Here is a 57,123-nt window from a genome sequence, read left to right on the forward strand (position 1 = left end):
GTTGCCCACGTGTTACTCACCCGTCCGCCGCTGACCTCTGAGGAGCAAGCTCCTCGTTGGTCCGCTCGACTTGCATGTATTAGGCACGCCGCCAGCGTTCGTCCTGAGCCAGGATCAAACTCTCCAATAAATTGTTTGGCATAACGCCATTGAATTTATTGAGCATCGTTTGATTGCTCATTAAATGTAAAACTTAAAAATAGATTCAGGGTTCTTATTAAAAAGACCCGTTTTCACGCTTGGCTTTTGTTCAGTTTTCAAAGAGCTGACTTGCCCATGGATGGGCTGACTTCGATGTTGTCACAGGACGTGACGTCTTTAATCGAAGTTCCTTTCGATGTATTGAGAATCAATTAGTAGATAGAAACTCTATTCGAAGGATTTGTTAATGGTGGGCCTAAGTGGACTCGAACCACCGACCTCACGCTTATCAGGCGTGCGCTCTAACCAGCTGAGCTATAGGCCCATTGAAAGAATGGAGCGGGTGATGAGAATCGAACTCACGACCAGAGCTTGGAAGGCTCTTGTTTTACCACTAAACTACACCCGCAAATGTGATGGTCGGGAAGACAGGATTTGAACCTGCGACCCCCTGGTCCCAAACCAGGTGCTCTACCAAGCTGAGCCACTTCCCGTTATATGGCGCGCCCGAGAGGAGTCGAACCCCTAACCTTCTGATCCGTAGTCAGACGCTCTATCCAATTGAGCTACGGGCGCATAAATGAATATATGGAGTTGAATTTATGGTGCGGTCGAGAGGACTCGAACCTCCACGGGTATACACCCACTAGCCCCTCAAGCTAGCGCGTCTGCCATTCCGCCACGACCGCTAAATTGTTGATTTCCAAAACTAGTGATGCACCTTCAATGTACGTTGCACCAATTATAAGTATGGTGCGGGTGGAGGGACTTGAACCCCCACGTCGCAAGGACACTAGATCCTAAGTCTAGCGCGTCTGCCAATTCCGCCACACCCGCAAAAAAGTGGTGAGCCATGAAGGACTCGAACCTTCGACCCTCTGATTAAAAGTCAGATGCTCTACCGACTGAGCTAATGGCTCATTATGGCTGGGCTAGCTGGATTCGAACCAACGCATGACGGAGTCAAAGTCCGTTGCCTTACCGCTTGGCTATAGCCCATCGCATAACAATACATTTAAAATTATAAATGGCGGACCCGACCGGATTCGAACCGGCGATCTCCTGCGTGACAGGCAGGCATGTTAACCCCTACACCACGGGTCCATTCAGTTGAATGATTAATCAAATTTGTGTCAAAAATAAAATGGTGACCCCTACGGGATTCGAACCCGTGTTACCGCCGTGAAAGGGCGGTGTCTTAACCACTTGACCAAGGGGCCTAGCTTAACGTTTTAAAATGAACTTGAATGGCGGAGAAGGAGGGATTTGAACCCTCGCGCCGCTTACACGACCTACACCCTTAGCAGGGGCGCCCCTTCAGCCACTTGGGTACTTCTCCGTATGGCTCCACAGGCAGGACTCGAACCTGCGACCGATCGGTTAACAGCCGATAGCTCTACCACTGAGCTACTGTGGAATAATGTGTGTTTCGTTTTTTAGCGACAATAAATATTGTACAACACACGAACGATGAAGTCAATAACTTTTTTTGCGAAAAAGAAGCTTAAATTTCATGTGACTTTGTCGTATTTTAAGAGCTTGCCTCTATAGCGACTTAATTAAAGTAACATAATCATTTTTGTTAGTCAATACTATTTTAGATTTAACTTTCCGTTGCATTTTCCGCATACGAACTTGCGTGTATCGACCCTTCGCTTGCGTGGATATTGCTGGCCGCATTCTCCACATAGATAGATGTATTTGATCGGTTCACGTCTTCGCTCCCCAGGGATGATCTGGCAATATCGGCTGCCGCCGACTTGTTTTAATAACGCTTTGAAATCCTGATCACGGTGCCGATAACCTTTTTTCATCAAATGAAGGTGGTAGTGGCAAAGTTCATGCTTGATGATGCCGATGAATTCGTCGAGGCCATGAATATCCAGCTGCTTCCTGTTGAATTCGAGATCGTGGCTCTTCAAGAGATAGCGGCCACCCGTCGTCTTAAGTCGATTATTGAACCTCGCTTTATGTTTGAATGGCCGACCGAAAAATTCAGTTGATATGTTTTCCACTAATTGCTGCAATTCGTTTGTGTCCATTTCTTTCAATCCTTTTCGTTTCTCTCTCTATTTTGCCAAAGGTTCTCCAAAATGAAAAGTAAACAGTATAACACGAACAAAGGCAAGCCTTCTCACATAGACTAATAACCACCATTAAGGAAATTTGGGGAGGGGCTCATCGTGCCTTACTGGTTTAAAAAGCAGTTAAGGAATGCGTATTTCAACAAAGACCGTTACCAAATCAAATTATTGAACCAATGTTGGTTTTTTTACAGAAAAAAACACTGCTCTTAACAAGCAGTGCTTTTTGTGTATTCCTTAATTGGTTACCATCGTCAAGGCGATCCGTTGTTTATCCAGATTCACCTGTTCTACCCAAACTTTTACGACTTGCCCTACATGAACGACATCCATCGGGTGCTTCACATAGTTTTTACTAAGTTTAGATATATGGACCAGGCCGTCTTGCTTGACTCCAATGTCGACAAACGCCCCGAAATCGACGACGTTGCGGACGGTTCCTTCAAGTTCCATACCCTCCATGAGGTCTTCCATTTTCAAGACATCCGTCTTTAATAAAGGCTTGGTCACTTCATCGCGAGGGTCTCTTGACGGCTTCACAAGCGCATCGACAATATCCTTCAAGGTCAGTTCCCCAATATCCAATTTCTCTGCGTACTCTCTTAAATCAACCGACTGGAGCTTTTTCTTGATTTCCTCCGTACCGATTTCTTGTTCTGTCATATTCAATAAGCTCAAAAGCTTACGTGTATCGTCGTAGGTTTCGGGATGGATCGGGGTTTGATCAAGTGGGTTTTTCCCTTCGACAATTCTTAAGAACCCGATACACTGTTCGTACGTTTTAGATCCTAGACGAGGGATCTTTTTCAATTGAGTCCTGCTTGTGAACTTTCCTTCTTCTTCTCTTTTTTGGACAATGTTATTCGCGACAACCTTTGATAAGCCGGCGACATATTGCAGCAAAGACGATGAAGCTGTGTTTACGTTTACTCCAACCTGATTGACCACTGTTTCCACGACGAATGTAAGAGATTCATTCAAACGCTTTTGTGATACGTCATGCTGATATTGGCCTACCCCGATCGACTTAGGGTCGATTTTTACGAGCTCAGATAATGGATCCTGCAATCTTCTTGCGATTGACACCGCACTGCGCTCCTCGACCTTCAAATCAGGAAATTCTTGACGAGCGATATCTGAAGCAGAGTAGACGCTTGCACCAGCTTCATTGACGATCAGGTATGCCAATGGACGTTCCATCTCTTTGATCAGGTCGGCGACGAATTGTTCCGTTTCCCTGGATCCTGTTCCGTTTCCGATCGCAACAATTTCAACATCATGGCGTTCAATCATCTTTTTCAAAATCATTTTCGACTTTTCGATATCCGAACGCGGCGGAGTGGGATACATGACATCAATCGCTAATGTTTTACCGGTTTCATCGACCACAGCCAGTTTACAACCTGTCCGATACCCTGGATCGACTCCCAACGCTACCTTACCTTTCAATGGTGGCTGTAATAAAAGGTGTCTGAGGTTTTCTGAAAAAATACGAATCGCCTGTTCATCTGCAATTTCTGTCAATTCGTTCCGTATATCACGCTCGATTGATGGAGCGATCAAACGCTTATAGCTGTCTGCAATGGAACGTTCGATGTATTCAGCTGATGAAGATCCTCTCTTCACATACTTATTGTTCAGTTTGTTTAAAATTTTATCGGAAGGAGCAGCAATCGACACCTTCAAAACGTCTTCTTTTTCCCCGCGATTTACGGCTAACGTCCGGTGAGGAACGATTTTCTTTACAGGCTCCTGATAGTCATAATACATTTCATAGGTTTTGTCTTCAGGTTCCTCTTTTCCTTTCAGTTTCGTTTCCACCATGCCTTCCTGAAAAGTAAGCGAACGGATCCATGCACGGTTATCAGAATCATCCGATACTCTTTCAGCTATAATATCTTCCGCACCTTGAATAGCTTCTTCGGGGCTTTGTACACTTTTTTCTTCAGAAACGAAACGTTGAGCTTCTATTTCAATATCCACACCGCTTTTCTGATTCAGAATCAGTTCCGCTAGTGGTTCCAGTCCTTTTTCTTTAGCTGTTGTAGCACGCGTGCGTTTCTTTTGCTTATATGGACGGTACAGATCTTCAACCTGTTGGAGTTTGGTGGCTTTATGTATGTCCGATTTCAATTCATCTGTCAATTTGTCTTGTTCTTCAATTAATCGTAGAACTTCTTCTTTTCGCTTTTCGAGATTCCGTTTATATTCCCAGCTTTCCGAAACGTTGCGGATCTGTACTTCATCTGCTGCGCCCGTCAATTCTTTCCGGTATCTTGCGATGAACGGGACCGTATTTCCCTCTTCAAGAAGTTCGATGATATTTTTAATATACTTTTGAGATAGTTGAGTTTCTTTTGATACTTGCAAAATTAATTCTGTGTTCGTCTCCAAACTTGCTCCTCCTTGTAAAACTGATATACGTACAAGTTTACCAAATTAGAGGCACCTTTGTAATCTACACAAAAAAGAGCTCTCCCACATACGAGAAAACTCTTTTAAGTGACTTTCCCTATTACGAATGTCATATCATCAGCTACTGTACCGCATTTTTGGCGTAAATAACTGGCTGCCACTCTTGGATTTCTTGACTTCATTACATTCCGTTTATCTGGTGAGGATAGTTCAACCCCATCTGAATAGGCGATGAACATGGATCCTGCTTGATATTGAATTTCTCTTACATCAAAATTTGCAGGTTTACCTGAAAGAAAACCAGATTTCGGAATCGCATGAATCAGTTTTCCGGAGGGCAAGCCGATAATGAGACGGATATTGCCTACGCCGCAATATTCAAGCAAGTTCTTCTGAAAATGAACTTTAAAAATCGTCAATACTGCTCCTCGTGTATATTGAAGAGATTCGTTGCAAAGCTTCATTAACGTATAGACATCTTTGTCGTGATACTCTTCAACGACTTGAACAGTTTTAGTAGAAGCCTCATGTGCCGCCTGACCGCTTCCTAAACCGTCTGCAACAACGCAGATAAAATATTCATCGGTTTCTTTCGCAAAATAGCTGTCACCGTTACACTGTCCTTCCACTTTGGATCGTTGGAAGGTACTCCAGTCTACATGATGGTGGACATAATTCTCAATCATGATTCAGTGCCTCCGAAGGATCGACACGTATAGCATCCCTCAACTTTTCAAGTGCTCTGCGCTGTAATCTCGATACATGCATCTGTGAAATATCCAAGCGTTTACCTGTTTCCTTTTGGCTTAAATTTTCAAAGTAAGTGCATTGTAATATCTGTTGTTCCCGTTCTGACAATACATGAAAAGCCTTTTGCAATAACATACGCTGATCTGTTTGTTCATAACCGCTTTCGGTACTTCCTACAAGATCCAGGAGAGTGACCGTACTGCCTTCCTGGTCAGCTTCAATCGAGCTGTCGACTGAAAGGGCTTGATAACTTTTGCCCATTTCCATCGTTTCCAGGATTTCTTCTTCTGAAGAGTCCAGGTGTTCTGCAATCTCTTCGACTCTAGGTGAGCGCTGAAGTTCATTGGTAAGCTCTTCAACCGCTCGTTTGATTCGTGGACTAAGTTCCTTGATCCTTCTCGGGACATGGACACTCCAGGTCTTATCACGAATAAAACGCTTGATTTCACCAATTATGGTCGGAACCGCGAAGGACTCGAAACTTCTTCCGAAATCAGGGTCATAACGTCGAAAAGCAGCCAGTAGACCGATCATGCCTACCTGCACTAAGTCATCATGGATGCTTTTCCCTTTCGAAAATTTCCGCGCAAGCGAATGGACAAGGTCCTGATAATGTTCGACAAGTATCGTTTGGATTTCTTGATTCTCTGGGTCTTCCCGTAGTTGTTCTAATAACTCGTAGACGAAGTCCTTATTGTGAGGGGGCTGACTTGTATTGGTCGACACTTTCATCCACCCCACCTCTGTTTAGGTATTTCGTCATCATGACTACCACTCCTGCTTCATCGCTAATATCAACTTTATCCATTAGCGTTTCAATCAAGAAAAGACCCAACCCTCCTTCATTAATTTGCTCGACAGGTTTACCATTTACTGGACCGGTACTTAGTTTTGTCGCTTCTACATCAAAGCTTTTCCCTTTATCCATGACAGTAATTTCGATTTTATCATCAAACATGCCGTAAGAAAGGTGGATTTCACCATCATCCTCTGAGCCGTATGCATGATTCACTGCATTTGTAATTGCTTCTGAAACCGCAATTTTAATGTCTTCGATTTCATCGAATGTATAACCCATTCTACTTGCTATGCCAGAAACCGTCAGTCTTGCTACACCAACATAATCGGGCTTGGCCGGAATCACCATTTCGATAACGTCACTCATCGCGCCTCCTCCTCCTGGTTATTCTCGATGTTCATCACTTCCGTAAGACCTGTGATTTCAAATAATCTTTCAACACGGTCGGTCATACCAGTGAGTGTCAGAGTACTCCCATATTGTTGTGAGGATTTTAGCGCACCAACAAAAACACCAAGCCCCGTACTATCCATATATTGGACTCCGCTGAGGTCGACAACGACTTGCTGGTTTGGCTTTTGCGTAGCTTCCAACAATGTCTCTTTCAGTTTAGGTGCAGTATAAGCATCCACCTCACCCACTAATACTAATTCATCTATATGAGCATCTGTTTCTTTCTTATTAATCTGTAAATTCATCTTCGACTTCCCCCTTGTGTATAGGAATGCATTACTTTATCAATACCACAACTTAACTGAGGCTAAACCGTTCTTTTCAAAATAATTAAGGTAAAATCATCCCTTAATTCAAATTCCTGTAATTGTTCAAGTTCGGCATAGACATTATCTACGATTTCTTGTGGTGATAAATGCATGTGGGAACGGATCAACGAAACCACTTCATCTCTAGAAATAAATCCACTGCTGGTCCGACACTCTGTTACACCGTCCGAAAGCATGATGATCATATCACCTGCTTCGATTTTCTTTTCGTATTGCTTGTATTTTGTATTCCGCGAGATACCTAGTACGAGGCCTTTTGCGGTGAATTCTTCGAAATCATCTGTTAATGCATTATAATAAAAACCTGGTTCGTGACCGGCACCCGCATAAAAAAAGCGATGGAGGTCTGTATTATAATGACCATAAAACATCGTAATGAACATTGTGGGATCAACATTCTGTTCCACCACACGATTTAAGTTTTCGAGTACGATATTCGGGTGATTCTGTTGTTCCGGTAAACTGTCCATCGCATATTTGATCATCGACATACAAAGTGCAGCAGGGACTCCCTTTCCGATGACGTCTGCAACAGCTACGCTGATCGAGTCTGGACTGTTTTGCACGAAGTGATAATAATCTCCGCTCATTTTCTTAGCCGCTTTACTAATTACACCTATATCAAGTCCATCCACTTTAGGAACTTCCCCTTGAAGAAGAGTCTGCTGCATGCTCGCGGCTACCTCTATTTCAGATTCAAGGGCTAATTGTTTGTCACGGAGTATTTGATGCTCACGATAAGCCATGCCATATCCCATCATGACTTCTATCAAGAAATCAAATGAATCCTTTACCTCTTCGGGAATATCGCCGTTCAGAGATTCGAGCACTGTATAGTGAATATTGATCACTTCTTCAGGGGAGATGTTCTGTTCAATCATTTTCCGGCTGAATTGTTGTGCTTTATATAGGGCTTGTTCTGTTCTACCACTTAAGTAAGCAGATAAAAACTGTTCATACCTTTCTACTAATAAACCTTTATCCCCCAACATCTGCGATCCTCCTAGCGGAGCCATTTGGTAATATATATTTCTGTTCCTACATCTACTGTAGATTGGATTGCAAATTCATCCATCAGTCGCTTCACCCCTGGCAGACCAGCTCCCAGTCCACCAGATGTTGTATAGCCATCTTCCATTACTTTACGTATATCCTGTATACCAGGTCCGGTATCATTCGCAACAATCCGAAGACCCCTTCGGTTACCTTCTTCAATCGGTTCGATGCAAATTTTTCCGTTCCCTGCATATAGATATATGTTTCTTGCTAATTCGGATATCGCTGTTGTAATTCTGGCTTGATCTACACTTGAAAAGCCTAGATCTTTCGCTAAGTCTCTACCTAATTGACGTGCGCTGACAATATCCCATTCGTTTCGTACATCTACACAGGATTGGACGGTCATACTCATCCCTCCAAGTCCTGTTGTAATTTATCTAATCCTTGTTCTAAGTCTAGTGCTGTCGGTACATCCCTCATATTGATACCGAGGTCGATCAGTGTGATTGCTACAGGTGGTTGTATACCTGTCAATACCACTCTCGCACCCATCAAATTAGACATTTTGACGACATCACCAAGTACTTTTGCAATGAAGGAATCGACCATATCGACCGATGTAAGGTCTATGACAATCCCCTTGGCTCCAGTGTCATGGATTTTACTTAATAGATCTTCCTGAAATTGCAAAGCGGTCTTATCATCAAGTTCAACCTGAATCGATATCAATAAATACTCATGTAACTTGAGAATTGGCACTCTCATCTGTAGCCCCCCTTAGGATAACGATTCTATTTTTTTGTTCGTGAGTTCTAATGCAGCTTCAATTCCTTTAAGAAGAGTGCTTCTTGTAGGGAATTCACTTAAATCAATGCCAAGGTTAACGATTGTCTGAGCGATTTCCGGACGGATTCCGACGAGGATACATTTCGACCCAATCAATCGAACGGCTTCTGCTGCTTGGATGATATGATGCGCAACCATCGTATCTACGACTGGTACACCAGTTATATCGATCAATACCACTTCTGAGCGGTTTGTTATGACACCATCCAAAAGGTTTTCCATGATCAGCCTCGCTCTTTCAGTATCAATCGTACCGATCAATGGCATCACACTTATACTTTCAAACACAGGAATAAGAGGTGCCGATAGCTCAAGCAATGCTTTTTTCTGAACCGAAATTGTATCTTTCCAGTTCTGTGTGGAGTATGTGACAATCTTTTCATAAAGCTTGTCTATCGAACGATCGAATAGTTCAAATGCATCCATTACATCATCTATGTTTTCTTTTTCATTTACGATCGCTTTTAATCCAATTCGACGAAAAGCCTGCAGTCCTTTCGTCACATAACTCAAAGGCCATCCAATTTGGACAGTCCTTTCAAAAAAGTCTTGAAGGTCAGAGCTTATGTCTTCTTGCCCTCCAATGACATGTTTCAACAGATTATCTATAAATTCCGTATTGGAGTTTTGGAATACTTCCTTTGTAACACTGGTTAATTCGCGTTCATCTTCACGAAATTGCAGCATCTGCGACTGCCATTCCTCTTCAATAGATGAACGGTTCTGTTTCATAACCTCGTTTATGGTCGAGTTCATCCATGTACCCTCCGTTCAGAAATTGGTCATAAAAACATTATTTCACTATTGGTGCAATCTTTCAATCTTTTTGAGTCTACAGCCACAATTTGACATTTCCGTTCATTTCTTTATTTAGAACCTTATTATGTTAAATTAGTTTGCCAATTTATAAATAAACTTTCGTCCGTCATTGTATTTTCTGTCAAAAGTGCTTGTTGAAGCGGTTGAGGCGCTCTCAAAACTCATTATGATTCCTGTTTAACTAAGGAGACTCGACTTATTTAAGGTAAAGCGATATGAAAATTCAAAGTGACCGATATATATGTATAAGGCTTATAATTTCTTTAGGTATAAAAAAAGCCGCTGGATAATCAGCAGCTTACTCTGTCATGAGTCCTAAAAATCAATGAGCCCCAGGCTGATCTGGAGTGCATCATCAACTTTTTTCATCATTTCATCGTCTAAATGTGTTATTTTGTCTGTCAGTCTTTGTTTATCTATCGTTCGAATTTGTTCTAATAAAATGACAGAGTCTCGTTCGAACTTATATTTCTTAGCGCTGATTTCTACGTGTGTAGGTAGTTTAGCCTTTTGAATCTGGGCTGTAATGGCCGCGACGATTACTGTTGGACTAAACCGGTTACCGATATCATTTTGTATGATCAATACCGGCCGGATACCTCCTTGCTCCGACCCTACTACAGGAGAAAGATCTGCAAAGTAAACGTCGCCACGCTTCACTATCAAATCATTACACCCCGCTTACTAAGCGGTCCAAAGTTAGATCAGCTTCCTCCTCAGCAAGAAAGGCTTCTGATGCAATATTCAAATTGATCTTGGCCATTTCCTTATACCCTTGACGCATGGATTCACGGATATGGCTGCTTTCCCGTTCTCGCAGATACATTTTGGTTGCCTGATGAATAAACTCGCTTCTGTTCAAGTTTTCGTTCATAATCGCTCCGTCCACCTCTTTTATCAGTTGCTCCGGTAAGCTTATGACAATTCTCTTTGTGTTCAAATCGGACACAAAAATCCACCTCCAGCTAACTGCTACGCTCACTCTGAAAATCCCCTATTAATAGTACCATCCAAAACGTAATTTTGCAAAGCAATCTCAGTATAACCTTTTCGCCAATTTCAGCCGAATTCCTTTAATAATTTACGAATTATTTAGAGTTTGATTCATTGTTTCAATGATTTTGTTGTTTTTTTTGTAAATTCTCGGCACTCGAGCAGAGATTGCGCATGGTATTTCATAGTTGATCGTTCCATTTTGGCGTGCGACATCATCAATGGTTATCGAGTTGGATCCTTGGTCTCCCAATAGCACCACTTCAGTACCTACATCTACTTTGCAAGGTAACTTCACCATAAGTTGATCCATGCAGATACGGCCGACGATTTTCGCCTTCTGACCATTAATGAGGACTGAACCCTTCTCCGCATATCGGCGAAACCACCCATCTGCATAGCCGATCGGCACGGTACCGATCCACTCTTCTTTCTCTGCCCGATAAGTCGCTCCGTAACTCAGGGTATCTCCAGGCTTGATTCTTTTAACGTGCGTCAATTTGCTGTATAAAGAAAAAGCTTGTTTAAGAGGAAATGGCAGCACACTTTTAATCTCCTCTGAAGGGGATAGACCATAAAGCGAAATACCTACCCGTACATAATGTTGTTTGTACTCAGGAAAACGGATGGCGCCAGCACTGTTACCGAAATGAATGACTTCCGGACGGACATCTTCATCCTCCATAAGCGAGAGATACCTGGAAAATCGATCAATTTGACGATGGACTAGCTCTGAGTCTAGTTCATCAGCTGTCGCAAAATGTGAGAAAACACCTTCTAACTTCAAACTCGGATTTTGTTGAATTTTATTAATTATTAGCTTTGCCTCATTCTCATCATTTATACCTAAACGTCCCATACCAGTATCAAACTTGATATGAACCTTCAATTGATGATTGAAGTCTCCTAATTTCCCTACCCATTCTGATTGGAAAACCGTTACGGAAACATCATAGCGGGCAGCTATAGAAGCATATTCCGGATCGACCCAACCTAGAACATGTATCGGTATTTCGATCCCTGCTTCTCTAAGTGCAATAGCTTCATCCAATAAGGCAACACCTATATGATCCACACCATTTTCAACCAGGTTCCTGGCGACTTGTACCGCACCATGGCCATATCCATCTGCCTTAACAATCGCCATCACTTTCGTTCCGCCTTTTAAATGGTTCTGTATATGAAGGTAGTTATCTATGATATGATCCAAGTTGATTTCTGCCCAAGTAGGTCTGTAAAATTGCATGAAAAACGACTCCTAGCCCAAACTATTTTCCTTCTATTGTACATAATCATTACGTCACGGTAAATTTCTTTATCGGTATTTTTGTTCATTGTGTACCAGGCACCGATTCAGAAGCCTTGTCTCCGTTGAGGTTCAGATCCGTGCCAGGCACCAATCAAGAACCCTTGGCGTTGCTGGGTTTGATTTCGGTGCCTGGCACCCTGCACTTCAACAAAAAACAGGCTAAAAAGAATATCGGTTCTATTCTTCCAGCCTGTCATTTCGTCATTTCGTCATTTTCCTTGCGCCATCACCATTGATGATGCGATTGATGCCATATCTTCTTCTGTCAGATCGTTTGAGGCAAGGTAATAATCAACTCCGTCGACTGACCAGCTGAGTGTGGTGCCATTCAACACACCTACCGCAAAGCCTAGATCCACAAGGTCGCCTTCGTTCATGGTCAACATCTTCGTAGCAGGTGCGACAGTTGCCTGTCTTTGGATGATGGTGAAAGATTTATCTCCAGCATAAGTGAGGATCACTTCATTACCGCTGCTGTTCGCCACCTGGTTCATTAAAGTCGTTCCTTCAGGGACAAACTCTGGAAAGACCGGAGTGAATTCCCTCTCCCCAGTGGCCATTGTTGGAACTTCAAGCTGTGCACTTTCCATGTTGCGCTCCATATCGAATGCCCCGTCATCAAACTTCGAGTTCAACTTCGTCTTCTTGAATTTCACATCCACCAGGACTTTCATATCTTTATCCATTACTTTCACTTTATTCGGAAGCAGATTGGATTTATCCAGAGTAATTTCCTGCTGATAGAGATTTTTATTCTGATAGTTCGTCTTTGTATTGAAGACATATCCCTTTTCACCAGTCTTGAAATTACGATCCTCATCCATAAGGATATCGCTGATCAAAGACTCCATCAAATACACTTGGCTGCTGTTTTCCGGCCAATCACTTTGGAAACGGAAGCTCTTGTTAAGCGCTGGCGTCAGTACGAATACACCTTCACTGTTCCTCAGGATCATCTGACTTTGATCCTTTTCAGCATTTTTCAAGCTGACCCGGTAAAAGCTAGGCTTTTTATGCCAGATCTCAATCTCGTACGTAAGTGGATTTTCCCCTGTCTGAAGGGTCATCGTAGCCTCAGATTTGTACCCAGACATCTTATCCATCGTTTTCTCTAAATCTGACAAAACATCTTTCTGGCTTTTGGACCCACAAGCTGCAAGTGCAGTGACCAGGAGTGCAATCACAAGAAGCGAGAGTATTCTTTTCAAATTTTTCATCTCCTTTGCCTCATATAGATGACAAAAGAGGGACCTCACATATGACATCCAGAATGATCTTTGATGCTCCGCCACGGGGATACACAAATACCCTGAATGTTAGATTAGTACGAATTGAGGTGGAAAATTCCGGCATGGTGAATGCAAGCAGTTTTCTTGAATCTACACCCCCTTGTTAAAAACCTTTGGCGGCTGCATTCACTCGACCATCTGGCCATATGTTTCAGCGTTCCCTCCTAACCGTACTACAAATATATGAGACAACTTCTAGCAATATGCAGACTAGCTTGACGAGCTTTCAAGGATCACTTGTGCAACTGCGTATTCTTTACTGTGGGAAATCGAGACATAGGTGTTCCAATCCGCTTTTCCATCCTCTATGACCGGTTTTCCCGCTTCATTAGCCAGGATCTGTACGTCCTTCCAGCTTAATTCCCCTCCGATACCTGTACCTGTGGCTTTTGCATAAGCTTCTTTAGCAGCAAACCTTCCAGCAAGGAATTCAATACTTTTACGCTGTTCCAACGAACGGAAGCAGACCAATTCCGCTTCAGTCAAAATCCGTTCAGCAAACTTTACTTGCCGTTCATTGGTACGTTTGATACGTTGGATTTCCACGATATCTATTCCAATTCCAATGATCATCTATGTACACCTCTTCTATTCAAAATTCGGAATCATTCATTCAGACTCTGATTATCTAATATGATAAACTGTATAGGTAATGATTTCAGAATTACATAACTTCAAATTAAAGAAAACTTGGCAAAGCAAAGCCTTAGGCGTAGGCTGAGCCATTAGTTCCTCGAAAAAGCATTACTTTTCCTTCGTGCGGTGTATTGCTTCCGAAGCCACCAGCTTGTGCACTTATACTGAAGAACGTATTTTATACTTTCTTTAAGTGAAAAATAGACCCTGGTTGAAAAGGGAGGTCTTTCTTGTGTTTATCCGAACAGAAAATTTTCGATCGTTCAGGCGATTGTATCCTATTATCACCATAATCATGGCCATTCATATCGTTTTATTCATCGGTGTCAATCTTTTCCCAGCATTGCTGCATTTAACTGCCGGCATGAATTTCTACATTGGTCAAGGTGAGTATTGGAGACTTGTAACCCCAATCTTCATACATGAATCTTTCCCTCATGTCCTGTTCAATACGTTTTCCTTATTCCTATTCGGTCCTGGATTAGAACGGATTCTAGGAAAGTTCAAATTCATCCTTGGCTACCTCGGTGCAGGGGTCATCGCAAATATTGCAACCTTCATCCTTCAAGGTCCTGGATACAATCATATAGGGGCATCTGGTGCGATATTTGGTTTGTTCGGCTTGTATGTATACATCATTTATGCCCGAAAAGAGCTTATTGATCAACAAAATTCTCAAATCGTCATGACGATCCTCGTCTTAAGCTTAGTCATGACATTCGTTACACCTAACATCAATATCCTCGGCCATCTCTTCGGTTTAGTAGGTGGAGCCGCTTTAGGTCCAATCATACTGATGGGAGAACGTACAAGATATTGAATCCGTGAAGTAGTTGTGGTGCGATTCATACAATCACTATTACAAGCAAAAAACAGGAGCGACTTATACATGGTCAGCTCCTGTCTTTGTTTTTTTATTGAGTGACTTGAGCGCTTCTCTTAATGTAGAAACAAAAGTCAGATGATATTCTGTATCCAATTGGTTCATGACAATCGCTTGTTGAGGAGAGATCCCTATGATGATTGCCTTGATTTCTCCCATATACCATAACGTCTTGAATAACCGTTGGAGTCCCTCAAAACCTTCTTTCTTAATTTCACCAACACCTGTAAAATCAAAATATAAACTGTCCTGATTTTTGTTGTGAGCGTTTTTCAGGATTTTATCGGAAATCGTTTCGACCTTCTCTGCTGTCAAGTCCCCGAATAAAGGCACCAATGCTGTAGAATCTGTCAGTGAAATGAAGGGGCCAGACAGTTCATCCACTCTTTTCATAGCCTTCTCAAGTTCATCCTTCTTTTCAAGCAATTCATAATTGGTATCTTCAAGTCTGTTCCGCAATCGATCAATCTGAGTGAATAATCGATCGTTTTCAGCAGTCTTTTCAAGACAGACCACCTCAGCAGTATGATCCATGTTCCATGAAACACGTACCTGAAATAAGGAAAATGGACTAAGGAACGTCTTCATCACAAGTTCTATTTCAATATCACCATTCTTTGGATCCAGGTATCTCTTCGCTTTGTCAATACTGTCTCCGTCTATAAGTTCTAAGAATCCTTTTACATTCGGAAACTTCGAAGAAGTAACCTTCGAGCGTCGGATGATTTCGTAATCTTCATTTATTTGAAAGTATAGGATTGGTATGTTGTTTGTATTTATCATCAGTGTTCTCCTCGACCTTTTGTTCTTCCAACCATCGGCTTACTTCAATAATATCCTTGAGGATTGTCGTCTGTTCTGTACAATAAGGCATCAAATCGTATAAACCACTGAGCCGTCCGCCCACCAAAATTCCAGGGGCACTTGAAGTCGCGGTCAGTTCCTCGATATATAAATTCAATTTCGGCAGGTGGTACAAAATTGCAACCGAAATCCCAATGATATCCGGCTTCCATTCTTCTGCTTGGGAACGGGCATATTCAAGCGGTAAATTCGCCCCAAAAAGCCTTACATTCCAGCCGAAACTTTCGAAAACACATGCTATCATTTTCGTTCCGAGATAATGCTGTTCGTTTTCCAAACATAAAAACATTGCTTTTTTATTATGTTTGATCGGAATCTTACGAGTGATGTATCGAAATTTATAATAAGAGAGGACATAATCGCAGGTAGCAGTGGCAAGGTGTTCATCTGCGACTGAAATCTCATTATTTTCCCATAGCTCACCGACATGCTGCATTGCTCCAGTAAATAGTTGCAATACTTTCAAAATATTTTCCTTATAGGCCAATGACTCCAGGTACTCCTCACAGCTCAATTCATCCCCATTTAATAAATAACCCGCGAATTTCTTTGCATCTATAGTCATTCCGTCACCCGCCTTTGTCGCCTCTCACTTATTTTTCAATATAATGATCGCTTTGTTCAATGCATTTTCGTAAGCATCTTTACGTTCAGTACCGAGCTCATCATCTAAAACTTTCTGTATCAGTTCAAAATTGATATAGAGGTGCTCTGCTGTCATCCCATGGTTTTGGAGGATTCCATTCAACCAAAGAGCATAATCCACAAAGAATTGGTCATTTTTCAATTCAAACGCCGTTTCCAAATGCTTGAAATGGTGGTCATTGTCTTCACGGCATTTCTGGACCCCTTGCTCTCCATATCGTTCTTTAAGCTCAGGGTATTTTCTATAAATTTGCTCCACCACTTCAACAATCATCCGTTCTTTTATATCAATCATGTGGCCACCACGCTATACATCCGGACTTTCGGAACAATACCAGCTAATTCCTTGTCCGGATACTTCTTTTCTAATTCATGGATTCTTTTGAAGTCATCACTTCGGACCCAACTCATATAGCTTTCTTTATCTTCGAATTTGATCTGAACAGTCAGCTCTTCAGGGGTTTTGTCATTCTGCAGCAATTCGAACGAAACAAATCCTTGCGCTTTATCAACTGATTTAGAGCGGTTCTGGTAGATCTTTACGACTTCTTCTGATTTTTCTTTCGGTACAACCACTGTAGAATGAACGATGAACATCTAGTTCCCTCATTTCCCTTTATGAAATCTATCTACACATTTCTTCATATCCTCGACATTTCCTTTATATCCGACATTTAAAAACTAAAGACTATAAAAGAAAAAGCCCCTGCGAACAGGAGCTTCAATATTATTATATTCATTGTAACTTACTTTCCTGAGACTTTCGAGAAAACCAACCAAACGCTTCATTCCAATTTTTGGTTTCTACGTCCTTCAATTGAAAAACTTTGCCGACCCCGCCTGATAAAATTGCAGTTTTCACCGTAATCAACTCATGCCGTCGTTGAAATATGGATTGTTTGATCTCAAAATCCTGCATTCGTCTCTTTTTCGTGATGAGCATAGATCGTGATAGCGTCCTTGTTTGCATATAAAAAGACCGCCCCTCGATCAACCATTTACTATCCTTGAAATCTAGGATGCCCCACATTACGAGGATGGGGACAGGTATAAACAGCAAAATCCAAAATTGTGATGGAACCACCCAAAATAATGGAAGCACAATGATTGCCGGAGCAACATTTCGTAGAATATAGCGCCTCATGGCCCGTTTCGGTAATGGTTTCATTTTTGCAGGCACATTGTAGTCTGGAAGAATTTCCGTCAGCTCCGAATTGATTTTGGAACGCTTGATGAACGGAAACAACATTGCAGAAACGCCCATTTCCGGCCCAGCACCACCAGCACTTTCTACATGTACGGTCGCGAAACCAAAAGGCTGCCGCAGGACACTTTCAACTACTCGTATTCCCTGGACCCGGTGCAACGGAAGGGTAAGCTCCCGTTTTTCAAGCAATCCTCTGCTGATGACGATCCGGTCTTCGAAGCGTCTGATTTGGAAATTAGCATATTTTAAGATCACACCGACAAAGGAGATGAACCATGCAAACAATAATGAGAAGAAAGCCATAACGGCAATCACGACCCAACTGAACCCGCTTAACCAATTAAAAGCTTCTACATAAAATTCATCCGGGATGAAATTTTCGAACTGGGAGCTCAGGGTTCCAATCAGCGGCAGTGTGACACCAATCCCGCCTGAAGTTGAAGCTGCCAGCAGCAAATCCTTCAATGATAACTTATAGCTATAAGCAGGTGATTCCTTCTCAGATTCTACCTGTACTTCAGCCTCTTCGGTCCTCGTTTTTTCTTCACGTAGGGCTTCTTTCAACTGCTCAGCATTCGCTAGACTGACTGCAGATAACGAAGCTTCTGCCCCACCAGGCCCTCCAGCTGTTTCAATATTGATTTTCACGACATCAAAAATCCGGTGAAAAATCCCCTGGGTGTAATCGATCGATTGAATCCTTCTTTTCGGGATATATCGTTTCTTCCTTACAAACACACCATACTCAATCTTCAGTTCTTCACCTTCAATATGATAGGTGAATCGAAACCAATGCAGGACGCCGTAGCCTCCTAACAAAAGAATGAAAAGGAACGGTGCAAATGAAACCCAGGTCATTCCCGGCGGACTTCCAGGACCGAATATGAAAAATATGATAATCGGGATGATCCATTCTCTGAGTATCTTCAAAAAGGACAATCCAGCAGCTAATGGATGAAGTCTTGTCGGCTCAAACATCTTCTTCTGTCACCCTGGCCATTTGTGAGATATAGTCCCGCACTTGATCTGCTGTTTCACGATCTAAAGCCGGAATTTCATGAGTTGTGGCAGCTGTAGAGATCGTGACGGTCGATAAATCATAGTGACGGAGAATCGGTCCTTGCTTCGTATCGACATGTTGAACACGTACCATAGGAATCAGCACCCTGCGAATGATCAAAAGCCCGAACTTCAATTCAATTTCATATTCCCGCACTTCATAACGCCAGACACGATGACGGATCGTGGGCAGTACTTGGATAAAAAGGTATGTAAGAAGAGCAGTAATCAATATGGTAATGATCGATACCCAAACCGGAACTGGAGTCAGAAGCACAAGAACAATACTTCCGATCGATAGCAGTATAAAGAAAAGACTATTGAAAGCACCGTAAATACGCCATACGGTCAAAGCTTTCGGCGCAATCTGGATAGATGGTTCCAAACGCATGATGAATCGTGGCCTCCTGTCGTAGATTCAACAACTCTTAACTGATTATAACCTAACTGGTCGACATTTCCTATATCACCCAATTTGTACTTATGGTAGATCTGTATTTGCAGATGATCCGTATTGAAACGCAAAAAGGGACCGACCTTAGCTTTCACAGCCTTAAGTCGAACCCTTTATCCGGTTTATTTCTTCCATCATTCGCTTTTTCCGCAGCTTTTTCTTCTTCCGTCTTTTTCTTTTCCTAATGAAGTTCCAAATGAACATCACGACAAAGAGGAGTAAAATTCCTTTCAATAAGACAGGAACTAAGGATCCTTCAGCCTCCTCGACCTGTACACTTCCGATTGCTTCTTTAATTCCTCCGCTCTTTTTTGAATTTGGAACAAGCGGGAAAGAAGCGATTTCTTCATCTACATCATTTTTGATGATTAAATTTCCATCTTCATTAATTTTCGCTTCAAAGCCTTCATTGATTTTATGAGTGAACAATTTATCTTCGTTAAGCTTTATTTCTTCCCCATCAACATTTGTGAAGACTGTTCCTTTTTCGATTTTTTTCGTTTCATAATGTTCGAATCCATAATCCAACAGTTCGATTGTATCCTGATAGGCTTGCTCGGACGAATCATTCTTCATCGTAACAACGATTAACGATGTGCCATTTCGTTCAGCAGCTGTTACGAGTGTATGCTTGGATTTGCTCGTGTACCCATTCTTGACGCCGATTGCTCCATCATAACGCCATAAAAGCTTATGGTGATTATAAAGGATCGTTTCCCATCCTGCGCCCTTCCAATCCATCTCTTTCGTACGGACAATTTCTTTGAACTCATCAAATCGCATCGCATATCGTGTGAATTCAGCCATATCTGCAGCGGTTGAATAATGGTCGTCATCAGGCAGTCCATTCGGATTGACGAAATGGGTGTTTTTTAATCCAAGTTCCTCTTGAGCGAATTCATTCATATCCTGTGCGAATTCTTCTTCACTTCCTGCTAGATGTTCGGCAATCGCAATGGCTGCATCATTTCCAGAGTTGATCAGCATTCCCTGCACGAGCTGACGTAATGTCATCTGCTCTCCTTCTACCAGGTATACCTGTGTGCCTGGTGCAGAGGCTGCATTCTCACTGATAGTCACTACGTCATCCATTTTTCCAGACTCGATCGCCATGATCGCGGTCACGATTTTCGTAATGCTTGCCGGATACATTCGTTTATCAGGATTTTCTTCTGCTAATACTTCACCTGTTTTTGTATCGATTAAAATGGAGGTCTCACTTAAAAGATCTGTTGGTTCATCGTTTTCTGCATGAATGTTATCTGGGAGTATCCAAACAAAGCTTAAAAGAAGAGACACAAGTAATACTGTGATCTTTTTCATTTTCGCGTGCCCCTATAAAAGATTTTTGGTCCAACAATAGCATTCGTATAAGAATGCTATTTTGACAGGACATCACACCAATTACCATTTTCTTTTAATTTTGGGACATTCGCAAAACAATATTTCCCAATTTTGCTTATTTTACAGAATTTTTAATATATTTTATTCTCATGAAGATTGTTTGATGTACTCCGAAAGAAACACTAAATCTTCAGGGAAAGACAGATCAAGTGTTTGCAGTTCTTTTAAAGACACCCATTTAATATCATGAATCAATTCATCGGGATCCTGGATCTTCATCTCCCCGCTTGTGATCTGGACACGAAAATAATGGACAGTGATATCGATGCCGAAACTTTGTCCTTTTTTCACGAATAACGACCGCTGAATATCACCGAGGTAACCCGTTTCTTCTTCGAGTTCACGTAAACAACATGCTTCGTAGGACTCCTCCTCAAACTTTTCTCCGGATGGAACCGTCCATAACTTTTTTTCCCCTTGTTGTACCACCAAAAGATATCGGTCTTTTACACAAACAGCAGCTGAGCCTTCCCACATTCTGACCCACTCCTCTCAACCACTAATTTGATATTCATCTTATATTCCCTGTTCCACAAATTGAACAATACGTGAAATGAAACAGGGCAAAGCCAAGACTTTAGCGCAGGATTAGCCTTAGTTGCGCTTATACTGAAGAAAGTATTTTATACTTTCAGCGGAAAAAAGAGGCTGGGACAATGAACTTTGTTCAATAGAAAACCCGAACAATTTCAATTTGTCCGGGTTTTCTTCAGTGGTAATAAATGAAGGTTCCGCTTCGTCAACATCCTTCGCTTTCCGCGGGCACGGCCTCAGCCTCCTCAGAAAGCACAAATCGCTTTCTTGCGGGGTCTTCGACTCGTGCTGTTCCCGCAGGAGTCTACGGATGTTGTCTATGCTTTTCGTCTTTCATTTTCTCCAATCTATTTGATTGTTCGTCTTTTCTGTTGGCAGTTATCGTTTTGTCCCAGCCTCTTCCGAAATCAGTTCAATTTAATAGAAGCTTACACGCCGTGTTGGTTTTCTCCGCTTCGTGATGATTTCTTCTCCAGTTTGTAGATCCAGGGACGAATACCGATCAGATCGACCCGTTTTCACGTCCAACTCCTGTATCAGAATCTCTTCGCCATCCTTGAATAAAAACCTTGGGCAGATGGATACATCATATTCCTTTACAAGCTCAAACTCATGATCGAGTCTTAATATCTTTTTCGGGCTTCTTTCTGTCAATGGATATGCGGATATGAATAGATCATTTTGTAAAACCAATATATCTGCAGGTGCAAAATGAGTACCGAGCTCGACAAAATCAATTGATTTGCCATTTAGGATATACAACCTGGCCATATCAAGATCGACTACGTACGCCGAAACACAGACTGAATTATTGTACATGTTCACATCCCAAATGAATCCATCAATTTCCCATTCTTCCACCAACTCTATAGTCGCTTTAGAGAATTGGTACACTGATCCTGTTTCACCATCTCCTTCACAGGCAATCACCACATGATCAGGAAATTCATAAATATTCGGTGTACCGTAAAGTTTCTTTTTTACGACTGTATCATTGTTCGGATTGACAGCTACAAGAGCAATATGGCCCTTTTTATCAACACGGTTGTAATACCACTTATTCTCGTGATCATCAGTAAGTAGATCCTTCGTATTTTCTTGGGTAAATTTCACTGTTTTTCTATTTAAAGTTTTTGATCTTTTTCCAATCCCCAGGTCATCAGAAGCATAAAACGGGCCTTTCGATTCACGTTTGTCATTGATGAAACTGTTCATTTTTCCCATTATGCTATCCTCCCATTCATGTCATAATTAAAACAAGAACATTCTTACTACAATCATTGTAATAATCTTTCCAAAATACAGAAAAACTAGTTTGAAAGACTAACTAGTAAACATATTTTGTGTTATATTTATTTTATCAAAGGAACATATGGTCCTGTATTGGGAAAAATGGTAGTTTTGATAGACGATATTTGATGGTTTTTCGGGTCAATTTTCCCAAGTTTGGGAGGGGGGATATTTTGATAGGACAACGAATAAGATATTACAGGAAAACAAAAAGCCTCACTCAGGAAGAATTAGCTAGGGGAATTTGCTCCGTATCGTACCTTAGTAAAATCGAAAATGGAGACGCCAAATCTAGTGAAGACGTCATTGAACTGCTTTGTGAAAGGCTTGGGATCTCTCCTACTGAAGAGCAGTTAGATGTAAATATACTTGGGTTATTAAATGAGTGGAATTACTTAATTATTCTTCGAAAATATGAAGAAGCAGAAGAACTTCATTCAAAAATTAAAAAGTATCTTCCTTTTATAGAAGATCCTCTACTTCTTTCAAGATACGATTTGTTTTTAATAAGGTTCTACTTAATAAAAAATAACTTAGATGAGGCAAAACCTCTGATAAAAAAAATTAGTAAACTGCAAGAAACGTATCAAGACCCTTCCATAAACTTCTATTACTATTTTATAAAGGGCTTTTATTACTATTATGTAAAGGAATATTCTGAAGCAATTATCCATTTCGAAAAGGCCGAGGGTAATTTACAACAAACTCCACTTAACCAGGTTGAGGTCGGAGTCTTTTATTACAGTATAGCTTTATCCCATAGTTATTTATTCCACAGTACTTCTGTAATGACTTACGCTTACAAAGCACTGGAAATATTTGATAGAGAATATAACTTCAGCAGGAGTTCTGATTGCCAAATCTTACTTGGTATAGCAAATCGTCGAATAAAAAGTTATTCTCAAGCAGAGTATCATTTTAATCAAGCATTAAAGTTTGCTGAATCGTTTAATGATAACCGCAGCTTAGGAATGATTTACCATAATATAGGATTTGTATACAGTAATAAAGGACAGCCTGAAACAGCTATACAATACTACATGAAAAGCCTATCTATTAAAGATAAGTACGATAATTCAAACGTATATATTACTTATTATCTGGTCGCTAAAGAACATTTGAATTTAGATGAGTTGGAGCTTTCAAAACAGTGGTTAGATAAAGTTAAGAAACAATTGAAAGTAAAGAACAATGAAGAATATGATATACATGCAAAGATATTAGAATATAGGTTAGAAGATGATTTTAATAAGGAATTTGAAGTTTACCTTAAAAAGGTAGCTATCCCCTACTTCCAAAATAAAAACATTTTTGAACATGTTAGCGAGTACTCATCCCTCTTGGCTGATTACTATTATAATAATTCACAATATAAGAGTGCTAGTGAGTATTACAAATTAGCTTTAATTACTAATAAAAAATTCACTTAAAAGGGTGTGTAAAATGAAAAGGTTTTTAAAGTCTATAACACTGCTTCTTTCATTAAGTTTAATTATGATCAGTGGTTCTATCTGTGCACAGCAAAACTTAAACAATGACTTACAAGTATATGATGAGAATCCACCACCAAAGAGCAGTTCAGCTGTTGCTTATGATGAAAATCCACCGATGAGCAGCTCAGCTGTTGCTTATGACGAAAATCCGCCCATGAGCAGCTCAGCTGTTGCCTATGACGAAAATCCGCCCATGAGCAGCTCAGCTGTTGCTTATGATGAAAATCCGCCGATGAGTAGCTCAGCTGTTGCTTATGACGAAAATCCGCCGATGTTTAAGTACTTTACTTTATAATGAGACGCAGAAAATTAATCGAAGAAGGTATCTAAAAAGTGCCTTCTTTTTATTTTTGGCTCTTTTCTAAAAGGTTGTTGCTTTTGAGTCATTCTTAAAAACTCACCTTGTGCAAGTTGATTGGAGAGCAAGGTGCGAGACTCCTGCGGGATCAGCGTGCCTACTACCTGAAAGATCTCCTCGCAAGGCATGCGACGAGGAAGCTCGCTTCGACAGGACTTTCTTGTAGACGCAAGAGCACAAATGCTTCCTAGAAAAGGAGACTCCTGAGGTCGCAAGGCGACGAGTGGGCTCACCGCACGCCCCGCGGAAAGCGAATATCCTGGAGCGGAAATCAACGACTTTCAAGAACAACAAAGTTTGCGAAAACAGCCTTATTTCTTCAAAAAGCATTCTTCACTGTGGGCTGGTTCTGTGAAGCCTGCTGCCATCAGGAAGCTTTCGGCTGTTGTCAGTCCTACATGTTTGAATGTAGTTTTGATCGCCTTTTCTCTTTCCTGTTGATCTTCTGGGAGTGAATCGAAATAGTTTTTTAGACTTCCATATTTAGATATCAATTGTTCAGCTACATTAGCATTATGGATTGTGGCTTCAATCTTCCTGCGGTGGCGGACGATGCCTTTATCTTCTAAGAGTGCTTCTACCTTTTCATTTCCATAGCTTTTTATCCTGGCTATCGCAAAGTCATCGAAGGCTTTACGGAAATTTTCACGTTTATGCAAAATCGTTTTCCAGCTCAATCCTGCTTGAAAGATCTCTAATGTCAGGGCTTCAAAGAGCTCATCATCCCCTGATACAGACTTCCCCCACTCTTCATCATGGTAACTGATCAATAATGGATCGTTTTCACACCATCCACATCTGACAATTATCCTGGTATCTTCCATAAAGCCACTCCTCCATCCTAAACGCATCTATAATAAACATATATCTTACATACTACTTTACTCGTTATTTCGCGAGCCGTCTATCACTGCTTCACAATTTTTTACAAAGCTGAAACGGAATGATCTTTGGTTACGTCAATAGATTAAAGACATATAAGGGAGGTCAGCAGGTTGGAAGAACATCAACCGAGAAATCGGTCTAAGATACAGCTTGATAAGGTGATCGGCCGTTACCCGAAAGAGGAGGTCCTCGAGCATATGATGGACCAGTACGGGGAAAAATTGACGCGGCTGGCTTATACCTATGTAAAAGATTGGGGAAAGGCCGAAGATATCGTACAGGAATCCTTTGTCGCCTGTTATACCAAGCTGGATACTTTTCGTGGAGAATCATCCGTGAAAACCTGGATCTATCGGATTACCATCAATCGGTGCCACGATTATCATAGGACCTGGTCGTTCAAGAACCTCCAATTCACCGATAAAATCTCCCGTTGGATGAAGGGAGATACACAAACACCTGAAGCTGATCTGATTGCGAAGGATGAAAGTGAAACATTAGCCAAACAAGTACTAACTTTGCCACTTAAATATCGAGAAGTACTCCTCTTGTATTATTTCGAGGAGTTGACGATCCAGGAGATCAGCCTGATGCTCCTGACGAACGAATCAACGATAAAAACACGCCTACATCGAGGCCGGCAGCTTCTTAAGGAAATTATTTCATCAGAAAGGGGTATCGGTGATGGAAAATCAACTTAAAGATCTGAACAAATCATTGAATCGAATGATGTCTCCAGAAGAACGATTCACAGATAAACAAAAACAGAACATCCGGAACGCCATTACTAAGAAACGATCATCACGAATATCGTTCATGCATTCACATTGGAAGCCGATACTCAGTACTGCAGTTTGTCTTTTTCTTGTAATTGCAGTCGTTCAGGTTGCTATGGATAACTTCCCACCAAGTAGCGAACATTCCAGTGAATCAAGTGATGCTGGAATCAATTCAGCAGCCGATCGTGCAAATCCGGAAAGCGCTGGATCACCCGAAAAAGCGATGCCTGCTCTGGATGAATCCGAAAAGGGAGATGCCAAACTAGATGCATCGAAAGACGATTTTTCGATAGCTGAAAAAGATGATGGACAGCAACAAACGATTTCCGGACCCTTGTTACCTATAGACGATCGCCTTTTAACAGTGTATGAACAGGTGAAAACTGAGCAAAGCCAGGATGCACTTAAGGGGCTGAATCCATTCGAGGTCATGCAGATCCATTATCATGCGGTCCAACAGAATGACTATGAGACCGTCTATATCATGTATTATCAAGATCCCGCTGGAGCCATGCCATCCAAACAGCACTATCTTGATGAAATTGCAAAAGACCCCGTATTGAGCAAGAATACCGAAAAAAAACTGCAGGAAATCCAGGAAGTAGAGAAATTCAATCAAGTTGTTAAAGAGACACCAATGGATCGTAAAGAAGCGTATATCACATGGGGCGGAACCGCGGAAAACATGAAGTACTTCAGACTCGTCCAAGATGAAACAAAAGATATCTGGGCGGTCTCATGGCTCGCCTCTCAATAAGCTTTATGGAACAGATTTGGAGGACAGCAGAGACCCTATTTACTCAAATTCTTTATGTTTTACAAAATTAGAGGACACTAGAGACCTTTTTAGGTGAAAAACACTGAAAACCAACGGTGATTAACCTAAATAACGCAACAGTTGTCCTCTAATTTCCATATTAAACATCAATCCCTCAATTTGGTGCTACAAGTTCAACCTTGATCCGATCAGGATCTTCGAAATAGACGGCGTAATGGTCAGATCCACCTGCATATGGATGACGGTCAGGATATAAAACCTTCACGCCTCTTTTCTTCAATTCGTCCGTCAGTCGATCGACCTGATCCATGGATTCCGCATGGAAAGCTAAATGGTTGAGACCGACTCGACAGCGGTGGTACGGAACGTCAAGGAATTTCTTTTCTGCTTGGACGAAGACGATATAGGAATCTTTCAGCTTCCAGCTTCGTCCCTTTTCCCATTTCTGATATTCGAAATAGCCAAGCTCCGGAAGAAGCCATCCCCAGAACTCAATCGTTTTCTCCAGATCAGAGACATACAGTTCGATATGATGGATGAGACCCTTCTTCCTTTTCATTATATCGGTCACCCCTTCTTACATCTTCTCTGGCGCCTTGATGCCAAGCAGCCGAAGTCCTTCCTGCAATACAACCGTTACAGCTTTTACTACATTCAAACGGGCCATTTGCTCCTCTTTCGTTCCAGACAGGACCCGTACCTTCCCATAATATTGATTGAAGTATCTTGACAACTCGATCAAATAACGTGAGATGATCGACGGTTCATATTCTTTCAAAGCTCGGTCCACTGTACCAGGAAACTTCTCCAGGGTCAGGACGATCTCCCATAAATACGGTTCCTCGACATCATAAGAAGCTGCTGGTTCCTCAATGGTCCATTCTCCCTTCGCTAACAACGTACAAGCCCGTGCATGCGAATATTGGACATAAGGACCTGTTTCTCCTTCAAAACGAAGCATGTTTGTAATATCGAATTCGACGCTATTCAATCGTGATTGTTTCAAATCATTGAAAATAACTGCGCCGACTCCCACCATTTCCGCAACCGTTTCTTTATTTTCCAACGTCGGGTTTTTACTTTCGATGTTTTCTTTTGCCTGCTGAATGGTTTGAGTAAGGACTTCTTCAAGCAATACCGTCTTCCCTTTTCGTGTAGACATTTTCTTTCCATCTTGCAGGATCATTCCAAAAGGAATATGTTCCATGTCCTCCGACCATGGATACCCCATTTTTGACAGGACTTTTTTCACTTGTTCAAAGTGCAAGGATTGCTCGTGACCAACGACATACAAAGATTTCACAAATTGATAGGTTGCTTTTCTGTATTTAGCCGCTGCCAGATCTCTTGTCGCATAAAGAGAGGCACCGTCCTTTTTCTGTATCAAGGCAGGCGGAAGATTGAACTCAGAAAGATCGACCACCATCGCCCCTTCTGACTCAATCAACAATTTCTTTTCGCTGAGCTCATCCACGACGGGTTTCATTTTATCATTGTAGAAGGCTTCCCCATTCATCGAGTCGAATTGCACATCAAGTAAATCATATATCTTTTGAAACTCCTGTATAGATTCTTCTCTGAACCAGGTCCACAATTTTCTCGCTTCTTCATCTCCGTCTTCCAGTCTTTTGAACCATTCCCTTCCTTCATTGTCAAGTACAGGGTTACCCTTCACTTCTTCGTGGTATTTAACATACAGAGTATTCAATTCCTTGATCGGACTTTTCTTGACGGCCGCTTCATCCCCCCACTTGGTGTAGGCTGTCATAAGTTTTCCGAATTGTGTGCCCCAATCCCCTAAATGGTTGATACAGAATGGCTGGTATCCTTTTTTCGAAGCGATGTTGGCAATTGCATTCCCAATCACCGTTGAGCGCAAATGACCCATGGAAAACGGCTTGGCAATGTTCGGTGATGAAAGATCGATGGTAATAGTACCTTTATTCGTGGTTTCACTGCCATATGACTGTCCATTTTCTAAAATCTCAGAAATGACCGCGTGAGTCAGCTGCATTTTTGGCAGGAAAACGTTCAGATAGGGTCCTGCAGCTTCTATACGTTCAAAGTGGGTCGACCCTTTCAACTCTTCTGCTAACGTTTGGGCAATTTGAACCGGTGATTTTTTCAACGTTTTTGCTAGTATAAAACATGGAAAGGCCAAGTCTCCTAAAGATCGATCTGGTGGTACTTCCAGGTTTTTTTCAATCTCGCTTGCCGGAAGATCGATCACTTTCCCAAAATGTTGAGCAGTGTACTGCTGTATTGTCATCTCCATTCACTCCTTTATTTTCATTTATAAATTAAATTCTTAATGTAGAAAAATGAACTTAACGTCAATACGTTACTAACCCGGTCGCTTCCGTTTTTCGTTTCCGAGCGGAACGGGAAGGAATTTTGCAGATCAACCAAAAAGAATATTAATCTTTCCAATAAAAAAACGCCCCTCACTAAATGAGAGACGAGATCAACCCGCGGTACCACTCTGCTTGTTCCAAAATAAGAACCAACTTTGTCCCGTTAACGCAGGGCCGCGGCTTTTCCTACTCGCTTTCAAAAAAGCTTTTCCGAGGTGCGGTTCAATAACAGGTTATACTGGACTTCCACCAACTCCAGTTCGCTTTAAGAATCACCTGATATCTACTCTCCTCATCAAGAAAGTTCATTGTTAATTTTTTCTTATTATAGTCATCTCCAAGAGAAATGGCAATAGTAAATGAGGAAGAGTATGATAGAATCTTAAAACTTTAATGAATTAACAAAATTTGTTATTATGAAGATTCGGAATGAACGCTATTATAATGAAAACTGGTGAAGCCAAGACTTAGCATTGGCAGACCCATAGTTGCCCTTAGATCGAAGAAAGTATTTATACTTTCTTTAAATGTAAAGAAATACGGAACTTTCCTTTCATTTGCTCGTCTATAATAGAGGTATGGATTATGCAACAGTGTGCGCTTGTGTCAACTGGGAGGTTGCAATTATGAAAGAGCGGATCAAAAATTACGATAGCCTGATCATTACAGCATTTCTGCTGTGGATCAAGACCTATTTCGTTTATAAAGTATGCTTTAACCTGGAGACGAGCAATTGGGTGCAAGAATTGATCCTGGTAATCAATCCTCTTAGTTCTGTGCTATTCTCTTTAGCACTTGTCTTTCTCTTCCCAACCCGCCTGCGTAATCGAATCACTTTGATTATTGCGGCTTTATTTTCAATCATCCTGTATGCCAATACTTTATATTATCGGTTTTTCAATGATTTCATCACAGTACCTGTATTGTTTCAGACCAATAACGTCGGAGACATAGGAAACAGTGTCATTGCGCAAACCTATTGGTATGACATTGTCTTTTTTGCCGATCTAATTCTTTTACACTTCTTAAACAAGCGCGGCCAACTAAAGCAAACAGCTCATCCAAAAGCCACACTGTATAAAATACTGATCACCGCTGTTGTGATCCTAGCTGTCAATCTTGGTCTTGCAGAATCTGAACGACCGGAATTACTGACACGGACATTTGACAGGGAACTGCTTGTCAAAAACCTTGGTACTTACAATTACCATCTATACGATCTCGTATTGCAGTCTAAAACATCTGCACAAAAGGCCTTAGCAGATAACGTGGATATCGTGGAGGTCAATCAATATACAGCGCAAAAATCAGTAGAGCCGAATGAAGACCTGCGTGGTATTGCTGAAGGTAAGAACATCATAATGATTTCAATGGAATCAACCCAGCAGTTTGTGATCGGAAGAGAAATCAACGGAAAAGAAATTACACCTTTCCTCAATGAATTCATCCAGGAAAGTTATTACTTTGATAACTTTTATCACCAAACTGGCCAAGGAAAAACGTCTGATTCTGAGTTTCTGATTGAAAACTCTTTGTATCCTTTACCAAGAGGAGCTGTTTTCCAAACCCATGCATTGAATGAATATTATGCAACACCTGAAATCATTAAAGAACATGGCTATTTCAGTACTGTCTTCCATGGTAACAATAAAAGCTTCTGGAATAGAGACATCATGTACCAGTCCTTAGGTTATGATCAATTCTATGCAGAACAATTTTATTCGATTGATGAGACGAACAAAATCAATTACGGATTAAAGGATGAGCCTTTCTTCGACCAATCGTTGAAATATGTAAAGGATCTTCCACAACCGTTTTATGCAAAATTCATCACATTGACAAACCATCATCCATTCAAATTCAGTGAAGAAGATCAAATGATTCCCACTTTCGATACTGGAGATCCCATCGTTGATCGTTACCCTGTGACTGTGCGCTATACGGATGAGGCAATTAAAAATTTCGTGCAACAATTGAAAAAAGAAGGTCTTTATGAGGATTCAATCATTATCATTTACGGGGACCATTATGGTATATCCGAACAGCATGACAATGCGATGGCCCAGGTATTGAATAAAGAAATCACACCTTATGATAATGTCCAGTTACAACGTGTTCCTCTGATCATCCATATTCCTGGTCAAGAGGGGAAAACCATTTCGAACGTTTCTGGGCAGATTGATCTTAAACCGACGATCCTGAATCTGCTCGGTATTGAAAATGAAGGAATCCAATTCGGTACAGATCTCTTCTCAGAAGACCATAAAAACTTCGCAATTCTACGTGACCGCAGCATCGTAACCGATAAGTACGTCTATGCTTCGGATACGTGTTACGACCGTAAGTCTGGAAAAGTAGTGGCTCGTGAATCCTGTTCAGAAGCAAGAGAAAAACTGATCGAGCTTGAATTATCCGATGGTTTGATCTACGGTGACCTGTTGCGGTTTACAAAGTATGCAAAAGAGTGACTAGTGAGGCAGGAGCCTTCAAGTCACTCTTTTTTTGATACATGCTACGAAAATAATCGAAATTAGTAAGCGGACTATAGTAGCCATCCGCCCGAAGTATGTCTATTTAGGGCTGGAGAAGCTTGTCAGTATTCCTCAGGGTTTTTTTATTTGCAACGAACGTTTCTTAGACAGTGAGAATATTTTAGTCAACAATCGACCGGCATCTCCCAATTCTTTATCCATCCTCGCGCTTTCATCGCTTGAGCCAATCGCCCGACGCCCAACAGATAAGCCGCTTCCCTCATCTTCACCTGTTTTGCTTCCTTTATCTCATACACAGCTTTAAATGCGGCGGTCATTTTTTCTTCCAGCTTTTCCAATACCTCTTCCTCTTTCCAGGCATAGTGCATGGCGTTCTGTACCCATTCAAAATAAGACACCGTAACGCCTCCAGAATTACACAAGATATCAGGTATGATAAAAACCCCATTGTCCTCTAAAATTTGAGTGCCTTCAGGTGTAGTCGGCCCGTTTGCAGCTTCTGCAACGATTTTTGCTTTGATATCTCCTGCATTATCTCCAGTGATTTGATTTTCTAATGCGGCAGGAATGAGAATGTCGCAGTCCAAACCAAATAAATCTTCATTTGAAATGTCTTTACTATCCGAAAAGCCTTTGACGGTCTTATGGTCTTCCATATACGCGATCAATCCAGGGATATCAAGACCATTTTCGTTCAACGCCCCACCTTTCGCATCGGTCACTGCAATAACTTTCACTCCAGCCTCAGCTAAAAATTTTGCTGTGATCGAACCGACGTTTCCAAAACCTTGGATAGCTGCTTTCATTCCAGAGAGATCCAGATCCAATCTTTTTGCTGCCTCTTGTATGGTGATGACGACTCCGCGGCCTGTCGCCTCAATCCGCCCTTCCGATCCACCAATGATCAACGGCTTTCCTGTGATGAATCCTGGTACATTATGCCCTCTCAGACGATCGAATTCGTCCAGCATCCACCCCATGATTTGAGGACTTGTATTAACATCGGGAGCTGGTATGTCTTTCTCCGGACCCATGATCGGTTCAAGCTCGCGAATGAAACCGCGGCTCAACTCTTCAATTTCACGTTCTGACATGTCTTCCGGATTGACGATGATCCCTCCTTTTCCACCACCAAAGGGAATACCGACAATCGCTGTTTTCAAGGTCATCCACATCGAAAGCGCAATGACCTCATCTTCATTTACATTAGGGTGAAAACGGACACCCCCTTTGGTTGGTCCGAGGATATCTGTATGCTGAGAGCGCATACCGGTATAATTCACAACATCTCCGTCATCCCGCCGCACAGGGATGGACACTTTCATGATCCTTTTAGGCTTCTTTAAAATGTCATAAACCCCTTCTTGAAGCTCAAGGGTTTCACATGCACGTTCAATCAAGCGTTGGACAATATGATAAGGGTTGGTGATTTCCTCACCGTCCCTTTCCTCCTTTGCAGGCATTTCTGGCTTGATTGTTCCTGCTAGTTCTTTTGCAACGTGCTCCTCGGCTTGATTTTTGCTTGCTGCCATTTATACAACCTCCATTACTGACCGCTTTTATACAGACCTATTTTTACCATTTGTGGTCATAGTATGTCCCGATTTACGATATTTCTACTCATCTTTCTGGATCTACATAAGTGATGATTATTCAAATGTCCGCGCACTATTGATTCCAAATTCCTATTAAACAAATATAGGAAAGCTGACGATATTAACCATAACAATATCGTTTTTTCTCTTAGACAATTGGGCGGATTTTGATAGAAATTTTAAAGTGAGGATGAGCTTCTTATGGATAAAGCTTCAGTGATCGGAATCATTCTTGGGGTCATTGCCATCGGGGTAGGGATGTTTCTAAAAGGGGTGAACCCTGTTGCGCTTTTCAATCCCGCTGCGCTTTTGATCATCTTTGCAGGAACGGCAGCATCGATACTCATTGCCTTCCCTCTGAATGAAATAAAAAAAATTCCTAAGCTCTTGAAGATTTTGTTTACGGATAAAAAAATGACGACAGTCGAAGAATTAGTCCCGATTTTTGCTGAGTGGGCTACCATTGCAAGAAAAGAAGGACTTCTTGCATTGGAGTCACATGCAGACGACATTGACGACCCATTTCTAAAAAACGGCATGAAGATGGTGATTGACGGTCAGACGCCCGAGTTCATCCGTGATGTCATGGTCGAAGATCTTGCTGCTATGGAAGAGCGGCATGAAAGTTCAGCAGCCATCTTCACACAGGCTGGTACATATGCCCCTACATTAGGTGTCCTTGGGGCAGTAGTCGGACTTATTGCCGCTTTAGGAAACCTGCAGGATATCGATGCATTAGGAAAGGCCATTGCCGCAGCGTTCATTGCTACGTTATTCGGTATTTTCACAGGATATGTGCTATGGCACCCTTTCGCAAACAAGTTGAAGCGGAAATCAAAGCAAGAAGTAATGGTGAAGCAAGTCATGGTTGAGGGAATTTTATCCATTCAAGACGGAGCTTCTCCTCGTGTCATAGAGGAAAAACTGAAAATCTATGTCCCTGCTAATCAGCGTAATCAAGAAACTCCTGTTGTTCAGGAAGGAGAGGGGCTTAATGCTTAAAACCCGCCAAAAGAAAAAGGAAGAGCACATTGATGAAACATGGCTGATCCCTTATGCAGATATGCTGACCTTGCTTCTAGCGTTGTTCATTGTACTTTTTGCTGTTAGTACCGTTGATGCTGCAAAGTTCGAGAACATGGCGAATTCATTCAAGTCTGCCCTGAATGGCGGAACTGGCCCCTTGGATTATACGAGCCCTGTCAGCATTGTTGAACAGACGTCTATTCCAACAAGTGAAAATGCCCTTGTACCAACGGATGATCGTGAAAAGAAGTATGGTGATCTCGATCAATTACAGTTGAAAGAAATTAAAGAAAAGATCGATGGTTATATTGACGATAACAACTTGAATAAGAGTCTGAAAACGACACTGACGGAGAGCGGATTGATCATAACAATATTGGATAATGCACTATTCGATTCAGGTAGTGCATACATTAAAGAAGGAGCTGTTGGACTTGCAAAAGAGATCTCCCAGCTCCTTGTAACAGACCCGCCGAGACAAATCGTCATTGCGGGCCACACGGATAATGTACCGATCCAAAATAATGAATTCAGCTCGAATTGGGAGCTGAGCGCACAACGGTCCATCAATTTCATGCAACTGCTGCTTCAAAACGAAAACCTCGATCCTACAAAATTCAGTCAAACGGGTTATGGGGAGTTCCAACCAGTCGCTTCAAACGATACACCTGAAGGACGAGCGAAAAATAGACGAGTCGAAGTGAAAATCCTACCGTACAATGAATAGAATTTCAGTTAAAGGAGCGACCGCTGATAGGTCGCTCCTTTTGGATTTGTGGGATTATAAAAAGCTGCCGACCATGGCAGCTTTTTTTACATATTTTTATTATTGTTGTTATTTCCGAAATTTAACGCGATATGACATTCGGAGCTTTCAGCACAGGAAGTGGCTCATTCAAGTTATACGGTCCTACTTCCTGTACGTTTGAACCTAAGAAATAGACTTGTTCATAACCAAACTGATGTGCCGTCAACAAAATGGATTCAATCATTGCCATATACACCATGTTATTTTCTAGCCTTGATCCTTCAACAAGTTCGACTATTGCCGTCTTATCCTTTTCCCTGATTTGTTTAATGAAGAAGTTAGGTTGTATTGCTTCTTCATCCCCAAATCCACTTGTATCTATTTTCATTGATTTCACAATTCCTTCTAATGATGTCGGTTCTTGAGAGTCATTCGCTTTGATTCTTTCACCCAGCAACAGGATTCCTTTTTCTGTAAACAAAGTGTTGAATCCTTTTTCTGGACCTTTGATATCTACTGTTTCTTTAGGTCCGAAGTGGGAAAATTCGTAACCCGGTTCTCCGTTTGTCCTGAACACAACCTGCTTATACCCAAGACTATAAGCTGTGTGGTCAACTGTATCCATGAACATTCGTTCACCTGTCGATCCCTGGATGGTCCCCGGTTCAATATCAAGGATAAGCTCATTCTTTTCTGGATCATCTGAAACTTTGACTCTGTCACCCTTGTGGAATTCCGTTGCAAATAGACCGATTTCCTCTGTATCAATCTTTTGGAATGCCTCACGTAACGCTTCGATTTTCGGCAGTCCTTTATCTGCAAGATAACTGACAGGCACTACGTTCTCAGCCTCTTCATCCGTATAATAGACTATGATCGCCTGTTTATCTTCAGGTACTTCGACTGCTGCTGAATGGTAGGTGACGTCATTACTTTCATACGCTTTCGGTTCGATTTTACTCTCTGCTGGCTGTTCTGCCGGCTGTGGTTCCCGCTCTTCTGGATCAGCAGCTGGAGGCATGGGCTCTTCGGGTGTTTTCTTTATCAAAGGAGATTCCTTACCAATTTCCGAAGAACCATGTAAACTGTGTTTGACGTCACTGCCTGGACTTTTAAAAACGGTTTCCTTCAATACAGCAGGTGAAATGATGGCAGCGATGAGCAGGACACAGGCAGCAGCAAGTATCGGCATGAATTTAAAGGACTTCCTTTTCGTTTTTTTTGTTTCGATCCGACTTTCAATCTTTTCAAACAGCTCTTCTTTGGTCTGTCGATCTTCCACTACCGGAAAATCACGAAGTGTTTGAATGATTTTTTCTTCGTTCCAATTAGACTGTCCCATTTGACAATTCTTCCTCCTTCTTGCTGTCCTCAAGAATGCTTTTCAACGTTTTAAGTGTCCTGTGCTGCACGGTCTTGACTTTTCCTTCAGACCAACCCATGATCGCTGCCGATTCTTTTATACTAAAACCATGGATATATCGAAGTAATATCAACTGACGATGCTCCTCTTTACATTGTGATAAAGCCTCGTACATTTGTTTGAAAGATTCATTTTGTTCAAGGATTTCATCTGGTAATTTACCAGGATGGATCAGTTGATTTTCTCTTTCTTCTACGTCAAATGACCCTATGATCGTTTTTCTCTGTCTCTTTTGTTTTCTTATATAATCGATCGCTACATTTCGCGCGATTGAAAATAACCATGTTTTTTCACTGCTATCCCCTTTGAACTTGTCATAGGAGTTTATAACTTTTATATAAACATCTTGGACGAGTTCTTCTGCTGCATCTCGATCTCGTAACAAATAAACAAGAAATTGAAACAGCGATTGGTGATAGTCCATATATAACCGGTTAAATATATGCTCCACCACGGCTTTCTCCCCCTCTTACTATTAATAGTCGATTTCTACCTGAAAAAGTTTCAATCACAAATAAATTGTTTGGAAACATGGCGTATACAGTCAAAGTTTTCCGAAAATTACCGATATAAGATGTAGATTACTTCGCTTATCTATATGAATGGAGGAACATATATAATGTCCACGAAAAGCTCAGTCCTAACGAACAAGGTTGCATCCTTCAACTCTCTCCGGTCGTTGAAGAGTGTCGGCGTCAAACTATTTTTGGTATTGCTCGTCAGCTTGATCATCAGCATTCCTATATCGACAGCCTTTAACGGTTTGATTTCAGGGCTGGTTGATGATCTTTCTACAAGTGTCGCTTTTGTAATCAATACGATTATCAGCCTTATTGTCACTTCATTCTTGATCATGTTTGCCGTCCGCTTCCTGATTTTGAATCCTTTATACGAGACGGTCCGTACAATGAAAAAAGTGGCAAGTGGTGACTTACGGTCGAAGCTTGATATTCAATCAAAAGATGAATTCGGACAACTTGCAAATGCTTTCAATCAGATGACCAGAAATTTACGGGCACTTATTGAAGATGTACGTATCAATAGTGATCAGGTTGCAGAAACTTCAAAACAATTCATCGATCAGGTTCAGCTCACAAGTGCTTCTACACAGGAAATCAATACGATGCTGCGAGAAGTGGCAACAGGGGCTGATACACAATTGAGCGGATCAGAACAAACAGCCCAGATCATGGATGAAATGACAGCTGGAATACAACGGATTGCTGAATCCGCAACAATGGTTGCTGAAATGTCCAGCAAAGCTACAGAGGAAGTCGACTCTGGTAAGACATTCATCGTAAAAGTAAGGCAGCAGATGGATGCGATCGACTCAGTCACTGATAATGTAGCTGAAGAAATCCAACAACTTAGCTTACAATCAAAAGAAATCAATCAGATCGTCAATGTCATAACCGAGATCGCCAACCAGACAAACCTGCTGGCACTTAATGCGGCGATCGAGGCTGCACGTGCAGGTGAACACGGAAAAGGATTTGCAGTCGTAGCGAAAGAGGTCCAAAAGCTTGCTGAACAATCCGAGCAATCCGCTTCACAAATCTCAGAACTCGTAAAACGTATCCAGACACATACCCAACAAACCGTTTCGGTTATGAACAACGGTAAAAAAGAAGTTGAAACTGGGACAGTGGTGATCGGAGACGCTGAACAATCCTTCGAAAAAATTGCAACGATCATAGAAGAGGTTGCCGGACAAATCCAGGACGTATCAGCATCCGTTGAAGAAATTTCAGCAAGTTCAGAACAAGTACATTCATCTACGACAGAGACAGCTCGTATCGCACGTGAATCAGCAGAGCGTACGCAACAAGTCTCCGCTACAACCGATGATCAGCTTGCCACGATGGTAGAAGTCAATAACCAGGCAGACTCTTTGACCTCAACAGCACAAGCTTTATTGAAATCCATCAAATCCTTTAAAATCCATTCATAAGAATAGGTTCATCAGTAAGAGATCCGTTACCATGGATCTCTTCTTTTTTTTATACTTGAAAACTGTTAAGAGTTTTTTTCAGTATCGCATACTAGTACTAATAATTGGAAAGCGTAATAAGTGATAACTTCGGTTCGGAAAGGAATTTTTGGATGATAAAGAAACTGTTTCAAAAGTGGACGGACTCTTCCCAAAATCAAAATGAAAAAGACAGCAATGAACCTCATACCCTTTCTGATCTCTATCAACTTGCTTCTAATTCCAAGGATTTTGAACGATTTGAAATAGAGAATAAATACAGTACGATCCATATTTCTTATATAAAGACATTGATTGATATGGACACACTACACCGTGACATTCTTCCATTTATCCAACATGAAAAGCAACGGAATTTAGAAGATTTGAAAAGGGATATTCCAATTGATAACATTCTTCGATCGGATAAGGTACCCGAAATAAAGGAAAAACTCCTTGCTGGTTATATCATTCTTCAATTTGATCGTAACTCTGATGAATGTTTATTGGTAAAAGCTCTGTCTTCTACGGCTAGAGAAGTTGCGGCTCCTGAAATAGAATTCAGCGTTTTAGGACCTAAAGAAGCATTTGTCGAATCACTTGATACTAATTTGCATCTGATCCGAAAAAGATTACCCACATTACACCTGACTGTTGAAGAAATGAGAATTGGAACGACTTCGAAAACATTGGTGAGTGTCATTTATGTAAAAGGAATTGCTAATGAAGAGAACATCAATACTGTATTACAACGAATCAAGGAGATCGAGTTCGATCAGATTTTGGACAGTTCGTTCATCACACAACTGATAGCAGACAACCAAAATTCACCCTTCCCTCAGTTGATCGATTCCGAGAGACCCGATCGTGTTTCAGCAGCATTGGCAGAAGGCAAAATCGCAGTTCTAACGGAAGGTTCTCCCCATGCTTTGATCGGCCCGACAACACTGATCGAGTTTTTTTCATCGTTTGAAGATTATTTTTTGAACTGGCATGTAGCTACCACATTCCGGGTCATCAGGATGTTTTCAGTCATGTTCTCTGTTTTCGCTACACCGCTCTATGTCGCGGTATTGACTTATCATTATGAATTGATACCTAAAGACTTGTTAGGAATACTGATTACTTCACGGAGTAATATCCCGTTTCCACCTATATTGGAAGCAATCATACTCGAACTCGCAATTGAATTATTGCGTGAGGCTGGAGCCCGACTACCGACAAAAGTCGGGCAGACGATCGGTATCGTAGGGGGGATCGTCATTGGAACAGCCTCAGTTGAAGCAGGTCTGACAAGTAATGTCCTTCTCATCATCGTGGCTCTTGCCGCACTCGCTTCTTTTACGACTCCTGTTTATAAAATGGGTAACACGATCAGATTGATCCGATTCCCTTTTTTGTTTTTCGCACAATTTTGGGGTTTGTTAGGAATCATGATTTGTTTCTGTTTCTTGCTGGTCCATCTACTACGCCTTGAATCTCTTGGAAGGCCATACATGGAACCTCTATTCCCACCAAGAGTCCAAGATTTGAAAGATACGATTGTACGTCTTCCGTTCTCTGCACAATCCTTACGCCCGATCAATTTACAAACTGAGGACACAAAGCGCTTCAAAAAACAAAAGGCTAAGCAAAAAAGGGATATAGATGAATAGGTCAGAAAGGAGGAAGATCTTTGATGAGCAGCAATATTAAAGAACGTTATAAAGTCTCGGCAGGAATGGCTTTCTTCTTGATTCATACGATGCAAATCGGCATTGGCATTCTAGGATACGAACGGTATATAGCCATGGACGCTGAGTATGATTCCTGGATTTCCATCATCATTACAGGTCTTTCTATCCATCTGATTCTATGGATGATGTATTCAATGTTAAACAAGGAGAACGGAGATTTAATTGCAATCCATGCACGTGCGTACGGGGAACGTTTGGGTAAATTTTTCAGTTTCCTATTTGCGATTTATTTCTTGTTGATGGGCGTCACTGTCATGCGCAGTTATCTCGAAGTTGTTCAAGTCTGGATGTTTCCGGATATGAACATGCCATTTGTCCTTTTGGTCTTCATTATTCTCATTTATTATACGGTATCAGCAGGTTTCAGAGTGGTCGCGGGAATCGCATTTTTCGGGGTCACACTTCCTTCAGTCCTTATTTTCTTTTTATATTTTCCATTGCAGTATAGTGATTGGGACTATCTTCAACCGGTTTTCAATCATTCCATCAAAGATATCTTATTATCTTCCAAGGTTGCAACACTGGAGTATATTGGGTTTGAAGTGATCCTGATCCTTTATCCTTTTCTTAAAAAAGCTGAGAAATCACAAAAATGGAGCCATTTTGGCATCCTCTTTTCAACCTTCCTCTATGTTGTTGTGGCAATAGTGGCATTTTCTTATTATAGCCAGGAACAGCTTGGGAGGACGATCTGGGCTACGTTAAGCATGTTCAAAATTGCTGAATTTCCATTTGTCGAACGCTTCGAGTATATCGCCATCACGATATGGGCTTTAATTACATTTCCAAACATCTGTATCAGCTTATGGTGTGCCGGCCGTACCCTGAAAAGGACATTCAGCATAAGGCAAAGGAGATCATTGATAGGCATGCTTCTTATCGTTTATCTGCTTCAGCTTTTAATATCTGACCGCGAAATGACAGATATGTTCATTACTGCCGTATCACGAACAGGATTTTATTTGATATATTTCTATACCCCGTTCCTATTCATCATCTTTCATCTCCAATCGCGAAGGAGGCGAGAACGATGAAACAGTTTATATCGTTGATGATCTTCATCTTACTTCTAACAGGCTGTACGCCTGAAAAAGAGATACTTGATGATATCAACCTGGTAACACTGGTCGGTTTCGAAAGAGTCGATGGGCAAACACAAGGAACAACAGCTGTCCCACAATACCAGCCTGATGGATCGCTTAACAATGATTACTTTACTGCTGTCGGTGAAATCGGCCAAGATATCAAACAAAAATTGAATTTACAGGCACAACGCCCTCTCGTCAACGGAAAGATTGAGATCATTTTGTTCGGTAAGGAGTTTGCACAAGGCGGTATCATTGAAATAGGTGATGCTTTTCGGAGGGATCCAAGTGTCAGTGCGAATTTAAAGCTGGCAGTTTTCGATGGAAATGCTCATGATTTCATCATGGAACATAGATTACCTAACCAGGATCTAGGGATGGCCTTGACAAGATTGGTCGAACAGAATTCAAAACAAGAAGCATTCCCCCGGACGAACATCCACCTTTTTTTCAGATCCTTTTTCTCAGAAGGAAAAGACCCATTTTTACCTTTATTAGGGATAAAAGACAGGAATGTCTATTTAAAAGGGATCAGTCTATTCAAGAAAGGAAAGATGGTAGGGGAATTACCTGCCTCGGACCTATATATGTTTACCCTTCTTCATAACGGTTTCAATAATGGCAGCTTAATCTCAAAAATAAAAGAGTTAAAAGCAGAAGTTTCGTTAGGACATATTGATGCCGAACCTAAAATCGAATTCAAGGGAGATGTGGATTCACCAGAAGTTACGTATACTATCAATTTGAAAGCGGTCATAAATGAATACTCAGGTGATATTAAGGGAATTGAAAAAAAGGTGAACCTCATTGAGAAATCAGTCAACAAAGAATTAAAAGACAGAGCAGAGAATCTAATCAAGAAGTTGCAAGAACAAAACTTGGATCCATTAGGCATTGGGAAAAGCGCAAATGCTCATTACCGTAATTGGAATGAAAAGCAATGGAATGAGATCTACCCAGACCTTAAAATAACAGTTAACTTCAAAACCAATATTCTTGAGTCAGGGGTCATGCGATGAGGTTTGGGTTGTCATAAAAGCACATTCGTTAGTCAACAATAAGGGTATCCTCTTTTTGGAGGTGAACCGAATGGGTAATGAAAAGGATAGAAATCCCTCAATTGAAGGGACGTTACCTCATCAAGCTAACGCGCCTGTTTTTGAAAATGTTGATGATGACAAACGGAAACCTTTTGTCAATCAATACGGGGTGACAATTGGGGACAGTCATTATGAATCGGAAAACTCCCCGCTTGAAAACTGGAGTGATGAAACCGATCCCGAAATCATGTCAGGAGATGAATGGATCCATCCGTATAATGACATCGGTTGGAATTCAACTGAAAACAGGGAACTTGCTGAGGAGAACCGTATACCCAAAGAAAGCCCTTTCATGCATCCGACAAAAGATGTAAGTTATGCAAGGGATTGAATAGGTAAGAGAGGCTGCTGATTTTTTTGGACAGCCTCTTTTTATTTTTCACTGTGATAATCTCGATGAGGATGGCTTGCCACGCCGCGGAAAATTAGAGGACAACTGTTCCGCAATCCAGCTAAAAACCATGTATTTGATCGTGTTTTTCAGTAAATAACGTCTGTAGTGTCCTCTATTTTTTTGAAACATTGCGTTTTTGAATGAATAACGTCTCTGGTGTCCGCTAATTTCTGGTTAAGGGAAAAGCTTGACTAACCAAGCTTTCCAAATGAAAATGGACTTTCTCAAAATCCGTAAATCGTCATTCCCCCATCGACAAAGAGGGTTTGTCCTGTTACATATGAGGCTGCGTCTGAAGCCAAAAATACCGCAGGACCAACCAACTCTGGCAGCTCACCGACACGCTTCAATGGTGTACGGGACAAAATGTTGTTCAAGTATTCCTCGTCCTGCAGAAGCTTTTCCGTCAGTGGGGTTCTGAAATACCAGGGGCCGATCGAGTTGACCTGTATGCCATGCTCTCCCCATTCCAATGCCAGATTTTTCGTCATTTGGATCATCGCCGCTTTCGTTGCAGCATACACAACCCCTGTACGAAGTGCGGTTGTCCCTGCAACAGAAGAAATGTTGATGATTCTACCAGTGCCGTTATCTTTCATATGATGCGCAAACTTTTGAGAAAGCTGGAAAGCTGAACGTAAATTCGTATCCATGATCGTCTGCCATTCATCTTCTGTAACCTCTAAGGCTGGAGTACGTATGTTCATTCCTGCATTATTAACGAGAATATCAACCCTCCCGACTTCACCCATCACTTTTTCCACCGTATCATTTACTTCATTTATGTTCGTCAAATCTGTAGGGTGCACAAATGCTTCCTGTCCTATTGAACGGATTGCTTCAGCTGTAGCTTGAAGATCTTGTTCTGTCCTGGAAAGCAGCACCAAATCAGCACCTGCTTCTGCGTACCCGATCGCAATCGCTTTTCCTATTCCCCTCCCAGCACCCGTTACAACTGCAACCTTTTCATCCAATCGAAAATCCGGTAAAACGCTCATCTCCATCATCCTCCTATGTATAGATAAATAAAAGTCAGGCATACCTATACTTTCAAGCTTACACCAACTTATTTTGGATGCAAACTTTTGTAGAAATATGCCTGACCTTCTATTTGATTTATTAACTCTCTACAGCGAAGAGGTTTTTCGGTATCTGTCAGCGAATTCGGAACGGTTACGTTTATGTTCCTTGAAGAAGCTTTCCACTGAGGTGAATGTATCATAAAGGAACAAAAGGAGATCCCCTGGTTTTGAGGTATCCCATGCTTTCTGGAATGCCCGGATTTCATCAAGCTCAATGATCCTACGGCTTGAAGGTAGCTGTTTAGCTAACACTTCATCGAGAATAGCCGCCACTTCCTTCGGTTTCCTGCCGCGCAAGTTCCCATCTTCTTTTATTACGACAATATCGGTTTCATTCCCGATGATTTCGGCCATATTTCGAATATCTTCATTCAACCTGTCGCCTGGTGCCGAGACAGCAGTGATCAGCCGTTCACAAGGAATCGCTTTGAGCGTGTTAAAGATGGCTTTGAGACCAGCCGTATTATGTGCATAATCGACGATAATTGTCCTTCCGTCCTGATCGATTTTATTGAACCGGCCAGGGCTTTGCAAAAAGTCCGGGAAGAAGGTCAGTGCTTTCTTGCGCAGCATTTCCTGAGATACACCTAGCAAATGAGCAGATGCCAATGCTTGCAATAGATTGCTTATATTATGCTTAGCGTACCCATTAAAAGTAATTGGGATCTCAGCATACTTCATAAAACGCTCTGACTTACCGTCTTTTTCGTAGAATATCCAGTCACCCTGGACATACCAGCATTCCTCCTTGTTTTCACGGTGCTTACGTAAATAAGCATTATTTTCATCTAATGAAGTGAAAACAACAGCACCACCAGTATAATCCTTCATCTCTGCCACCGCGTTATCGTCAGCATTCAAGATGCAAAAGCCATCTGGATGGACGACTTCTGGAATCAATCGTTTCAGCTTCCGGAGCTCTTCGATCGTCTCGATTCCATCCAATCCTAAGTGGTCTTCTGAAACATTCGTGACGATCCCGACATCGCAATAGCGGAAGGCTGTCCCTTCGCGAAGCATACCGCCTCGAGCAGTTTCAAGAACGGCGGCATCGACTTCAGGGTGATGAAGGACTTTCCGGGCGCTGACTGGACCGCTGCAATCTCCTTTATCGATACAACGATTACCAATATAGACACCGTCCGAATGAGCCATCCCGATCGTTTTTCCTTTTTGCTGTAGGAAGTGTGAAATCAGCCTTACTGTTGTGGTCTTCCCATTTGTTCCTGTTACAGCAACGGTAGGGATGGCTGCTTCCTCTCTACTTTTAAAAAGGTAATCGACGATTGCTCCGCCGACATCCCTGGGAATCCCTGAACTCGGATAATGATGCATCCGGATCCCTGGCGCTGCGTTCACTTCAAGAACTGCGGCACATCCCGGCCGGTACTCAGCTGTTATATCCTGGATGATCATATCGACCCCTGCAATATCCAATCCGATCGCTCGTGCGGAGGTTTCTGCAATCTCCTTGTAAGAACGGTGTATTTTATCGGTTACATCAATTGCCAGGCCACCTGTCGATAGGTTGGCATTTCCTAAGACGTTAACGATTCGGCCCTTGTCGAGGATCGAATCAAGATTCAAATGTGCCTGGCGAAGATAATTTTCGACAGACTCATTGATTGGGATTTTCGTCATCGGTTTTTCATGGCCATCACCGCGTAATGGATTTTCATTTTCTTTTTCAATCAAAGTTCTTATTGAATCATTTCCATTACCAACAACATATGGGGGAAGGCGTAAACTTGCTGCGATGAGTCGACCATCAACAACAGTAAAACGATAATCGTCCCCAGTATAATAGCGCTCAAGGATCACTTTATCCGTATCTTTATGATGGTTATAAGCAGCAATCAACTCTTCTTCTGTATTGATATTCGTCAAAACCCCCTGCCCTTGATGGCCATCGACCGGCTTGAGGACGAGTGGATATTCGAGATTTTTTGCTTCCTGAAGCAGTTCCGTCTCTGAGGAGATGACACAACCCTCTGGAACAGGAATACAAACATCTTCAAGTAGGGATTTCGTCATCACTTTATCGCAAGCGTACTCGACTGCCAGAAAAGAAGCCTGGCTGGACATTGTTGCTTCCATCCGTTTTTGCTTCCGCCCAGTCCCGAGTCTTAGAATACTGTCATTTTTGAGTTGCTCGACCGGAATTTTACGTTCATAGGCAGCTTTAAAGATAGCCTCTGTACTTGGACCTAGCTTATGGGCATAATAAAGCTGCTCGACTTTTTTCACATAAGGGTCGATAGAAACAGGTTGTCCTTCAAGAATATGATTGACGATTTCCATTGCCGCTTCAAAAGCATAATAGCCTGACTCTTTTTCCTCATAACGGTACGTCACATAGTAAATGCCTTCCCGTTCACTTGTGATCGTTTTTCCTCTTTTCACTCCACTACCTGCTAGCGATTGCAGCTCGATTGCCATATGTTCAAGGATATGCCCCATCCAGGTTCCTTCACGTAAGCGTTCGACAAACCCGCCTTCATAGCCTCGGGAGCATGTATGTGTATTCAGAGTAGGCATGACTTCCAATAGCGTATCAGTGAATCCAGGAATTTTATTGGATGGCATGTCTTCAAGTTCTTCAATATCCAACTCAAGCCAAATGGTCGGTTTATAGCTATAATAGTTTGGCCCAGAAAGAAATTTCACTTTATTGATTTTCATTGGGCAGATCCCTTCTCTTTCTTGATTAACTTTCGGTTTTCCAAGTCAAATTGATAGCCTTTTGCAATCGAATGCAGTTGTACACCTGTAATCGTAACTTCATCACTTTCGGCTTCATCGGCAATATCGACAAATGAAAGTTTGCAACCATCAATTACAGTTACTGAGTGTTCTCCAATCACTTCAAAATACTTACCGCCATCCTTGACCCAAATGGCTGTATTCTCATCAATTCCGACTCCAATAACCTGAGGGTTTTGCGCAATGGCATATAATAGACGGCCAAAGCGGGCTCTCTGTGAAAAGTGCTGGTCGATGACGACATCTTCGAGGAATCCAAACCCCACACCAATTTCGACGTGGACTTTATCATGCTTCAGCTTGGTCTTTCCTGACACGATCATATGTCTACTCATAATCGCTGCTCCCGCACTCGTACCTGCAATGATCATTCCGTTTTGCCAGGCTTTTTGGACTTCTTTGAAAAAAGTGGTACCGCCAATGATACTCGATAATCGATTCTGGTCCCCACCAGTGATGAAAAGAGCTGACAGCTCATTGACCTGTCTCGTGAATGATTCTTCTTCAGCTTTTTCGCGGGTATCAATATGTAATAGATCCACCTTAGAGGCACCTAGCTTCAAAAAAATCTCCCGGTATTCTCCACCTACTTCTTCTGGATATCCAGTTGGAGTCGTAAGAATACCAATTGTGCCACCGCTAGCTTTCGTGTCTTCAACGAAGATCGACAAGACTTCCAAATCGCCTTCCTTATCTTCATTCCCTCCGATGATGAATAAGTCCCCGCTGCCTTTGATTGTCACGCTTCATCTCACCCTTTAATATGAAGTGATATCTTATACCCAAATTTTGGGCGCGCAAAACCGAAAAATCACCCACTTTTCAAAATGAGTGATTTTTACTAGTTTATTCAATTTTTCCTAATCTTATACACATGCATTAGGTACAGTAAATTAACGGGAGTTTGTAAGGTTATTGAGCATGTAAAGTGGTACAATGTTGGCAGATGAGGTGAAGCTTTACTATGTCAAACAGGGCTATGCGTTTTTTGTATCGATTGAATGTTTATCAAAGCACAATTATTCTTACCTTGCTTTCCATACCGTGGCTTCTCTACTTATTGATGCAGCCAAGGACAATTTCAACAGCCTTTCATTGGGCTTATACGGCTTTGATTTATTTTATCCTCTCATTCATTCTTTATCTTTTTTTACAATGGATAAGCCGGTCGGGAAGGTCTGGTTTTCGCAAAAAGTTAGTTACTTTCACTCGGATATACATACGATTCCATGTCGCTGCTGCCCTCCTGGGAGTAACATCACTTCTGATGCATGTGGTAATCATGGTGCAATTCGGATTGATGTGGTCAAGGGAAGGAATATCCGGAATGATCGCCATCGGGGGTCTTTCCGCCCTACTTTTAACAGGTTATCTTCGGAAGCGGAAATCATCCGGCAAGCGTCGTAGATTCCACCGCTATGCAGCTTATCTTTTTTTGTTTTTCGTACTTATCCATATGATGCTCTGAAAATTTAACGGATACTTTTGAATTGTTGTTAAATTGATTTCGGTTTCTTAAGCGAAATTCGCGACAATAGAGCGTTTACCACGACACTCCTGCGGGAAAAGCGAGCCAGGGCGAGAAACAAAGAGCCATGATTAAAGTTAACAGACATCAGAGCCGTTATTTGTGACAAAACCGCTGTTTCTGAAACTTTAACGGACACCACAGCCGTTATTTGTGAACAAAGCAGCTGATTTCCTTTTATATTTGCGAAATAAGGTCCCTGATGTCCGTTAAGTTTGTAAATTTCCATCATATTGGCCAAATAACGTCTCCTGTGTCCGTTAACGGGGTAGTACAACTCGGTTAGGGAGTGAATTTCGAAGTCATTACAGCTTTTTTAATTTAAAAACCACGGAAAGAATATAAATTCTCCGTGGTTTTCTCTGCTTATCAACTATTCAGCTTTTCCACCAGTCATCGTATAGGGTAACTTCTCCTTCACGCTTATGACGGGTTTTCAAATAATGGTTTTCAAGGGTATTCTTTGCCTCTGGATCAATTTCTTTACCCTCTAAATAGTCATCAATCTGTTCATAGGTAATACCAAGTGCTTCTTCATCCGGTAGTCCAGGACGGTCATCCTCAAGATCCGCAGTAGGGACTTTCGTATATAGCGCTTCAGGAGAACCCATCTGTTTCAACAGCATTTTTCCTTGCCTCTTGTTCAGACCGAATAATGGGGCAATATCACATGCACCATCGCCATGCTTCGTGAAGAAACCTGTTACTGCTTCTGCACCATGATCGGTTCCAATCACCAGAAGATTATGATGCGCTGCAAGATCATACTGGACCTTCATACGTTCACGCGCTTTCGTATTCCCTTTCAAAAAGTCACTCAGTTCTTCTCCTATGCCTTCCCTGAACGCACGATACGAAGCATCGACAGCTTCCTTTATATTGAAGGTTACGGTTTGATCTGGACCGATGAACTCAAGGGCTTTTTGCGCGTCATCCTCATCCTTTTGCACGCCATAAGGCAGCCGCATTGCTATGAACGTGTAGTTCTCTCCCGTTTCTTCACGTAATTGTCCAACAGCGATTTGGGCAAGTTTCCCAGCAAGAGTAGAGTCTTGTCCACCGCTGATTCCGAGGACATAGCCTTTCATTCCAGTCTTTCTCGCATATTCCTTTAAAAAGTCGACGCGTCGTTCAATTTCTTGTTCAGGTAAAATGCTTGGTTTTATGTGTAATTCCTTAATGATTTCATTTTGTAAACTCACACTTTTCCCTCCATAAAGAATATTGAAGTCTACAGATACCATACCCTATTATGTCTCCTATACACGGCAACCGCGACTTTCAGCCTATAAAAAGGTTTTCATACATACTAGCAGTAGGTTTGGACGCCGCATAACTGGTCCATATGTATCATGAGAAATTTTACCAATAATGATAGAATTGTATAAATACGATAAGTTTCGGTACTCAAGGACGGTCGGCACTACACTCGAAAGGGGTGGTGTAATAATGACGGTATTTCAAACGTTGATGGTTACCATCTCGTTTGCCACGTTGATTATCAGCGTATTGTCATTCCCGTATAAAAAATAGACCGTCCTTGAGCTGCTCACTTTAGGTCACGGTCTACTCTAGTCCAAGCCGGTCCCCTTGAGGGAAAAGCTTATCGTATGATACGCAGGTGTTCGCAGCACCTGCGTTTTCATTTTCTAAAAACCTTTTTTTATTATAACACCACTATCTCAGGTTGTCATCGCAAAAATCAACAGTTTCTGAAAATTGTAACTATCTTGTAATCCGCGATCAAGAATCACACAAAAACATTATATGTCTTCATTCAGAATTTAGACGCTGGATTTATCCATACATGCAATCAGTCGTTTCTCGATATCCTCTGCCATATCGGTGATTTGTGCATCGTCGACCATCGTTACGAGGGATGTCGGTTTTGGCATTCCGATCTTCGTCACGCCATCATCTTCATAAACAACCATTTTACACGGCAGGAAATAGCCGACCATTACATTTTGATTCAAAACACGTTGCGCTTCCTTCGGGTTACACACTTCTAAAATCCTGAAATCTCTGTCGAATTCTAGTCCTTTGTTGTTCAAGGTATTCTTCAGATCAAAGTTCCATAGAACCCCGAAGTGCTCTTCCTTCAATTGCTTTTCCAATGTTTCGCAAGCTTCATCGATCGATTGATTTGTTTTTACCGTATAATGAAACATCCACTACATCTCCTTTTACTAATTGATTATGGGTTCATTATACCCTGTATCGTATTATTCAGTTTCCCTATTTACTTCAAGGTTAAACGATTGATTGTATTCCGGACCTTCAATTCATAGTGGCTTTAATGCCATATGTTTTTCCATCACGATACAGCATTTGACCTTTGAACCCATTTTCTTGCAAGAGTGAAAGAAATCGTTCTGAAGAAATACGCTCATGCGGTGGCGGACCCATCTCAGGATTTTCTTCAACTTCCCAATCAAGGATAAAAAGCTGTCCACCCTTTATCATAATTCGATTTATTTCTTCAAAAGCCTTCTTTAAATTTGAAATTTCATGCATGACAAAAGCACTGAAAACCTTGTTGACACTGTTGCCTTCCATGTTGATTGCTTCAAGATCACTCGTTATGAATTCAATATTGGAGACATTTTCGTCAACCGCATAATCATTCAGCATATTAAGCATTTGAGGTTCGATATCAACTGCGTGTACAGTTGTCACCTTTTTGGCCATGGGAACAGTAAAATACCCATTTCCAGCCCCCAAATCTGCGACACTATCAGCCTGCTCCAAATCAAGGTATGCCAGGATTTTTTCTACTGGCAAGAGTTTTTGTCTTTCAGGACTGAACAACTTCCCCGCTTTTTCAGGTTTAAAACGCTTATCAGACATAAGACCTCTCCTCGTTGCAAATTTTTTCAAAACCACATATAATACCAAGTAAACACATAGGATTTAATTCAACCATAGTGATAGGGGTGAATCTCGAATGAAAACATTACTTCAAGAAAAATGCCCTATATGTGATAAAAGATTGGATTGTTTCAATGAAGGGTTTATGCGTACAGTAATTATCAAGAGCTGTTCAGAAGGACATTACGAGAAAGTCTTCCACCCAGCCCTTGAAACCTTTATTGAAACTCGTAAAATCAGCTGAATATATCAAGCCAAATTTTGATTGAAGTTCCGACGATCAAGGCCGCCAAAAACCATTGAAGGATTTTGGTATTGACCTTCTGACCGGTCTTTGCACCTAATGGTGAAGCAATCAGACTTGCCACAACCATTACGACCGCAGGAACCAAAAGCACTTGACCGGTTGATATTTTCCCGATTGTGGAACCGATCGAAGAGATGAATGTGATTGCAAGCGAAGTAGCAATCGTCATCCTTGTCGGTATTTTCAATACGACGAGCATAATCGGTACAAGTATGAATGCTCCAGCAGCGCCAACGATACCCGCACCGATTCCGACAATCAAAGCCAAGAACGCAGCAAGCCATTTGTTGAACTGCACGTCATCCAACGCCTGGTCATCAAGGCCTTTTTTCGGGATGAACATCATTATCGCTGCGATGGTCGCAAGAATCCCATACGTAATGTTTATCCCACTTTCGTCTAAGAACCTTGACCCGTAAGCACCGATGAAGCTCCCGATCAATACAGCGGTACCCATATAGATGATCAGTGGTTTATTTAAGTAACCACCTTTTCGGTATGCCCATACACCACCGATTGTTGCAAAAAATACCTGTACTGCACTGATTCCTGAAACTTCATGAGAAGTGAACGCTGCGAATCCCAATAATGGCGGGATATATAAGAGCATCGGATATTTGATGATGGACCCACCGATCCCTACCATTCCAGACACATATGAACCGACAAATCCGATTAAGAATATCGTTATGATAAATGCTATATCCATGATTTCTCTCCTCCTAATTAAAAGAAAGCTCAATAAGGGGAATGCATCGGCAGCATTTTACCCATCTTCCCCTTTATTGAGCCTTCTATTTCTATTTAGGCTTTCTTGACCCAGAACTTGAACACTCCGTCTTCTTCAGTATCTTGTAGAAGTTCGTGTCCACCTGATTTCACCCAAGAAGAAAGGTCGCTTTTTGCCCCTTTATCAGTTGCGTGGATCTCAAGAACTTGCCCAGAATCGATTTCATCAATCGCCTTTTTTGTTTTGACGATCGGCATTGGACATGCCAATCCTTTTGCATCTAGTACTTTATCTGAATTCATTTATAAAACCTCCTGATTATATAGTCTTCTGAAAAGACTGTTTCGCCAAATTAACCTTTAACTGCACAACGGTTTGGACCGATTTCCATTTCACGTTGCTCTTCCGTTTCAGGGTTGATCTTCCCCATATTCGTTTCACGGATTTCCTGATAAGCATTTGGTTGAGGTGGTAGATTTTCCGTTACAAGTTTCCGGAATTCCCCTTCGTCTTCCACATTTAACCCAGAGTTCTCCTTATAAAGATCTCCTAGGTTCGCTTTCACAGATCCATCTTCACCAAGCTCTTCGACTTTTGAGAAGTGGGCAGGAAGGACAACCAGGTCATCTGAAAGTTCTTTATATTTGCTATACAAAGTGTCTCTCAAATCACTTACCCAGTCTTCCGCTTTTCCTGCAAGGTCCGGGCGACCGATTGATTTTACGAATAATATATCACCAGTGAGTAGATATTGATCATCTACAATGAATGACGTACTTCCGATCGTATGTCCAGGTGAGTAGATCGGTTGGACTTTTATCGTCGTGTTTCCCACTGTCAGGTCATTTCCTTCTTCAAGCTTGTTGTACTCGAATGTTACTTCTGTCGCGTCCTTTGGAGGCAGGTAGTATTCTGCGTCAAAGATTTCAGCAAGCTTGCGGCCGCCGGAAATGTGATCCGCATGAAGGTGGGTATCTGCAAGATGTTTCACCTTAAGCCCTTTTTCTTTGACAAACAGTTCATAAGGCTCTGTCATACGGTTGCTGTCGATGATCATCGCTTCACCGTCGGACTCGATAAGGTAAGATAAGCAGCCTTTCCCGATACGGACGAACTGATAGATCGCTCCGCCGTCTTTCAAGTCACCAATTTTCACAGGTTCAAGGTGCTCGCTCCAGGATTTCATTCCACCTTGCAAGTAAGAAACATCCTCGAGGCCAGCCTCAACTAGCTGTTCACCTACGAACTTGGAAGAACTCTCTTTCGCGCAAACAACCAAAATTTCTTGGTCTTTAGGAAGCTGATCAAGAATACCATCAACACCTTCTAACAATTCAAAGTATGGCATATTGATGATCTCTACAGCTCCACCTTCGATTTTCCAATCGTTAAAATCACTTTCGTTCCGTACATCAAGAATAAAAAGCTTTTCGTTATTCAATACTTTTTGAGTAATTTCTTTTGCGGTCATTTCTTTAATAGCCATTTTTAAACTACCCCCTTAATCTTCTTTTTCAGTGGGACCATCCCACTCGGACATTCCAGGAATAACGTTTTTCACTTTTGCAAAACCTTTATCTGACAACAATTGGGATGCACGGTCACTACGATTTCCTGTTCTGCAGACAACATAGATGTCGTCTTCTTTATTCAACTCATCCAAACGGTCCTCCAATTCGCCTAATGGAATGGATTTCGCTCCAGGGATACGGCTGAATGCATACTCTGCAGGTTCACGGACATCCAAGACGATGCCGCCTTCTTCAAGCTTCGTTTTCAATTCATCATTCTGGATGACATGAGGATAATTGGTTTCTTCTTTTGTCTCTTCTGGGCTTGCTTTGCGAAGATAGTGCTTCAGGACATCTCCTTCTTCCTTTGTGCCAAGGTATTGATGACCTGTCGATTTCGCCCAGCTCGCAATATCCGCAGTCGATCCTTTATCTGTCGCTTGGACTTCCAGGACCTGACCTGCTTCCATTTCTCCAATCGTCTTTTTCGTTTTTACAATCGGCATTGGACATGCAAGTCCTTTCGCATCCAATACTTTGTCTGTATTAATCATGTGTGAAGCCTCCTTCTGAGTGATTAACGATTTGATAATTCTCCATTCCAATTCATCAAGCCGCCTTTCATATTAAAGACGGAATACCCTTCTCCCTCAAGAAACTTTGCAGCCTTCCCGCTTCGGTTTCCTGAACGACATACCATGATGTGTTCCTTATCTTTAGGAATCTCATTCGTACGGTCTGAAATTTCACCAAGAGGAATATGTTTCGCCCCTGGAATCATTCCGTTTGCTACTTCTTCATCTTCTCGTACGTCGATGATACTAATATCTTTGATTTCTTTTCGCTTCTTATCGACTTCTTCTGGAGTGATCGTTTTAACACTGTTGAATCCAAACATGAGTTACCTCCTTTTGGCGATTTGCAGATACTATACCTCGTAGGGTATTATTTCAAACAAAACTAAATAAAGAGATTTACTTTCCCTTCGTTTGCTTCTCCAAGGTAAGCTGCAACTCCGGCATAGTTGATATCATCCAGCAGTTCTTCTTTTTGAAGACCTAAAAGATCCATTGTCATTGTACATGCGACAAGATTGACACCTTGTTCTTGAGCCATTTCCACAAGTTCCGGAAGAGACATGGCATTATGCTTTTTCATAACATGCTTGATCATTTTCGGTCCCATACCAGCCATGTTCATTTTAGATAAGCCTAGTTTCTTTGCCCCGCGAGGCATCATCTTACCGAACATCTTTTCAAGCATTCCTTTTTTCACTGGCACCTGTTCGTCTTTACGTAGTGCATTCAATCCCCAGAATGTATGGAAGATTGTCACCTCATGGTCATAGGCCGCAGCACCATTCGCAATGATATAAGCCGCAATGGCCTTATCAAGGTCTCCACTGAATAATACAATTGTAGTCTTGTCTTTTTTTACTTCTGTCATCGTTATTCCTCCTTAAAAAGTTTATACATATACCCGTATAGGTATTATTTTTCTTAAAAATAAAAAGGTGTTGTTTTATACCCCTAAGGGTATACTACTACGCATTCAAATGAATGTCAACACCTGAATTTTCATCTGCTTTTGACAAGTAGATTGACTGCTTCTTTAATAAGATCGTCCGTGTTTTCACCTTTATCCAGTTGCTCTCTCACACACTGTTCGAGGTTTGTTCCAACGACCAGACCTATTGTACGGTCCAACGCACTTCTGATAGCTGACATTTGTGTCACTATATCTTTACAATCTTTTTCTTCTTCCATCATTTTAAGAACACCGCGTACTTGTCCTTCAATACGTTTTACGCGGTTTTTCATTTGATCATTATATTCCACGAGGTACAACCTCCTTTATTTCAATGTTCAATAATACCCGTATAGGTATATTACAACATTTTCTCTGAAGATGCAAATCACCTTATTAACACCTCTATTGTACAATACATGTTTCATAAAGAAAACGTGAGAGGTTGTACTATAAGTGCTGAAGATGGGCGTAACATCAAGACACCTTGTTGAAGGAACAATCGTTAACGGACACAGGAGACCTTATTTGGGCAATATATTGGAAATTTACAAACTTAACGGACACCAGTGCTTTTATTTCGCTAAAACCTAATAAAAACAACTCATTTTGTCACAATTAACGGCCCTGGTGCCCGCCAAAATTCTGAAACACCGTATTTTAGCACAATTAACGGCTCTGGTGTTCGTTACGATCCTCACAACATTCATCTAAACCAGAAAAGACATCAAAACAACCTCAAATTTTTAGAAAAGTACTTATTCTTTAACTCTTAGCAGTCTTAATCCATTCAATGTAACAAGAAGGGTTGCGCCCATATCTGCAAAGATGGCAATCCACAGGGTCAGCCAGCCTGGCACGACAAGTAAAAGCGCCAACAGCTTTACTCCGATCGAAAAGGCGATGTTCTGCTTGATGATCGAAAGCGTTTTTCTGCTAAGCTTAATGGTATATGGAAGTTTGCGCAAGTCATCTCCCATCAAAGCGATATCCGCTGTTTCGATGGCTGTATCTGTACCAGCACCGCCCATGGCAATTCCGACGGTAGAGGACGCAAGGGCAGGAGCGTCATTTACACCATCCCCGACCATCGCGACTTTCCCAAACCGCTGTTCATATTCTTTAATGTAATTTAATTTTTCTTCAGGAAGCAGTTCTGCTTTTATGGTAGAAATGTTGATTTGCTGCCCGATGCTGTTTGCTGTCAGCTGATGGTCCCCAGTAAGCATGATCGTATTTGTGATATTCAGATCATGAAGTGCTTTCACGACTTCGGCACTTTCATCGCGTATTGTATCCGCTACTGCAACGAGCGCAAGCAGATGCTCTTCTGTCCCGACCGCCAGTACGGTTTTCCCTTCAGAACGAAGTCGATCGATGATGATGTGTGTATCACTTTCAGGTTGTATATTCATATCATCAGTAAATAATGCAAGACTTCCAGCATAGTATACAGTCTGATTGATCGTTCCTTTTATACCCTTACCGGTAAGCGATTGAAAATTCTCGATATCATCATCTGTTTGCTTCTCAATACCCATCTCTTCAGCTTTCTTCAGGATTGCAGAGGCTAAAGGGTGCTGCGAGCTGCTTTCAAGAAAAGCAGCAATCCGGATAATTTCAGAATCCTTGTATTCGGCCAGCGTAATAATATCGTTGACTTCAGGGATTCCCTTTGTCAATGTTCCTGTTTTATCAAAAGCGATTGATTTCAACTTCCCAGCTTCCTCTAAATAGACACCGCCTTTTACTAACACACCGTTCCGTGCAGCATTGCCAACTGCTGTCACTATGGAAACAGGTGTAGAAATCACGAGTGCACAAGGACAGCCGACCACCAGGACAGCCAGCCCTTGATAGATCCATTCTTCCCAGCTTCCCCCTAGTAATGGCGGAATTACCGCTACCCCTATCGCCACTAAAATGATGGCGGGGGTATAATATTTTGCGAACCGATCTACAAATGATTGGGATGGAGCCCGCTCTTCTTGTGCTTCTTCGACGAGATGGATGATCTTCGCTAACGTCGTATCCTCCACCCGCTTTGTTACTTCAACTTCTAAATAGCCATCTTCATTCAATGTTCCAGCAAAAGCTTCATCGCCTACAGATAGATGGACTGGAACAGATTCGCCAGTTATCGCAGACTGGTTCACGAACGATCCGCCTTTCGAAACGACTCCATCCATGGCTAGCTTTTGCCCAGGTAAAACAATCATCGTATCTCCGACCTGCACGTCCTCTACAGGGATTGTCATTTCCTGATTGTTTCGCAGGACAGTCGCTTCCTTTGGGGCGATTTCCATCAATCCACGGATTGACTGACGTGCTTTTTCCATCGAATAAGCTTCAAGGATTTCACTGATTGCGAAAAGGATGACAACCAT

At 41.7% G+C, this 57,123-nt stretch carries 61 protein-coding genes, 12 tRNA genes, 1 rRNA gene, 1 pseudogene and 1 other annotated feature (1 of these 76 only partly in view); of the genes and pseudogenes, 17 read left to right on the forward strand and 58 right to left on the reverse strand.

The genetic code is table 11. The annotated features are described in order from the left end of the window. From N8M93_RS18560 to N8M93_RS18625, 14 genes are all read right to left on the reverse strand, one after another. Positions 1-130, reverse strand: a 16S ribosomal RNA gene (locus N8M93_RS18560); the annotation flags it as partial. 259 nt (positions 131-389) lie between these two features. Beyond that, a tRNA-Ile gene (locus N8M93_RS18565) sits at positions 390-466 on the reverse strand. Positions 467-476: 10 nt separating this feature from the next. After that, a tRNA-Gly gene (locus N8M93_RS18570) sits at positions 477-550 on the reverse strand. Between the two features lie 8 nt (positions 551-558). Then, a tRNA-Pro gene (locus N8M93_RS18575) sits at positions 559-635 on the reverse strand. A 5-nt stretch (positions 636-640) separates the two neighbouring features. Further along, a tRNA-Arg gene (locus N8M93_RS18580) sits at positions 641-717 on the reverse strand. Positions 718-744: 27 nt separating this feature from the next. Further along, a tRNA-Leu gene (locus tag N8M93_RS18585) sits at positions 745-830 on the reverse strand. Between the two features lie 62 nt (positions 831-892). After that, positions 893-978, reverse strand: a tRNA-Leu gene (locus N8M93_RS18590). A 7-nt stretch (positions 979-985) separates the two neighbouring features. Continuing rightward, positions 986-1,061 (reverse strand) — tRNA-Lys (locus tag N8M93_RS18595). Positions 1,062-1,065: 4 nt separating this feature from the next. Continuing rightward, positions 1,066-1,140: transfer RNA gene (locus N8M93_RS18600), tRNA-Gln, on the reverse strand. A gap of 29 nt (positions 1,141-1,169) precedes the next feature. Continuing rightward, positions 1,170-1,245: transfer RNA gene (locus tag N8M93_RS18605), tRNA-Asp, on the reverse strand. A 41-nt stretch (positions 1,246-1,286) separates the two neighbouring features. Then, positions 1,287-1,361 (reverse strand) — tRNA-Glu (locus N8M93_RS18610). Between the two features lie 28 nt (positions 1,362-1,389). Then, positions 1,390-1,480: transfer RNA gene (locus N8M93_RS18615), tRNA-Ser, on the reverse strand. Between the two features lie 3 nt (positions 1,481-1,483). Continuing rightward, positions 1,484-1,558 (reverse strand) — tRNA-Asn (locus tag N8M93_RS18620). A 175-nt stretch (positions 1,559-1,733) separates the two neighbouring features. Continuing rightward, the gene (locus N8M93_RS18625; protein WP_261134144.1) at positions 1,734-2,183 is read right to left on the reverse strand and encodes a SprT family protein; all 450 of its coding nucleotides are present in this window, start codon (positions 2,181-2,183) and stop codon (positions 1,734-1,736) included. Between the two features lie 141 nt (positions 2,184-2,324). Here N8M93_RS18625 and cmpA point away from each other — a divergent pair, with 141 nt between their 5' ends. Then, the gene (gene cmpA, locus N8M93_RS18630) at positions 2,325-2,438 is read left to right on the forward strand and encodes a cortex morphogenetic protein CmpA (RefSeq protein WP_221569009.1); all 114 of its coding nucleotides are present in this window, start codon (positions 2,325-2,327) and stop codon (positions 2,436-2,438) included. A gap of 24 nt (positions 2,439-2,462) precedes the next feature. Here cmpA and N8M93_RS18635 read toward each other — a convergent pair whose 3' ends face one another. The 14 genes from N8M93_RS18635 to acpS all read right to left on the reverse strand — a co-directional run bounded on the left by N8M93_RS18635 (position 2,463) and on the right by acpS (position 13,799). Continuing rightward, positions 2,463-4,619: a Tex family protein gene (locus N8M93_RS18635; RefSeq protein WP_261134145.1), complete on the reverse strand. Its 2,157-nt coding sequence runs from the start codon at positions 4,617-4,619 to the stop codon at positions 2,463-2,465. A gap of 104 nt (positions 4,620-4,723) precedes the next feature. Further along, positions 4,724-5,326, reverse strand: a complete 603-nt coding sequence (locus tag N8M93_RS18640; RefSeq protein ID WP_261134146.1) for a PP2C family serine/threonine-protein phosphatase — start codon at positions 5,324-5,326, stop codon at positions 4,724-4,726. Next, positions 5,319-6,122 (reverse strand): RNA polymerase sigma factor SigB, encoded by an 804-nt coding sequence (gene sigB, locus N8M93_RS18645; protein WP_261134147.1) that lies wholly within the window; start codon positions 6,120-6,122, stop codon positions 5,319-5,321. The genes N8M93_RS18640 and sigB overlap by 8 nt, the downstream gene beginning before the upstream one ends. Further along, complete coding sequence (gene rsbW, locus N8M93_RS18650) at positions 6,082-6,555, reverse strand: anti-sigma B factor RsbW (RefSeq protein ID WP_261134148.1); 474 nt, start codon at positions 6,553-6,555, stop codon at positions 6,082-6,084. Before rsbW ends, sigB begins: the two co-directional genes overlap by 41 nt. Beyond that, the gene (locus tag N8M93_RS18655) at positions 6,552-6,887 is read right to left on the reverse strand and encodes an STAS domain-containing protein (protein ID WP_261134149.1); all 336 of its coding nucleotides are present in this window, start codon (positions 6,885-6,887) and stop codon (positions 6,552-6,554) included. Before N8M93_RS18655 ends, rsbW begins: the two co-directional genes overlap by 4 nt. Before the next feature lie 62 nt (positions 6,888-6,949). Continuing rightward, positions 6,950-7,960, reverse strand: coding sequence for a PP2C family protein-serine/threonine phosphatase (locus tag N8M93_RS18660; protein ID WP_261134234.1), 1,011 nt, complete (start codon positions 7,958-7,960; stop codon positions 6,950-6,952). A gap of 14 nt (positions 7,961-7,974) precedes the next feature. Next, complete coding sequence (locus N8M93_RS18665) at positions 7,975-8,376, reverse strand: anti-sigma regulatory factor (protein ID WP_261134150.1); 402 nt, start codon at positions 8,374-8,376, stop codon at positions 7,975-7,977. 2 nt (positions 8,377-8,378) lie between these two features. Continuing rightward, on the reverse strand, positions 8,379-8,735 hold the full coding sequence (locus N8M93_RS18670) for an STAS domain-containing protein (RefSeq protein ID WP_236315284.1): 357 nt from the start codon (positions 8,733-8,735) through the stop codon (positions 8,379-8,381). Between the two features lie 12 nt (positions 8,736-8,747). Further along, on the reverse strand, positions 8,748-9,572 hold the full coding sequence (locus N8M93_RS18675) for an STAS domain-containing protein (RefSeq protein WP_261134151.1): 825 nt from the start codon (positions 9,570-9,572) through the stop codon (positions 8,748-8,750). Between the two features lie 378 nt (positions 9,573-9,950). Beyond that, entirely contained in the window at positions 9,951-10,301 is a 351-nt protein-coding gene (locus N8M93_RS18680) for a type II toxin-antitoxin system PemK/MazF family toxin (RefSeq protein WP_221569017.1), read from the reverse strand. A gap of 4 nt (positions 10,302-10,305) precedes the next feature. After that, positions 10,306-10,584, reverse strand: coding sequence for a CopG family ribbon-helix-helix protein (locus tag N8M93_RS18685; protein WP_225066439.1), 279 nt, complete (start codon positions 10,582-10,584; stop codon positions 10,306-10,308). Between the two features lie 132 nt (positions 10,585-10,716). Then, positions 10,717-11,874 carry an alanine racemase gene (alr, locus tag N8M93_RS18690; protein ID WP_261134152.1) on the reverse strand — a complete coding sequence of 386 codons (1,158 nt, stop codon included), beginning with the start codon at positions 11,872-11,874 and terminating at the stop codon, positions 10,717-10,719. 272 nt (positions 11,875-12,146) lie between these two features. Continuing rightward, entirely contained in the window at positions 12,147-13,145 is a 999-nt protein-coding gene (locus N8M93_RS18695) for an outer membrane lipoprotein carrier protein LolA (RefSeq protein ID WP_261134153.1), read from the reverse strand. Between the two features lie 291 nt (positions 13,146-13,436). Further along, positions 13,437-13,799 (reverse strand): holo-ACP synthase, encoded by a 363-nt coding sequence (acpS, locus tag N8M93_RS18700; protein ID WP_261134154.1) that lies wholly within the window; start codon positions 13,797-13,799, stop codon positions 13,437-13,439. Between the two features lie 295 nt (positions 13,800-14,094). Between acpS and N8M93_RS18705 the strand changes: the two genes are divergently transcribed. Next, complete coding sequence (locus N8M93_RS18705; RefSeq protein ID WP_261134156.1) at positions 14,095-14,682, forward strand: rhomboid family intramembrane serine protease; 588 nt, start codon at positions 14,095-14,097, stop codon at positions 14,680-14,682. A gap of 63 nt (positions 14,683-14,745) precedes the next feature. Here N8M93_RS18705 and N8M93_RS18710 read toward each other — a convergent pair whose 3' ends face one another. The 9 genes from N8M93_RS18710 to N8M93_RS18750 all read right to left on the reverse strand — a co-directional run bounded on the left by N8M93_RS18710 (position 14,746) and on the right by N8M93_RS18750 (position 22,136). Further along, positions 14,746-15,528: an STAS domain-containing protein gene (locus tag N8M93_RS18710; protein ID WP_261134157.1), complete on the reverse strand. Its 783-nt coding sequence runs from the start codon at positions 15,526-15,528 to the stop codon at positions 14,746-14,748. Beyond that, positions 15,482-16,174 (reverse strand): B12-binding domain-containing protein, encoded by a 693-nt coding sequence (locus N8M93_RS18715; protein WP_261134158.1) that lies wholly within the window; start codon positions 16,172-16,174, stop codon positions 15,482-15,484. The genes N8M93_RS18710 and N8M93_RS18715 overlap by 47 nt, the downstream gene beginning before the upstream one ends. A 24-nt stretch (positions 16,175-16,198) precedes the next feature. Further along, entirely contained in the window at positions 16,199-16,549 is a 351-nt protein-coding gene (locus N8M93_RS18720; protein ID WP_261134159.1) for a hypothetical protein, read from the reverse strand. After that, entirely contained in the window at positions 16,546-16,851 is a 306-nt protein-coding gene (locus N8M93_RS18725) for an antibiotic biosynthesis monooxygenase (protein ID WP_261134160.1), read from the reverse strand. The genes N8M93_RS18720 and N8M93_RS18725 overlap by 4 nt, the downstream gene beginning before the upstream one ends. A 139-nt stretch (positions 16,852-16,990) precedes the next feature. Then, positions 16,991-18,439 (reverse strand): PH domain-containing protein, encoded by a 1,449-nt coding sequence (locus N8M93_RS18730; protein WP_261134161.1) that lies wholly within the window; start codon positions 18,437-18,439, stop codon positions 16,991-16,993. Further along, on the reverse strand, positions 18,432-18,911 hold the full coding sequence (locus tag N8M93_RS18735) for a PH domain-containing protein (protein ID WP_261134162.1): 480 nt from the start codon (positions 18,909-18,911) through the stop codon (positions 18,432-18,434). Before N8M93_RS18735 ends, N8M93_RS18730 begins: the two co-directional genes overlap by 8 nt. A gap of 162 nt (positions 18,912-19,073) precedes the next feature. Beyond that, positions 19,074-20,297 carry a D-alanyl-D-alanine carboxypeptidase family protein gene (locus tag N8M93_RS18740; RefSeq protein ID WP_261134163.1) on the reverse strand — a complete coding sequence of 408 codons (1,224 nt, stop codon included), beginning with the start codon at positions 20,295-20,297 and terminating at the stop codon, positions 19,074-19,076. A 168-nt stretch (positions 20,298-20,465) separates the two neighbouring features. Beyond that, positions 20,466-20,855 carry an NUDIX hydrolase gene (locus tag N8M93_RS18745; protein WP_261134164.1) on the reverse strand — a complete coding sequence of 130 codons (390 nt, stop codon included), beginning with the start codon at positions 20,853-20,855 and terminating at the stop codon, positions 20,466-20,468. 474 nt (positions 20,856-21,329) lie between these two features. Beyond that, positions 21,330-22,136, reverse strand: a complete 807-nt coding sequence (locus N8M93_RS18750) for a hypothetical protein (RefSeq protein ID WP_261134165.1) — start codon at positions 22,134-22,136, stop codon at positions 21,330-21,332. A gap of 239 nt (positions 22,137-22,375) precedes the next feature. Between N8M93_RS18750 and N8M93_RS18755 the strand changes: the two genes are divergently transcribed. Both N8M93_RS18755 and N8M93_RS18760 read left to right on the forward strand, forming a co-directional pair. Then, complete coding sequence (locus tag N8M93_RS18755; protein WP_261134166.1) at positions 22,376-23,632, forward strand: helix-turn-helix domain-containing protein; 1,257 nt, start codon at positions 22,376-22,378, stop codon at positions 23,630-23,632. Between the two features lie 13 nt (positions 23,633-23,645). After that, positions 23,646-23,990 carry a hypothetical protein gene (locus N8M93_RS18760; RefSeq protein ID WP_261134167.1) on the forward strand — a complete coding sequence of 115 codons (345 nt, stop codon included), beginning with the start codon at positions 23,646-23,648 and terminating at the stop codon, positions 23,988-23,990. A 374-nt stretch (positions 23,991-24,364) separates the two neighbouring features. Here the strand turns inward: N8M93_RS18760 and N8M93_RS18765 are convergent, their stop codons facing one another. Next, positions 24,365-24,877: a DNA-3-methyladenine glycosylase I gene (locus N8M93_RS18765; RefSeq protein WP_261134168.1), complete on the reverse strand. Its 513-nt coding sequence runs from the start codon at positions 24,875-24,877 to the stop codon at positions 24,365-24,367. 171 nt (positions 24,878-25,048) lie between these two features. On the opposite strand from N8M93_RS18765, the gene N8M93_RS18770 reads away from it, so the two are divergent. Then, on the forward strand, positions 25,049-25,639 hold the full coding sequence (locus N8M93_RS18770; RefSeq protein ID WP_261134169.1) for a sigma-70 family RNA polymerase sigma factor: 591 nt from the start codon (positions 25,049-25,051) through the stop codon (positions 25,637-25,639). Next, positions 25,623-26,474 (forward strand): hypothetical protein, encoded by an 852-nt coding sequence (locus N8M93_RS18775; protein ID WP_261134170.1) that lies wholly within the window; start codon positions 25,623-25,625, stop codon positions 26,472-26,474. The genes N8M93_RS18770 and N8M93_RS18775 overlap by 17 nt, the downstream gene beginning before the upstream one ends. 175 nt (positions 26,475-26,649) lie before the next feature. Here N8M93_RS18775 and N8M93_RS18780 read toward each other — a convergent pair whose 3' ends face one another. Together N8M93_RS18780 and argS are read right to left on the reverse strand one after the other, a co-directional pair. Beyond that, positions 26,650-27,054 carry a VOC family protein gene (locus N8M93_RS18780; protein ID WP_261134171.1) on the reverse strand — a complete coding sequence of 135 codons (405 nt, stop codon included), beginning with the start codon at positions 27,052-27,054 and terminating at the stop codon, positions 26,650-26,652. Positions 27,055-27,072: 18 nt separating this feature from the next. Further along, a complete protein-coding gene (gene argS, locus N8M93_RS18785) occupies positions 27,073-28,764 on the reverse strand; it encodes an arginine--tRNA ligase (protein WP_261134172.1) in 1,692 nt (563 codons plus the stop codon). Between the two features lie 182 nt (positions 28,765-28,946). Continuing rightward, positions 28,947-29,157: a binding site (T-box leader), on the reverse strand. Between the two features lie 318 nt (positions 29,158-29,475). On the opposite strand from argS, the gene N8M93_RS18790 reads away from it, so the two are divergent. Then, positions 29,476-31,317, forward strand: a complete 1,842-nt coding sequence (locus tag N8M93_RS18790; protein ID WP_261134173.1) for an LTA synthase family protein — start codon at positions 29,476-29,478, stop codon at positions 31,315-31,317. A 188-nt stretch (positions 31,318-31,505) separates the two neighbouring features. On the opposite strand, the gene N8M93_RS18795 is transcribed toward N8M93_RS18790, so the two are convergent. Beyond that, positions 31,506-32,804 (reverse strand): Glu/Leu/Phe/Val dehydrogenase, encoded by a 1,299-nt coding sequence (locus tag N8M93_RS18795; protein WP_261134235.1) that lies wholly within the window; start codon positions 32,802-32,804, stop codon positions 31,506-31,508. 333 nt (positions 32,805-33,137) lie between these two features. Here N8M93_RS18795 and motA point away from each other — a divergent pair, with 333 nt between their 5' ends. After that, positions 33,138-33,938 (forward strand): flagellar motor stator protein MotA, encoded by an 801-nt coding sequence (gene motA / locus N8M93_RS18800; protein WP_261134174.1) that lies wholly within the window; start codon positions 33,138-33,140, stop codon positions 33,936-33,938. After that, the gene (gene motB, locus N8M93_RS18805; protein ID WP_221569037.1) at positions 33,931-34,689 is read left to right on the forward strand and encodes a flagellar motor protein MotB; all 759 of its coding nucleotides are present in this window, start codon (positions 33,931-33,933) and stop codon (positions 34,687-34,689) included. Before motA ends, motB begins: the two co-directional genes overlap by 8 nt. A gap of 121 nt (positions 34,690-34,810) precedes the next feature. Here the strand turns inward: motB and N8M93_RS18810 are convergent, their stop codons facing one another. Continuing rightward, positions 34,811-36,052, reverse strand: coding sequence for a hypothetical protein (locus N8M93_RS18810; protein ID WP_261134175.1), 1,242 nt, complete (start codon positions 36,050-36,052; stop codon positions 34,811-34,813). Next, a pseudogene (locus tag N8M93_RS18815) lies at positions 36,039-36,590 on the reverse strand (sigma-70 family RNA polymerase sigma factor); the annotation flags it as partial. The gene N8M93_RS18810 and the pseudogene N8M93_RS18815, both read right to left, overlap by 14 nt. 162 nt (positions 36,591-36,752) lie before the next feature. Here N8M93_RS18815 and N8M93_RS18820 point away from each other — a divergent pair. The 5 genes from N8M93_RS18820 to N8M93_RS18840 all read left to right on the forward strand — a co-directional run bounded on the left by N8M93_RS18820 (position 36,753) and on the right by N8M93_RS18840 (position 42,354). Then, on the forward strand, positions 36,753-38,084 hold the full coding sequence (locus tag N8M93_RS18820) for a methyl-accepting chemotaxis protein (protein ID WP_261134177.1): 1,332 nt from the start codon (positions 36,753-36,755) through the stop codon (positions 38,082-38,084). Positions 38,085-38,236: 152 nt separating this feature from the next. Beyond that, positions 38,237-39,757, forward strand: coding sequence for a spore germination protein (locus tag N8M93_RS18825; protein WP_261134178.1), 1,521 nt, complete (start codon positions 38,237-38,239; stop codon positions 39,755-39,757). A 23-nt stretch (positions 39,758-39,780) separates the two neighbouring features. After that, on the forward strand, positions 39,781-40,872 hold the full coding sequence (locus N8M93_RS18830; RefSeq protein WP_261134179.1) for a spore germination protein: 1,092 nt from the start codon (positions 39,781-39,783) through the stop codon (positions 40,870-40,872). Beyond that, positions 40,869-41,942 (forward strand): Ger(x)C family spore germination protein, encoded by a 1,074-nt coding sequence (locus N8M93_RS18835; RefSeq protein WP_261134180.1) that lies wholly within the window; start codon positions 40,869-40,871, stop codon positions 41,940-41,942. The genes N8M93_RS18830 and N8M93_RS18835 overlap by 4 nt, the downstream gene beginning before the upstream one ends. A gap of 70 nt (positions 41,943-42,012) precedes the next feature. After that, complete coding sequence (locus N8M93_RS18840) at positions 42,013-42,354, forward strand: DUF3905 domain-containing protein (RefSeq protein WP_261134181.1); 342 nt, start codon at positions 42,013-42,015, stop codon at positions 42,352-42,354. Positions 42,355-42,641: 287 nt separating this feature from the next. On the opposite strand, the gene N8M93_RS18845 is transcribed toward N8M93_RS18840, so the two are convergent. The 3 genes from N8M93_RS18845 to N8M93_RS18855 all read right to left on the reverse strand — a co-directional run bounded on the left by N8M93_RS18845 (position 42,642) and on the right by N8M93_RS18855 (position 47,005). Then, positions 42,642-43,415 carry an SDR family NAD(P)-dependent oxidoreductase gene (locus N8M93_RS18845; protein ID WP_261134182.1) on the reverse strand — a complete coding sequence of 258 codons (774 nt, stop codon included), beginning with the start codon at positions 43,413-43,415 and terminating at the stop codon, positions 42,642-42,644. 129 nt (positions 43,416-43,544) lie between these two features. Then, on the reverse strand, positions 43,545-46,181 hold the full coding sequence (gene cphA, locus N8M93_RS18850; RefSeq protein ID WP_261134183.1) for a cyanophycin synthetase: 2,637 nt from the start codon (positions 46,179-46,181) through the stop codon (positions 43,545-43,547). Continuing rightward, the gene (locus tag N8M93_RS18855) at positions 46,178-47,005 is read right to left on the reverse strand and encodes a cyanophycinase (protein ID WP_261134184.1); all 828 of its coding nucleotides are present in this window, start codon (positions 47,003-47,005) and stop codon (positions 46,178-46,180) included. The genes cphA and N8M93_RS18855 overlap by 4 nt, the downstream gene beginning before the upstream one ends. A 524-nt stretch (positions 47,006-47,529) precedes the next feature. On the opposite strand from N8M93_RS18855, the gene N8M93_RS18860 reads away from it, so the two are divergent. Then, complete coding sequence (locus N8M93_RS18860; RefSeq protein ID WP_261134185.1) at positions 47,530-47,730, forward strand: hypothetical protein; 201 nt, start codon at positions 47,530-47,532, stop codon at positions 47,728-47,730. Positions 47,731-47,758: 28 nt separating this feature from the next. Here the strand turns inward: N8M93_RS18860 and N8M93_RS18865 are convergent, their stop codons facing one another. Next, positions 47,759-48,031 carry a hypothetical protein gene (locus N8M93_RS18865; protein ID WP_261134186.1) on the reverse strand — a complete coding sequence of 91 codons (273 nt, stop codon included), beginning with the start codon at positions 48,029-48,031 and terminating at the stop codon, positions 47,759-47,761. Between the two features lie 136 nt (positions 48,032-48,167). Then, the gene (nadE, locus tag N8M93_RS18870) at positions 48,168-48,992 is read right to left on the reverse strand and encodes an ammonia-dependent NAD(+) synthetase (protein WP_261134187.1); all 825 of its coding nucleotides are present in this window, start codon (positions 48,990-48,992) and stop codon (positions 48,168-48,170) included. A 247-nt stretch (positions 48,993-49,239) separates the two neighbouring features. Here nadE and N8M93_RS22925 point away from each other — a divergent pair, with 247 nt between their 5' ends. Then, positions 49,240-49,323: a putative holin-like toxin gene (locus tag N8M93_RS22925; RefSeq protein ID WP_369010071.1), complete on the forward strand. Its 84-nt coding sequence runs from the start codon at positions 49,240-49,242 to the stop codon at positions 49,321-49,323. A gap of 251 nt (positions 49,324-49,574) precedes the next feature. Here N8M93_RS22925 and N8M93_RS18875 read toward each other — a convergent pair whose 3' ends face one another. Then, positions 49,575-49,961, reverse strand: coding sequence for a DUF302 domain-containing protein (locus N8M93_RS18875; protein ID WP_261134188.1), 387 nt, complete (start codon positions 49,959-49,961; stop codon positions 49,575-49,577). 109 nt (positions 49,962-50,070) lie between these two features. Continuing rightward, positions 50,071-50,640, reverse strand: a complete 570-nt coding sequence (locus N8M93_RS18880; protein ID WP_261134189.1) for a class I SAM-dependent methyltransferase — start codon at positions 50,638-50,640, stop codon at positions 50,071-50,073. A gap of 97 nt (positions 50,641-50,737) precedes the next feature. Here N8M93_RS18880 and N8M93_RS18885 point away from each other — a divergent pair, with 97 nt between their 5' ends. Beyond that, positions 50,738-50,905 (forward strand): hypothetical protein, encoded by a 168-nt coding sequence (locus tag N8M93_RS18885; RefSeq protein ID WP_261134190.1) that lies wholly within the window; start codon positions 50,738-50,740, stop codon positions 50,903-50,905. On the opposite strand, the gene N8M93_RS18890 is transcribed toward N8M93_RS18885, so the two are convergent. From N8M93_RS18890 to N8M93_RS18925, 8 genes are all read right to left on the reverse strand, one after another. Then, complete coding sequence (locus N8M93_RS18890; protein ID WP_261134191.1) at positions 50,898-51,677, reverse strand: sulfite exporter TauE/SafE family protein; 780 nt, start codon at positions 51,675-51,677, stop codon at positions 50,898-50,900. The genes N8M93_RS18885 and N8M93_RS18890 overlap by 8 nt on opposite strands. 95 nt (positions 51,678-51,772) lie before the next feature. After that, positions 51,773-52,000, reverse strand: coding sequence for a sulfurtransferase TusA family protein (locus N8M93_RS18895; RefSeq protein ID WP_261134192.1), 228 nt, complete (start codon positions 51,998-52,000; stop codon positions 51,773-51,775). 50 nt (positions 52,001-52,050) lie between these two features. Next, a complete protein-coding gene (locus tag N8M93_RS18900) occupies positions 52,051-53,184 on the reverse strand; it encodes an MBL fold metallo-hydrolase (protein ID WP_261134193.1) in 1,134 nt (377 codons plus the stop codon). 15 nt (positions 53,185-53,199) lie between these two features. After that, entirely contained in the window at positions 53,200-53,763 is a 564-nt protein-coding gene (locus N8M93_RS18905) for a sulfurtransferase TusA family protein (protein WP_261134194.1), read from the reverse strand. A gap of 23 nt (positions 53,764-53,786) precedes the next feature. Beyond that, complete coding sequence (locus tag N8M93_RS18910) at positions 53,787-54,107, reverse strand: rhodanese-like domain-containing protein (protein WP_261134195.1); 321 nt, start codon at positions 54,105-54,107, stop codon at positions 53,787-53,789. A gap of 62 nt (positions 54,108-54,169) precedes the next feature. Continuing rightward, positions 54,170-54,655, reverse strand: coding sequence for a DsrE/DsrF/DrsH-like family protein (locus N8M93_RS18915; RefSeq protein WP_261134197.1), 486 nt, complete (start codon positions 54,653-54,655; stop codon positions 54,170-54,172). A 131-nt stretch (positions 54,656-54,786) separates the two neighbouring features. Beyond that, positions 54,787-55,047, reverse strand: a complete 261-nt coding sequence (locus tag N8M93_RS18920) for a metal-sensitive transcriptional regulator (RefSeq protein ID WP_261134198.1) — start codon at positions 55,045-55,047, stop codon at positions 54,787-54,789. Positions 55,048-55,494: 447 nt separating this feature from the next. Continuing rightward, a protein-coding gene (locus tag N8M93_RS18925; protein WP_314728312.1) for a heavy metal translocating P-type ATPase crosses the window boundary here: on the reverse strand, positions 55,495-57,123 show its 3' portion. Its footprint extends 504 nt past the window's final position; only the last 1,629 of its 2,133 coding nucleotides appear in the window; the start codon falls outside the window, past its right edge; it ends in the stop codon at positions 55,495-55,497.

It is taken from the genome of Bacillus sp. Marseille-Q3570 (assembly GCF_946151055.1).
Lineage (GTDB): Bacteria > Bacillota > Bacilli > Bacillales > Fictibacillaceae > Pseudalkalibacillus.

Bases quoted from the DNA above. Each gene is read 5' to 3' on its own strand.
- N8M93_RS18625 (WP_261134144.1), bottom strand. From the start codon at position 2,183: ATGGACACAAACGAATTGCAGCAATTAGTGGAAAACATATCAACTGAA.
- N8M93_RS18640 (WP_261134146.1), bottom strand. From the start codon at position 5,326: ATGATTGAGAATTATGTCCACCATCATGTAGACTGGAGTACCTTCCAA.
- sigB (WP_261134147.1), bottom strand. From the start codon at position 6,122: ATGAAAGTGTCGACCAATACAAGTCAGCCCCCTCACAATAAGGACTTC.
- rsbW (WP_261134148.1), bottom strand. From the start codon at position 6,555: ATGAGTGACGTTATCGAAATGGTGATTCCGGCCAAGCCCGATTATGTT.
- N8M93_RS18655 (WP_261134149.1), bottom strand. From the start codon at position 6,887: ATGAATTTACAGATTAATAAGAAAGAAACAGATGCTCATATAGATGAA.
- N8M93_RS18665 (WP_261134150.1), bottom strand. From the start codon at position 8,376: ATGACCGTCCAATCCTGTGTAGATGTACGAAACGAATGGGATATTGTC.
- N8M93_RS18670 (WP_236315284.1), bottom strand. From the start codon at position 8,735: ATGAGAGTGCCAATTCTCAAGTTACATGAGTATTTATTGATATCGATT.
- N8M93_RS18675 (WP_261134151.1), bottom strand. From the start codon at position 9,572: ATGAACTCGACCATAAACGAGGTTATGAAACAGAACCGTTCATCTATT.
- alr (WP_261134152.1), bottom strand. From the start codon at position 11,874: ATGCAATTTTACAGACCTACTTGGGCAGAAATCAACTTGGATCATATC.
- acpS (WP_261134154.1), bottom strand. From the start codon at position 13,799: ATGATCATTGGAATTGGAATAGATATCGTGGAAATCCAACGTATCAAA.
- N8M93_RS18710 (WP_261134157.1), bottom strand. From the start codon at position 15,528: ATGATAAATACAAACAACATACCAATCCTATACTTTCAAATAAATGAA.
- N8M93_RS18715 (WP_261134158.1), bottom strand. From the start codon at position 16,174: ATGACTATAGATGCAAAGAAATTCGCGGGTTATTTATTAAATGGGGAT.
- N8M93_RS18720 (WP_261134159.1), bottom strand. From the start codon at position 16,549: ATGATTGATATAAAAGAACGGATGATTGTTGAAGTGGTGGAGCAAATT.
- N8M93_RS18725 (WP_261134160.1), bottom strand. From the start codon at position 16,851: ATGTTCATCGTTCATTCTACAGTGGTTGTACCGAAAGAAAAATCAGAA.
- N8M93_RS18730 (WP_261134161.1), bottom strand. From the start codon at position 18,439: ATGTTTGAGCCGACAAGACTTCATCCATTAGCTGCTGGATTGTCCTTT.
- N8M93_RS18735 (WP_261134162.1), bottom strand. From the start codon at position 18,911: ATGCGTTTGGAACCATCTATCCAGATTGCGCCGAAAGCTTTGACCGTA.
- N8M93_RS18740 (WP_261134163.1), bottom strand. From the start codon at position 20,297: ATGAAAAAGATCACAGTATTACTTGTGTCTCTTCTTTTAAGCTTTGTT.
- N8M93_RS18745 (WP_261134164.1), bottom strand. From the start codon at position 20,855: ATGTGGGAAGGCTCAGCTGCTGTTTGTGTAAAAGACCGATATCTTTTG.
- N8M93_RS18750 (WP_261134165.1), bottom strand. From the start codon at position 22,136: ATGGGAAAAATGAACAGTTTCATCAATGACAAACGTGAATCGAAAGGC.
- N8M93_RS18760 (WP_261134167.1), top strand. From the start codon at position 23,646: ATGAAAAGGTTTTTAAAGTCTATAACACTGCTTCTTTCATTAAGTTTA.
- N8M93_RS18765 (WP_261134168.1), bottom strand. From the start codon at position 24,877: ATGGAAGATACCAGGATAATTGTCAGATGTGGATGGTGTGAAAACGAT.
- N8M93_RS18775 (WP_261134170.1), top strand. From the start codon at position 25,623: ATGGAAAATCAACTTAAAGATCTGAACAAATCATTGAATCGAATGATG.
- N8M93_RS18780 (WP_261134171.1), bottom strand. From the start codon at position 27,054: ATGAAAAGGAAGAAGGGTCTCATCCATCATATCGAACTGTATGTCTCT.
- argS (WP_261134172.1), bottom strand. From the start codon at position 28,764: ATGACAATACAGCAGTACACTGCTCAACATTTTGGGAAAGTGATCGAT.
- N8M93_RS18790 (WP_261134173.1), top strand. From the start codon at position 29,476: ATGAAAGAGCGGATCAAAAATTACGATAGCCTGATCATTACAGCATTT.
- N8M93_RS18795 (WP_261134235.1), bottom strand. From the start codon at position 32,804: ATGCCTGCAAAGGAGGAAAGGGACGGTGAGGAAATCACCAACCCTTAT.
- motA (WP_261134174.1), top strand. From the start codon at position 33,138: ATGGATAAAGCTTCAGTGATCGGAATCATTCTTGGGGTCATTGCCATC.
- motB (WP_221569037.1), top strand. From the start codon at position 33,931: ATGCTTAAAACCCGCCAAAAGAAAAAGGAAGAGCACATTGATGAAACA.
- N8M93_RS18810 (WP_261134175.1), bottom strand. From the start codon at position 36,052: ATGGGACAGTCTAATTGGAACGAAGAAAAAATCATTCAAACACTTCGT.
- N8M93_RS18820 (WP_261134177.1), top strand. From the start codon at position 36,753: ATGTCCACGAAAAGCTCAGTCCTAACGAACAAGGTTGCATCCTTCAAC.
- N8M93_RS18825 (WP_261134178.1), top strand. From the start codon at position 38,237: ATGATAAAGAAACTGTTTCAAAAGTGGACGGACTCTTCCCAAAATCAA.
- N8M93_RS18830 (WP_261134179.1), top strand. From the start codon at position 39,781: ATGAGCAGCAATATTAAAGAACGTTATAAAGTCTCGGCAGGAATGGCT.
- N8M93_RS18835 (WP_261134180.1), top strand. From the start codon at position 40,869: ATGAAACAGTTTATATCGTTGATGATCTTCATCTTACTTCTAACAGGC.
- N8M93_RS18840 (WP_261134181.1), top strand. From the start codon at position 42,013: ATGGGTAATGAAAAGGATAGAAATCCCTCAATTGAAGGGACGTTACCT.
- N8M93_RS18845 (WP_261134182.1), bottom strand. From the start codon at position 43,415: ATGAGCGTTTTACCGGATTTTCGATTGGATGAAAAGGTTGCAGTTGTA.
- cphA (WP_261134183.1), bottom strand. From the start codon at position 46,181: ATGAAAATCAATAAAGTGAAATTTCTTTCTGGGCCAAACTATTATAGC.
- N8M93_RS18860 (WP_261134185.1), top strand. From the start codon at position 47,530: ATGCATGTGGTAATCATGGTGCAATTCGGATTGATGTGGTCAAGGGAA.
- N8M93_RS22925 (WP_369010071.1), top strand. From the start codon at position 49,240: ATGACGGTATTTCAAACGTTGATGGTTACCATCTCGTTTGCCACGTTG.
- N8M93_RS18875 (WP_261134188.1), bottom strand. From the start codon at position 49,961: ATGTTTCATTATACGGTAAAAACAAATCAATCGATCGATGAAGCTTGC.
- N8M93_RS18880 (WP_261134189.1), bottom strand. From the start codon at position 50,640: ATGTCTGATAAGCGTTTTAAACCTGAAAAAGCGGGGAAGTTGTTCAGT.
- N8M93_RS18885 (WP_261134190.1), top strand. From the start codon at position 50,738: ATGAAAACATTACTTCAAGAAAAATGCCCTATATGTGATAAAAGATTG.
- N8M93_RS18890 (WP_261134191.1), bottom strand. From the start codon at position 51,677: ATGGATATAGCATTTATCATAACGATATTCTTAATCGGATTTGTCGGT.
- N8M93_RS18895 (WP_261134192.1), bottom strand. From the start codon at position 52,000: ATGAATTCAGATAAAGTACTAGATGCAAAAGGATTGGCATGTCCAATG.
- N8M93_RS18900 (WP_261134193.1), bottom strand. From the start codon at position 53,184: ATGGCTATTAAAGAAATGACCGCAAAAGAAATTACTCAAAAAGTATTG.
- N8M93_RS18905 (WP_261134194.1), bottom strand. From the start codon at position 53,763: ATGATTAATACAGACAAAGTATTGGATGCGAAAGGACTTGCATGTCCA.
- N8M93_RS18910 (WP_261134195.1), bottom strand. From the start codon at position 54,107: ATGTTTGGATTCAACAGTGTTAAAACGATCACTCCAGAAGAAGTCGAT.
- N8M93_RS18915 (WP_261134197.1), bottom strand. From the start codon at position 54,655: ATGACAGAAGTAAAAAAAGACAAGACTACAATTGTATTATTCAGTGGA.